The 57,671-nt window shown below is 62.8% G+C and carries 45 protein-coding genes and 1 pseudogene (2 of these 46 only partly in view); 20 read left to right on the forward strand and 26 right to left on the reverse strand.

The annotated features are described in order from the left end of the window. From AC07UX_RS11945 to AC07UX_RS11965, 5 genes are all read left to right on the forward strand, one after another. A protein-coding gene (locus AC07UX_RS11945; RefSeq protein WP_495192218.1) for an MFS transporter crosses the window boundary here: on the forward strand, nt 1-703 show its 3' portion. 572 nt of this gene lie to the left of the window's left edge; only the last 703 of its 1,275 coding nucleotides appear in the window; its start codon lies beyond the left edge, outside the window; its stop codon occupies nt 701-703. Continuing rightward, complete coding sequence (locus AC07UX_RS11950) at nt 700-1,878, forward strand: L-rhamnonate dehydratase (RefSeq protein ID WP_495192219.1); 1,179 nt, start codon at nt 700-702, stop codon at nt 1,876-1,878. The genes AC07UX_RS11945 and AC07UX_RS11950 overlap by 4 nt, the downstream gene beginning before the upstream one ends. Continuing rightward, the gene (locus AC07UX_RS11955; protein WP_495192220.1) at nt 1,875-2,747 is read left to right on the forward strand and encodes an NAD(P)-dependent oxidoreductase; all 873 of its coding nucleotides are present in this window, start codon (nt 1,875-1,877) and stop codon (nt 2,745-2,747) included. Before AC07UX_RS11950 ends, AC07UX_RS11955 begins: the two co-directional genes overlap by 4 nt. Before the next feature lie 44 nt (nt 2,748-2,791). Continuing rightward, nucleotides 2,792-4,345 carry an alpha-N-arabinofuranosidase gene (locus AC07UX_RS11960; protein WP_495192292.1) on the forward strand — a complete coding sequence of 518 codons (1,554 nt, stop codon included), beginning with the start codon at nt 2,792-2,794 and terminating at the stop codon, nt 4,343-4,345. A 218-nt stretch (nt 4,346-4,563) separates the two neighbouring features. Continuing rightward, entirely contained in the window at nt 4,564-6,177 is a 1,614-nt protein-coding gene (locus AC07UX_RS11965) for an FAD-dependent oxidoreductase (protein ID WP_495192221.1), read from the forward strand. Nucleotides 6,178-6,219: 42 nt separating this feature from the next. Here AC07UX_RS11965 and AC07UX_RS11970 read toward each other — a convergent pair whose 3' ends face one another. Genes AC07UX_RS11970 through AC07UX_RS11985 form a run of 4 tightly spaced genes read right to left on the reverse strand, consistent with a single transcriptional unit; the run spans nt 6,220 to nt 10,983 of the window. After that, a complete protein-coding gene (locus tag AC07UX_RS11970) occupies nt 6,220-7,086 on the reverse strand; it encodes a glucosamine kinase nucleotide-binding domain-containing protein (protein ID WP_495192222.1) in 867 nt (288 codons plus the stop codon). Next, nucleotides 7,083-8,780 carry a D-lactate dehydrogenase gene (gene dld / locus AC07UX_RS11975; RefSeq protein WP_495192223.1) on the reverse strand — a complete coding sequence of 566 codons (1,698 nt, stop codon included), beginning with the start codon at nt 8,778-8,780 and terminating at the stop codon, nt 7,083-7,085. The genes AC07UX_RS11970 and dld overlap by 4 nt, the downstream gene beginning before the upstream one ends. After that, nucleotides 8,777-9,928, reverse strand: a complete 1,152-nt coding sequence (gene nagA, locus AC07UX_RS11980; RefSeq protein WP_495192224.1) for an N-acetylglucosamine-6-phosphate deacetylase — start codon at nt 9,926-9,928, stop codon at nt 8,777-8,779. The genes dld and nagA overlap by 4 nt, the downstream gene beginning before the upstream one ends. Continuing rightward, nucleotides 9,925-10,983: an SIS domain-containing protein gene (locus AC07UX_RS11985; RefSeq protein WP_495192225.1), complete on the reverse strand. Its 1,059-nt coding sequence runs from the start codon at nt 10,981-10,983 to the stop codon at nt 9,925-9,927. Before AC07UX_RS11985 ends, nagA begins: the two co-directional genes overlap by 4 nt. Before the next feature lie 172 nt (nt 10,984-11,155). Between AC07UX_RS11985 and AC07UX_RS11990 the strand changes: the two genes are divergently transcribed. From AC07UX_RS11990 to AC07UX_RS12005, 4 genes are read left to right on the forward strand one after another with little or no spacing between them, the layout of a single operon-like run. Beyond that, the gene (locus AC07UX_RS11990; RefSeq protein WP_495192226.1) at nt 11,156-12,046 is read left to right on the forward strand and encodes an N-acetylmuramic acid 6-phosphate etherase; all 891 of its coding nucleotides are present in this window, start codon (nt 11,156-11,158) and stop codon (nt 12,044-12,046) included. A gap of 6 nt (nt 12,047-12,052) precedes the next feature. Continuing rightward, on the forward strand, nt 12,053-12,784 hold the full coding sequence (locus AC07UX_RS11995; protein WP_495192227.1) for a GntR family transcriptional regulator: 732 nt from the start codon (nt 12,053-12,055) through the stop codon (nt 12,782-12,784). Next, the gene (locus AC07UX_RS12000; protein ID WP_495192228.1) at nt 12,785-14,278 is read left to right on the forward strand and encodes an MFS transporter; all 1,494 of its coding nucleotides are present in this window, start codon (nt 12,785-12,787) and stop codon (nt 14,276-14,278) included. Nucleotides 14,279-14,287: 9 nt separating this feature from the next. Then, a complete protein-coding gene (locus tag AC07UX_RS12005) occupies nt 14,288-15,304 on the forward strand; it encodes a serine hydrolase domain-containing protein (RefSeq protein WP_495192229.1) in 1,017 nt (338 codons plus the stop codon). Here the strand turns inward: AC07UX_RS12005 and AC07UX_RS12010 are convergent. Next, complete coding sequence (locus tag AC07UX_RS12010) at nt 15,301-16,434, reverse strand: serine hydrolase domain-containing protein (protein ID WP_495192230.1); 1,134 nt, start codon at nt 16,432-16,434, stop codon at nt 15,301-15,303. The genes AC07UX_RS12005 and AC07UX_RS12010 overlap by 4 nt on opposite strands. Nucleotides 16,435-16,627: 193 nt before the next feature. Between AC07UX_RS12010 and dacB the strand changes: the two genes are divergently transcribed. Then, entirely contained in the window at nt 16,628-18,070 is a 1,443-nt protein-coding gene (gene dacB, locus AC07UX_RS12015; RefSeq protein ID WP_495192231.1) for a D-alanyl-D-alanine carboxypeptidase/D-alanyl-D-alanine endopeptidase, read from the forward strand. Nucleotides 18,071-18,192: 122 nt separating this feature from the next. Here the strand turns inward: dacB and AC07UX_RS12020 are convergent, their stop codons facing one another. Beyond that, nucleotides 18,193-20,574, reverse strand: a complete 2,382-nt coding sequence (locus AC07UX_RS12020) for a penicillin acylase family protein (RefSeq protein WP_495192232.1) — start codon at nt 20,572-20,574, stop codon at nt 18,193-18,195. 506 nt (nt 20,575-21,080) lie between these two features. Here AC07UX_RS12020 and AC07UX_RS12025 point away from each other — a divergent pair. After that, nucleotides 21,081-23,858, forward strand: a complete 2,778-nt coding sequence (locus AC07UX_RS12025) for a TonB-dependent receptor plug domain-containing protein (RefSeq protein WP_495192233.1) — start codon at nt 21,081-21,083, stop codon at nt 23,856-23,858. 423 nt (nt 23,859-24,281) lie between these two features. Here the strand turns inward: AC07UX_RS12025 and AC07UX_RS12030 are convergent, their stop codons facing one another. Beyond that, nucleotides 24,282-25,910, reverse strand: a complete 1,629-nt coding sequence (locus AC07UX_RS12030) for an N-acyl-D-amino-acid deacylase family protein (RefSeq protein ID WP_495192234.1) — start codon at nt 25,908-25,910, stop codon at nt 24,282-24,284. A 166-nt stretch (nt 25,911-26,076) separates the two neighbouring features. Here AC07UX_RS12030 and AC07UX_RS12035 point away from each other — a divergent pair, with 166 nt between their 5' ends. From AC07UX_RS12035 to AC07UX_RS12050, 4 genes are all read left to right on the forward strand, one after another. Beyond that, complete coding sequence (locus tag AC07UX_RS12035; RefSeq protein ID WP_495192235.1) at nt 26,077-26,961, forward strand: LysR family transcriptional regulator; 885 nt, start codon at nt 26,077-26,079, stop codon at nt 26,959-26,961. Between the two features lie 93 nt (nt 26,962-27,054). Further along, nucleotides 27,055-28,092 carry an N-acetyltransferase DgcN gene (gene dgcN / locus AC07UX_RS12040; RefSeq protein ID WP_495192293.1) on the forward strand — a complete coding sequence of 346 codons (1,038 nt, stop codon included), beginning with the start codon at nt 27,055-27,057 and terminating at the stop codon, nt 28,090-28,092. A gap of 5 nt (nt 28,093-28,097) precedes the next feature. Beyond that, the gene (gene dgcA, locus AC07UX_RS12045; protein ID WP_495192236.1) at nt 28,098-29,090 is read left to right on the forward strand and encodes an N-acetyl-D-Glu racemase DgcA; all 993 of its coding nucleotides are present in this window, start codon (nt 28,098-28,100) and stop codon (nt 29,088-29,090) included. Nucleotides 29,091-29,097: 7 nt separating this feature from the next. Further along, the gene (locus AC07UX_RS12050) at nt 29,098-30,336 is read left to right on the forward strand and encodes a dicarboxylate/amino acid:cation symporter (RefSeq protein ID WP_495192237.1); all 1,239 of its coding nucleotides are present in this window, start codon (nt 29,098-29,100) and stop codon (nt 30,334-30,336) included. 151 nt (nt 30,337-30,487) lie between these two features. Here the strand turns inward: AC07UX_RS12050 and AC07UX_RS12055 are convergent. From AC07UX_RS12055 to rraA, 8 genes and pseudogenes are all read right to left on the reverse strand, one after another. After that, nucleotides 30,488-31,240: pseudogene (locus tag AC07UX_RS12055) on the reverse strand (IS5 family transposase). A 44-nt stretch (nt 31,241-31,284) separates the two neighbouring features. Next, nucleotides 31,285-31,536: a hypothetical protein gene (locus AC07UX_RS12060; RefSeq protein WP_495192238.1), complete on the reverse strand. Its 252-nt coding sequence runs from the start codon at nt 31,534-31,536 to the stop codon at nt 31,285-31,287. 512 nt (nt 31,537-32,048) lie between these two features. Next, nucleotides 32,049-33,365: an MFS transporter gene (locus AC07UX_RS12065; protein WP_495192239.1), complete on the reverse strand. Its 1,317-nt coding sequence runs from the start codon at nt 33,363-33,365 to the stop codon at nt 32,049-32,051. Between the two features lie 34 nt (nt 33,366-33,399). Next, the gene (locus AC07UX_RS12070; RefSeq protein ID WP_495192240.1) at nt 33,400-34,899 is read right to left on the reverse strand and encodes a porin; all 1,500 of its coding nucleotides are present in this window, start codon (nt 34,897-34,899) and stop codon (nt 33,400-33,402) included. Further along, the gene (locus AC07UX_RS12075; protein WP_495192241.1) at nt 34,899-35,783 is read right to left on the reverse strand and encodes an amidohydrolase family protein; all 885 of its coding nucleotides are present in this window, start codon (nt 35,781-35,783) and stop codon (nt 34,899-34,901) included. Before AC07UX_RS12075 ends, AC07UX_RS12070 begins: the two co-directional genes overlap by 1 nt. Next, on the reverse strand, nt 35,780-37,003 hold the full coding sequence (locus tag AC07UX_RS12080; RefSeq protein ID WP_495192242.1) for an MFS transporter: 1,224 nt from the start codon (nt 37,001-37,003) through the stop codon (nt 35,780-35,782). Before AC07UX_RS12080 ends, AC07UX_RS12075 begins: the two co-directional genes overlap by 4 nt. Before the next feature lie 56 nt (nt 37,004-37,059). After that, nucleotides 37,060-37,785, reverse strand: coding sequence for a GntR family transcriptional regulator (locus AC07UX_RS12085; RefSeq protein ID WP_495192243.1), 726 nt, complete (start codon nt 37,783-37,785; stop codon nt 37,060-37,062). After that, nucleotides 37,782-38,273 (reverse strand): ribonuclease E activity regulator RraA, encoded by a 492-nt coding sequence (gene rraA, locus AC07UX_RS12090; RefSeq protein WP_495192244.1) that lies wholly within the window; start codon nt 38,271-38,273, stop codon nt 37,782-37,784. Before rraA ends, AC07UX_RS12085 begins: the two co-directional genes overlap by 4 nt. A gap of 148 nt (nt 38,274-38,421) precedes the next feature. On the opposite strand from rraA, the gene AC07UX_RS12095 reads away from it, so the two are divergent. Together AC07UX_RS12095 and AC07UX_RS12100 are read left to right on the forward strand one after the other, a co-directional pair. Further along, nucleotides 38,422-38,616 (forward strand): helix-turn-helix domain-containing protein, encoded by a 195-nt coding sequence (locus tag AC07UX_RS12095; protein ID WP_495192294.1) that lies wholly within the window; start codon nt 38,422-38,424, stop codon nt 38,614-38,616. 88 nt (nt 38,617-38,704) lie between these two features. Next, nucleotides 38,705-39,280 carry a LysR substrate-binding domain-containing protein gene (locus AC07UX_RS12100; protein WP_495192295.1) on the forward strand — a complete coding sequence of 192 codons (576 nt, stop codon included), beginning with the start codon at nt 38,705-38,707 and terminating at the stop codon, nt 39,278-39,280. A gap of 160 nt (nt 39,281-39,440) precedes the next feature. Here the strand turns inward: AC07UX_RS12100 and AC07UX_RS12105 are convergent, their stop codons facing one another. Both AC07UX_RS12105 and AC07UX_RS12110 read right to left on the reverse strand, forming a co-directional pair. Then, nucleotides 39,441-40,193, reverse strand: a complete 753-nt coding sequence (locus AC07UX_RS12105; RefSeq protein ID WP_495192245.1) for an SDR family NAD(P)-dependent oxidoreductase — start codon at nt 40,191-40,193, stop codon at nt 39,441-39,443. 62 nt (nt 40,194-40,255) lie between these two features. Further along, on the reverse strand, nt 40,256-42,631 hold the full coding sequence (locus AC07UX_RS12110) for a membrane-bound PQQ-dependent dehydrogenase, glucose/quinate/shikimate family (RefSeq protein WP_495192246.1): 2,376 nt from the start codon (nt 42,629-42,631) through the stop codon (nt 40,256-40,258). A gap of 233 nt (nt 42,632-42,864) precedes the next feature. On the opposite strand from AC07UX_RS12110, the gene grxB reads away from it, so the two are divergent. Beyond that, nucleotides 42,865-43,500: a glutaredoxin 2 gene (gene grxB, locus AC07UX_RS12115; RefSeq protein WP_495192247.1), complete on the forward strand. Its 636-nt coding sequence runs from the start codon at nt 42,865-42,867 to the stop codon at nt 43,498-43,500. 6 nt (nt 43,501-43,506) lie between these two features. Here the strand turns inward: grxB and AC07UX_RS12120 are convergent, their stop codons facing one another. From AC07UX_RS12120 to AC07UX_RS12135, 4 genes are all read right to left on the reverse strand, one after another. Then, nucleotides 43,507-44,883, reverse strand: coding sequence for a carbohydrate porin (locus tag AC07UX_RS12120; RefSeq protein ID WP_495192248.1), 1,377 nt, complete (start codon nt 44,881-44,883; stop codon nt 43,507-43,509). Nucleotides 44,884-44,997: 114 nt separating this feature from the next. Next, nucleotides 44,998-46,287: an MFS transporter gene (locus AC07UX_RS12125; RefSeq protein ID WP_495192249.1), complete on the reverse strand. Its 1,290-nt coding sequence runs from the start codon at nt 46,285-46,287 to the stop codon at nt 44,998-45,000. Nucleotides 46,288-46,349: 62 nt separating this feature from the next. Then, on the reverse strand, nt 46,350-47,345 hold the full coding sequence (locus AC07UX_RS12130) for a transketolase family protein (protein WP_495192250.1): 996 nt from the start codon (nt 47,343-47,345) through the stop codon (nt 46,350-46,352). Between the two features lie 19 nt (nt 47,346-47,364). Then, a complete protein-coding gene (locus AC07UX_RS12135) occupies nt 47,365-48,243 on the reverse strand; it encodes a transketolase (RefSeq protein ID WP_495192251.1) in 879 nt (292 codons plus the stop codon). Nucleotides 48,244-48,368: 125 nt separating this feature from the next. On the opposite strand from AC07UX_RS12135, the gene AC07UX_RS12140 reads away from it, so the two are divergent. After that, on the forward strand, nt 48,369-49,262 hold the full coding sequence (locus AC07UX_RS12140; RefSeq protein WP_495192252.1) for a LysR substrate-binding domain-containing protein: 894 nt from the start codon (nt 48,369-48,371) through the stop codon (nt 49,260-49,262). A 71-nt stretch (nt 49,263-49,333) separates the two neighbouring features. Here AC07UX_RS12140 and AC07UX_RS12145 read toward each other — a convergent pair whose 3' ends face one another. The 5 genes from AC07UX_RS12145 to AC07UX_RS12165 form a co-directional block, all read right to left on the reverse strand. Then, nucleotides 49,334-50,083, reverse strand: coding sequence for an SDR family NAD(P)-dependent oxidoreductase (locus AC07UX_RS12145; RefSeq protein WP_495192253.1), 750 nt, complete (start codon nt 50,081-50,083; stop codon nt 49,334-49,336). 132 nt (nt 50,084-50,215) lie between these two features. After that, nucleotides 50,216-50,470: a transposase gene (locus AC07UX_RS12150; RefSeq protein ID WP_495192254.1), complete on the reverse strand. Its 255-nt coding sequence runs from the start codon at nt 50,468-50,470 to the stop codon at nt 50,216-50,218. A 687-nt stretch (nt 50,471-51,157) separates the two neighbouring features. After that, nucleotides 51,158-53,014: a glycoside hydrolase family 15 protein gene (locus tag AC07UX_RS12155; protein ID WP_495192255.1), complete on the reverse strand. Its 1,857-nt coding sequence runs from the start codon at nt 53,012-53,014 to the stop codon at nt 51,158-51,160. Further along, nucleotides 53,014-54,132, reverse strand: a complete 1,119-nt coding sequence (locus AC07UX_RS12160; RefSeq protein WP_495192256.1) for a Gfo/Idh/MocA family protein — start codon at nt 54,130-54,132, stop codon at nt 53,014-53,016. The genes AC07UX_RS12155 and AC07UX_RS12160 overlap by 1 nt, the downstream gene beginning before the upstream one ends. Before the next feature lie 31 nt (nt 54,133-54,163). Further along, nucleotides 54,164-54,430 carry a hypothetical protein gene (locus AC07UX_RS12165; RefSeq protein WP_495192257.1) on the reverse strand — a complete coding sequence of 89 codons (267 nt, stop codon included), beginning with the start codon at nt 54,428-54,430 and terminating at the stop codon, nt 54,164-54,166. 1,012 nt (nt 54,431-55,442) lie between these two features. Between AC07UX_RS12165 and AC07UX_RS12170 the strand changes: the two genes are divergently transcribed. Continuing rightward, on the forward strand, nt 55,443-57,671 hold the 5' portion of the coding sequence (locus tag AC07UX_RS12170; RefSeq protein WP_495192258.1) for a TonB-dependent receptor. The gene runs 96 nt beyond the window's last position; 2,229 of the gene's 2,325 nt are visible here — the first part of the coding sequence; it begins with the start codon at nt 55,443-55,445; its stop codon lies off the right edge, out of view.

Raw genomic sequence — 57,671 nt, forward strand, 5'->3', positions numbered from 1 at the left:
GCTCTGGTGGTTCCTGACCTATCGCACGCCTTCGGCTCTCGCCACAGACATGCGCGAAGCGGAAGGCCCTGCTCCAACGATCGCAATGCTGCTCGGCCGCCGCGAAGTATGCGGTCTGGTCGTCGCCAAATTCCTGAGCGACGGCGCCTGGTATTTCTACCTCTTCTGGCTGCCCAAATATCTGTTCGAAGCACACGGCTTCGACCTGAAGCAGGCCGCGACGATCGGCTGGATTCCCTATGCCGCATCGGGCGTCGGCAGCCTGTGCGGCGGCTGGCTCTCCAGCCGCCTTCTATCCGCCGGCCGGTCGGTCAATGCCGCGCGCAAAATCGCCCTGGGGCTCAGTGCCGCTTGCATGCCCTGGGTCATGCTCGCGCCCACGACCGGGTCGATCGTCGCGATCATCGCGATTTTCAGCCTGGCATTCTTCGGTCAGCAAAGCTGGTCCACCCTCGTCATGACGCTCCCGACCGACCTCGCCCCACGCAGCGCGCTCGGTCGCCTGGCCGGCCTGGTCGGTCTGGGCGGCGCCTTTGGTGGCATCGTCATGGGACAGGCGGCCGGTTGGGCGCTCGACGCCGGCTTCGGCTACGCGCCGGTCCTGACCGTGGCCGCGACCCTGCACCTGATCGCCTTCGCGCTGATCTGCCTGTCCATTCCCCGCATTTCACGACTCACCTTCACTCGAAAGGCCGTTCCTTGAAAATCACCGAAATCCGCACCCGCGTCGTCCAGTGGGAAGGCGACACAGTCCCCCTGCCACCGCATTTCTGCACCAATCCCATGGATCTGGTGTCGCCCATGCTGTCGCCGGAGACCATGGGGACCTTCACCTTCCACGGCTGGCTGATCGTCGAAATCTTCACCGACGCCGGGCTGGTCGGCATCGGCAATGCCGCACTGGCGCCACTCGTCACCAAACAGTTGATCGACCAGTATCTCAGCCCCCTGCTGATCGGCCAGGATCCGTGGGACAGCGAGTTTCTCTGGCAGCATATGTATCGCAAGACCATGGCCTTCGGGCGCAAGGGCGTGGCGCTGGTCGCCATCTCCGCGCTCGACATCGCCATCTGGGACTTGATGGGGAAATCGGCCAGGCAACCGGTCTTCCGCCTGCTGGGCGGCCGGACAAAGGCGAAAATCCCGGTCTATGCCAGCCGCCTCTATTCGATTCCCTTGGAGGAACTGGCACGCGAAGCCGCCGCCTACAAGGCGCAGGGCTATAAGGCGATGAAACTGCGCTTTGGCTGGGGGCCGATCGACGGGGCGGAGGGCATGGCCCGCAATGTCGAACTGATCCGTACCGTGCGCGAGACGGTGGGCGAGGAAATCGACATAATGGCGGACGCCTATATGGGCTGGAGCCTGGACTATGCCAAACGCATGATGCGCCTCATCGAACCCTTCAACCTGCGCTGGCTGGAGGAAGCCATCATCCCCGACGACATCAACGGCTATCATGAGTTGCGCCGCTTCGGGACCACGCCGATCGCGGCGGGCGAGCATGAATTTACCAGCTATGGGTTCCGCCAGATGATCGAGGCCAGGGCACTCGATTATTTTCAGTTCGACACCAATCGCGTCGGCGGCATCACCGCCGCTCGCAAGATTCAGGCGCTGGCCGAAGCCTATTCCATCCCCGTCGTCCCGCATGCCGGACAGATGCACAATTATCATGTCGTCATGGCCAGCCTGAACAGCCCCATCGCCGAATATTTCCCGATGGTCGATGTGGAGGTCGGCAACGAGCTGTTCTGGTACATCTTCAAGGGTGAGCCACAGGCGGTGGACGGCCATATCGATCTGGACGACAACCTGCCTGGTCTGGGCCTCGAAATCGACGAGGCCGCTCTCTCGCGCTTCAAGGTGATCGGATGATGAACAGGAAAGTGGCCGTTCTGGGGCTGGGCATCATGGGGGCCGGCATGGCGCGTCAATTGCTCGCCGCCGGATTCGACGTGGCGGTGTGGAATCGCAGCCGAGAAAAGGCCGAAGCGCTGGGCGAAGCGGGTGCGCGCGTTGCCGAAACGCCCGCCGATGCCGTCGCCGATGCGGAGATCGTCGTCGCGATGCTGGCCGATGATGGCGTGTCACGCGCGATCTGGACCGGAGAAGAGGGCGTGCTGCCTGCGATGAAGCCGGGCGCGGTCGCCGTCGAATCCAGCACCCTGACCGGCGACTGGGTATTCGAACTGGCACGCGAAGCCGTCACGCACGGCGTCCGTTTCATAGAAGCCCCCGTCACCGGCAGCCGCGATCAGGCGGCACAAGGGCAATTGCGTTTCCTGGTCGGTGGGGAGGCGGACGCCCTCGCCGCCGCCCGCCCCGCGCTGGAGGCGATGGGCGGTGCCATCGTCCATCTCGGCCCGGTAGGCAGCGCCGCCACGGTCAAGCTCGCCAACAACTTCCTGTGCGGCGTACAGGCGGCCAGCCTCGCCGAAGCCATCGCCCTGTTCGAAAAACACGGGCTTGACGTGGAACAGGCCATGTCCATCCTGTTCGACGGCGCACCCGCCAGTCCGATGGTGAAGGCCGTAGGCCGCCGGATGCTCGACCGCGACTATGCCCCCCATTTCCTGGTGCCGTTGATGGCCAAGGATCTGGGCTATGCCGCGCAGGCGCTCGCCGATGTCGGCATCTCTTCTGCCATAGCACAGGCGGCGCGGCAGCGTTTCGTGGACGCCGATGCTGCCGGAGAAGGGCATCGCGATATAGCGGCGATCGTGGAGCCGCTCAGAAACGCCTGAAAAACAAGGGAGAGGATCGAATGAAAAAGCGCCTGACACTGTCCATGTCGCTGTTCGCGGCGACGATCATGACCCCGCTCTCGCCCGTAGCGGCGCAGACCAGCGCACCTGCCGCGACGGCCTTGACCGCCAGCGCCACGCTGCATGCCGACAAGCCCGGCGCGATCATCGACCGCCGGATATTCAGCCAGTTCGCCGAGCATCTGGGCTATGGCATCTATGGCGGCCTCTGGGTCGGACCGGGATCGAAAATCCCCAACACGCGCGGCTATCGCAACGATGTGGTTGCGGCGTTGAAGGCGCTGTCGGTACCCTTGGTGCGCTGGCCCGGCGGCTGTTTCGCCGACGAATATCATTGGCGCGAAGGCATCGGCCCGCGCAACCAGCGCCCGACCAAGATCAACACCCATTGGGGCGGCGTGACCGAACCCAATGGTTTTGGCACCCATGAATTCATGGACTTTGCCGAACTGATCGGGGCGGAGGCCTATGTCTCCGGCAATGTCGGCAACGGCACGCCTGCGGAAATGGCCGAGTGGGTGGAATATATGACCGCGCCCGCCGGCACGCTGGCAGACGAGCGCGCTAAAAATGGGCGCAAGGCGCCATGGAAGCTGCCGATGTTCGGCATCGGCAATGAACTATGGGGATGTGGCGGCAATATGCGCGCCGATTATGCAGCCGACGTCACCCGCCGCTACGCCACCTTCGTCAAGTCGCCGCGCGGCACGAAAATCCTCAAGATCGCCAGCGGCGCCAATAGCCGCGACTATGAATGGACCGATGTGATGATGCGGGTCGCCGGCAAGTCGATCGACGGCATCGGCCTCCATTACTACACCCACCCGACGCGCGGGAAGGTGAAAGGGTCGGCCACGCAATTCACCGAAACCGACTACGCACGCACGCTTGTCAGCACCCTCGTCATGGAGGAGTTGCTGGAGAAGCACGGCGCGATCATGGACAAATATGACCCTGGAAAGCGGGTCAATCTGGCCGTCGATGAATGGGGCATCTGGACCGATGTGGAACCGGGCACCAATCCAGGGTTCCTCTACCAGCAAAACAGCATGCGCGACGCCATCATCGCCGCGCTGAACATCAATCTCTTCGCACGCCATGCCGATCGGGTGCGCATGACCAACATCGCCCAGATGGTGAATGTGCTTCAGGCCATGATCCTGACGCGCGACGACCAGATGGTGCTGACGCCCACCTATCATGTGTTCGACATGTACAAGCCGTTTCAGGACGCGACGTTCCTGCCGCTGGACCTTAAGTCACCCTGGTACAACAAGGATCAATGGACCGTGCCGGCGGTCAGCGCGGCGGCGGCGCGCAGCAAGGCAGGACAGGTCTATATTGCCCTGACCAACACCGATCCCAACCGACCCGCAACCGTGACGGCAAACATCGAAGGCATGCGGGCCTCCGTCGTAGAGGGCCGTATCCTGACCGCGCCTGACATCCAGTCCCACAATGATTTCGGATCGCCGGATGTGGTGCGGCCGGCAACGTTCAGCGGCGCGACCATCTCGCCCGATGGTCTTTTGGTGACCTTGCCGCCGCATAGCGTGGTCATGCTCGCTTTGCAGTGAACGCATGGTGGCCAGAACCTACGCAGCCCGCCGTCCCGCACCACCATCAGCGTTCGCACAGCGATAGCGAAGAAGATGTGGTGATTTGCCGGTTGCAGGCCACAGAAACGTAGATGATAGTCTGCGTCGTGGACGAACCTTGCCAGGAGATCCGACCTGAGTAGCCAATCGCGCATGCTGACAGGCCCGGCGTCTGTCTGTGCTGCCATGTTCGCCTGATGGAAAGCATCGGTCGCGACCTCAATGAGATGCAGCGTGTGCCGCTGGCCGACGATCATGTCGCAGCCTTGCGCGCGGCCGGCTCGACGGCGACGTACCCGGCTGGACACTATATCGTGCAGCCTGGCGATCCTGTCGATTGCTTCGTCTATGTCGAGTCCGGCGAAATAGAGGTCGTCGATGCCTTCTCCGGCGCGCGTTACGGCTCATCCTCCCTTGGTCCCGCGCAATTCATGGCGGAGATATCCTTCCTGAGCGGTGGCGTCTGGACGATGCCGATGCGGGCCGTGTGCGATACGCAGGTGATAGAGGTGCCACGCGCCGCCATGTTGCGCCTGATGGCGGATATGCCGGAAATGTCCGACATCATCATCACGGTCCTGTCGGCGCGGCGACGGCGACAACTCGATAATCGGGACGGGACGCTGGTGTTGATCGGTGAGGAAGGCGACCGCGAAATCCGTTGCATTGCCGAATTTGCAAGCCGCAACCGCTTGCCCTTCGCGTCCCACCCCATCGGATCGCCCGACGCGCAACGCATCGCGACAAGTTGCGCGATACCGGCCGATCAGCCCGCGGTGATCTTCGGACGCGATAGGGTGATTGCGCAGCCTACGCCGCATAAGGTGGCGGAACTGCTTGGCCTCAATCGGGATGTTGCCCAATGTGAGGCGTTCGACGTTTTGATCGTCGGCGGCGGCCCGGCGGGTGTAGCAGCCGGCGTCTATGCCGGCGCGGAGGGGCTGAACGCCCTCGTCGTCGAGGATATCGCGATCGGCGGCCAGGCCGGCACATCTAGTCGCATAGAAAATTACATGGGCTTTCCGACCGGCATATCCGGCGCCGACCTTATATGGCGGGGTGAAGTCCAGGCAATGAAGTTCGGCACGCGCTTCGTCATGCCGCGCCGGGTCGAGCGGCTGGAACAGCTGGATAACGGCCAGTTCTGCGCGACGTTCGACAATGGGCACCAGGTCCGGGCAGGCGCAGTCGTCGTCGCGACGGGGGTGCAATATCGACGCCTTCCCATCCCCCGCTTTGTCGAATTCGAAGGCGCAGGCATCTATTATGCGGCGACCGAGAACGAGGCGCGCTATTGCCACGACTCCGAGGCGATCGTCATAGGCGGCGGCAATTCGGCCGGACAAGCGGCCATGTATCTGAGCCGCTCGGCAGATCATGTGCATTTGCTGGTCCGGGGCCCATCGCTCGCCACCTCCATGTCGCATTATCTGTCGAGCCGCCTGGAAGCCGACCCAAAGGTCAGCATCGAATATGAAGCCCATATTGTCGAACTCCATGGATCGCAAAAGCTGGACGGAGTGACGATCCGTCAAGAGGGCGCCGAAGATCGTACGATGCCTGTCTGCGCCATGTTCGTCATGGTGGGCGCCGCTCCCAATACCCAATGGCTGACAGGCCTGGTCGCGCTGGATGACAAAGGGTTCGTGATGACAGGTGATGCCGTGGGTGGCGGATCGCCCTATGCCACATCCTGTCCGGGCATCTTCGCGGTCGGCGATGTGCGTTCCGGCTCGACCAAGCGCGTGGCTTCGTCGGTTGGGGAAGGATCGGTCGTCATCTCTAAGGTCTGGGAATTTCTGAACGGTTGAAAGTTGATTCGCATCGGAACCGCCGACAATATCGCGGTAACCTTATCGACTATGATCCTGACGCGCCAAAAGCAGCGCTCCGTCCAGCGGATCGCCCAGCGGCGGGCTCAATCGCGCCACTGTCCGTGCCCTCAGCCAGGGCTGCATCCGCTCGGCCAGTCCGCCGACCAGCGTGCAGCGGCTTGCCCCCCGCTCGAAGATCGTCTCGATGAAGCGCTCGATATGCTGCACCGCATCCTCCACGATCGATCGGGCGATGGCGTCGTCCGCTTCCGCATAGTCCATTACCAGCGGCGCGAAACTGCCATAATCCTTGGGGCTGGCCTTATCCATCCAGCCGATCGCCTGCGCCGTGTCATGGCCAAACCGCTCCGTCACCGCGCGGCTGAGCGGCGTTGCCTGCGATCGCCCGTCCAACGCGCGCAAGGCATGGCGCATGGCGCTCAGGCCCAGCGCTGCCCCGCTGCCCTCGTCGGAAATGGGAAAGCCATAGCCGCCGATGGTGAAATCCCGGCCGCCCGCACGCACCTGCGCTATGCTGCCCGTACCCAATATCAGTATCGCCCCGTCCGCGCCGCCATGCGCGCCCAGATTGGCGATGAAGCCGTCCGTTTCATAGGCTACCGAAGCAAAGGGAAAGGCGAAATTCTTGAGCGCTTCGCGCACGCCCGGCCGCGAAATGCCGGCGATGCCCATGCCCGCGCGGACCGTTCCGACCTGCGCCGGCGACAGCCCCGCCTGCGCGATCGCCTGATCCGACACGGCACGCAATGTCGCATAAAGCGGCTCCAGCCCGATCCGGGCATTGGCCGTCCCGCCCTGCCCCGTGCCGATCACCGTACCGTCGCCATCGATCAGCCGCGCGCGGCAATTGCTGCCCCCCGCATCGATGCCCAGAAAATAGCTCATCGTTGCGCCTCCTGTTGCGGCTCGCCCCAGTGGCGCTCCCGCGCCGTCTGGCCAATACCCGGATTGCACTGGTTGCGCGGATCGATCCGGCGATAGAACTCCGCCAGATCGGGCTTCGCCTTGTAGAGATGACCGACATTATGCTCGGCCGGATATTCCGCCCCGCGCGCGTCCAGCAGCGCCCAAATGCGATGCTCGAACGCCAGCGGGTCCACGCCCTTGCGCACGATGTAATCCTGATGGAACACATGGCACATAAAATGGCCATAATAGAGGCTATGGAGGCTCTGCGCAGCCAGATCGGGCGGCAATATCTCCTGCCAATCCAGCGCATTGCGTGGCAGCGCCACGTCCAGCGGCACAATATCCTCGACGGCGTCGCGATGCACCGCGCGATAGCGCACCGCCGCCCCCGCCGCGACGAAACGATGCAGGAAGGCCTTGGCCGCCAGCGTCGGACTACATTCGAAATATTCGCCCTCCCCGGCTGCAAACAGGCTGGCGAGCAAGGCGCGCGTCTCCGCCACCGCCGCCAGCGGCATTTTGAGCAACAGATGATGCTCGAAGCGATTACGGTAGGCGCGCATCTCAGGCGGCAGATGGTCGGGCAGCAACCGGCCGATCCGCTGCATCAACCGGTCGCTGAAGCCTGCGCCGACAAAGGGCAGCGCATCGACCCGCGATTTCAGCGCGAACAGCCGGGGCAGCCGGTCCGTCCCCAGCCGCTCGATCGCCACAAACATGTCCTTGCCATAACGGTCGGCAATGTCGAATGCGGCGCGATGCATATATTCGCCCGCTACCGGCAGCTGGCTGAACCCGCCCAAAATGGCGCGCCGGATCGCGGTCAACTGCGCGGGATCGTTGGTCCCGATGTAGAAGCTGGTCGCCCCTTCCTCCTTGACGAAACTGTCGAGCCGCACGGCAAAGACGATCATCTTGCCCGCGCTGCCCGCCGCTTCGAACAGACAACGACTGTCGGCATTGAAGCGAGCGGGCGTTGCGCTGTCGATATCGCACACATGGCTGGCATAGTCATGGTCATGGGCCCGGCGGTCCGCCGCCGCATCGACATCCCCAGCCGAAAAATCGCCGCTTTCCAGCCGCCGCAGCATCGCTTCGGGATCATCGCCCAGCGCCACGCCCAGATGATTGACCAGCCGCAACATTCCGTCCGCACCGACCTGCGCATAGAGGCTGAGCTGCGTATAGGCCGGCCCGCGCTGCACCAGCGATCCGCCCGAATTATTGCACACGCCCCCCACCACCGACGCGCCGAAGCAGGAGGAGCCGATCACCGAATGCGGCTCCCGCCCCAGCGGCGCCAGTGCCTTTTCCAGCGCATAGAGGGTCGTGCCGGGCAAACAGATGACCTGCGCGCCGTCGCGGATCAGGTGCAGCCCGTCGATCCGCGTGGTGCTGACGATCACGCAACCGCCCGGATAATCGTCGCCATCGGGCGTCGACCCGCCGGTCAGCCCGGTGTTGGACGCCTGCATGATGATCGACACGTCCGCCGCGACACAGGCCTGCACCACGCGCCATTGCTCGACCAGACTGCCCGGCCGCACCACCGCCAGCGCCTCGCCCGATCCGGTGCGATAACCATGACGATAGCGCGCGGTCGCCTGTCTGCCCGTCAGTACATGGCGCGGCCCGACGATCGCGCGCAGCCGGGGCAGCAGTTCGGTCATTCGCCGCGCGCGTCCATCTGCCCGCCGATCCAGGTTCGCCGCACCCGCCGGTCGCCGTCCAGATGGACCAGATCCGCGCGCAACCCCGGCGCGATCGATCCCGTCTCTGCCTCCAGTCGCAGGAAGCGCGCCGGATTGCCGCTCGCCATCAGCGACGCCTCGACCATGGAGCAGCCCATCAGGTCCATCGCGTTGCGGAACGCCTGCGCCATGCTGAGCGCCGATCCCGCCAATGTGCCGTCCGGTCCGCGACAGGTGCCCTCCACCACATGGATGGCCTGGCCCATCAGGGTGAAGCTGTGCTGCGCGCCGCCTACCGGCGGCATTGCGTCCGTCACCAGCATCGCCCCCTCCAGCCCGCGCGCCGCCACCGCCACGCGCAGGGCGGCGGGGTGGACGTGCAATCCATCGACGATGAGTCCGAAATGGCTGTCGCGATCCAGCAATGCGGCGGCGACCATGCCCGGCTCCCTGCTTCCCATTTGCGTCATCGCGTTGAACAAATGGGTAAAGCCGGTCAAGCCTTCGCGCAACGCCGTGACCGTCTGGTCATAATCGGCCAGACTATGGCCCGCCGCCACCAATATCCCTGCCTCATGCAACGCCCGGATCGCGCCCGGTGGCGCCAGTTCCGGCGCCAGCGTCACGATCCGCCGCCCGGCCGTCGGCAGCGTCAGCCGCGCCAGCACCTGCGGATCGATGGCGGTGAATTTGGCGGCGTCATGAATCCCCTTCTTCACCGGGTTAAGGTGCGGACCCTCGATATGTACGCCCAGCACGCCCGGCACGCCCCGTGCCAGCGCCTCTTCCCCCGCTGCGATCGCCGCATCGACGACATCGGCGTCATCGCTGATCAGCGTAGGCAGCAGGCCCGTCGTGCCGAACCGCCGATGCGCCCGTGCGATCGCGCTGATCCCCTCCACATCGGGCCGGTCGTTCAACAGCACATCGCCGCCGCCATTGACCTGGGTGTCGATGAAGCCGGGCAGCAGCCATCCGCCCTCCAACGCAACCGTCTCGCACTCATCCGGCAGAGCATCGCGCGCCACGATGCCGACGATGCGCCCTTGGTCGATCAGCAGCGCGCCATCATCCACGATCCGGTCCCGCCGCACGATCGCCGCGCCGACAAGCGCCTGCACGCTCATAGCGTCCGCGTCACCTTGGCCAGATGCGGCGGCTTGTCCGGGTTGCGCCCCCGCGCCAGCGACAGCGCATTGGCCAACCCGTAAAAGCTCTGGATTTGCGCGATCGAGCCGATCACCGGATGCACATCCCATTGCCCCGGCAATGCCAGCGTCGCCGCCGCGACATCATCGGGATGCCCCGCAGCGATCACCTGCGCGCCACGCGCCCGGAAATCCTCCAGCCGCTCGCGCAGGCCGGTGCGCGCTTGGTCGACCGGCCCCAGCGCCAGCACCGGATCGCCCGCGCCGATCAGCGTCATCGGCCCATGCGCCACCTCGGCAATGCTGAAGGCTTCGGCATGCAGGCTCGACGTCTCCTTGAACTTCAGCGCCGCTTCCCCCGCGATCGGCAGGGTCAGGCCGCGCCCCAGCACCAGCATATTGCCCGCATCGCACAGCAACGGCACAGCCCCGGTCCAGTCGGCCGCTACTGCCGCCTCCAGCACATCGCCGATCGACCCCAACGCCTCCAGCAACGCCGCATCTTCGCTCCATTCCGCCACCAGATGCGCCAGCGCGACCAGCGTGCCGATAAAGCTCTTGGTCGCCGCCACGCTGATTTCCGCCCCCGCATGAATGGGGATGCAGATGTCCGCCATCGCCGCCAGCGGCGACGCGCCGTCATTGACGATGGCGACCACGAGCGCGCCCTGCCGCTGCGCATCCGCCGCCGCCGCGATCAGGTCCGGACTGCGTCCCGACTGCGAAATGGCGATCAACGGCACCCCTTTGAAACGCGGCGACGTCGCCTTGTAGATCGACCCGATCGAGGGCGCATGGCTCAATGTCGGCATACCCGCCCGCGTCTCCAGCAGCACCTTGGCAAAGGCCGCCGCCTGGTCCGAACTGCCCCGCGCCAGCGTGGCGGCAAAGGGCGGCGACAGTGCACGCAGCTGCGCCCCCGCCTCCCGCATCAGATCGGCATTGCGCGCAATTTGCACGCTGCAACGCTCCGGCGCTTCCGCCGCCTCGCGCGCCATCAGCGTGGCGCGACTCTCACCCCGTATCGCGATCATGCCGAAACAATACCAAATGGATGAAAAAGCGCAATTGGAATTAATTTGGTTGCATCGAAATGCGACAGGGACAATACCACATGCCAGAAGTGCCGCTTGCGCGCATCGTGCCTGCCGCGCATGAAGTTGAACCGATCACAGCCGGGCGTCAACGGTCCGCGACGGAGCATATATGAGTACCGAAGCCATCGACCCGCGCTATGTCGATATCGACCAATGGCCGACCATTCGCGCCGTCGAAGCGATGCTGGAGGGCCAGATGGCCGCCATCGCCGCGGTCGGATCGCAGGCGGGCGAGATCGCACGGGCGGCCGAAGCCGCCGCAGCACGTCTCGGCACGCAGGGCAGACTAGTCTATGTCGGCGCCGGCACCTCCGGCCGCATCGCGGTGCAGGATGGCGTCGAACTCTACCCCACCTATAACTGGCCGCAGGAACGGCTGCTCTTTCTGATGGCGGGCGGCCTGGCCGCGCTCACCGAAGCGGCCGAAGGGGCGGAGGATGACGCCGACGCCGCCCGCGCGGAAATCGCCGCTGCCGCCATCGGCCCACAGGATGTCGTGATCGGCGTCGCCGCCAGCGGTCGCACTCCCTATACGATCGCCGCCATTGCCGCCGCCCGCGCGGCCGGGGCGCTCACCATCGCTGTCGCCAATAATCCTGACACCGCTTTGCCGGCCGCCGCCGACCATGGGCTGGTCGCCGAAACCGGCACCGAAATCGTCGCCGGATCCACCCGGATGAAGGCGGGTACCGCGCAGAAGGCGACGCTCAACATCCTGTCCACCGCGATCATGCTGCGCATGGGCCTCGTCTATCGGGGGCGCATGGTCAATATGCGCATTTCCAACGAAAAGCTGCGCTTGCGCGGCGAAGCCATGGTGCGCGACATTGCGGATGTGGACATGTCAGCCGCATCGCGCGCGTTGGATGCGGCCGGGCAGGACATCAAGCAGGCGGTGCTGGTCGCCATGGGGGTGGCAACCGACGAAGCGCATCGTCTTCTTGAAATGCATGGCCAGGATCTGCCGTCCGCGATGCGCGTGGTACAAGAGGGGGAATAGGGCGAAATGCGTGAAAAACTGGTCGCGCGCGGGGAAGATGGTACGCCGCTCTACCTGCAACTGGCGCGCAATCTGCGCGATCATATCGAAAGCGGCGGCATCATACCGGGCAACGCCCTGCCGTCCGAACGCGACCTCAGCGAAATGGCCGGCATTTCGCGCGTCACCGTGCGCAAGGCGATCGAACAACTGATCGAGGAAGGCGTGCTGTTCCGCAAGCAGGGATCGGGCACCTTCGTCGCCCGCCGGATCGAAACGCCCGCCTCCGTCCTGTCCAGCTTCACGCATGACGCCCTGTCGCGCGGCGAAGATCCCGGCGTCATTTGGATGATGAAAAATTACGCCCATCCGACCGAGGAAGAGGCCGCTGCGCTGGCCATATCCCCCGCTGCCCGCGTCGCGCGCCTTGGCCGCGTGCGCCTGTCGGGTGGCGAGCCGCTGGCGATCGAACATGCCGTCATTCCCGCCGATTGCCTGCCCGACCTCGCGACCATCGGCGATTCCCTTTACGAAGCGATGGGCCGGAGCGGCTTTCGCCCTACCTCCGGCACGCAGCGCGTCCGCGCCTCGCTCGCGACACCGACCGAAGCCGGCCTGCTCAGCGTTCGCCAGAACAGCGAAGTGCTGCGGATCGAGCGCCTGACCCGCATCCCCGGGGGCCGGGCGGTCGAATTTACCCGCTCCGTCTATCGTGGCGACCGCTACGACTTCGTCACCGAACTCAAGGAAATCGGCTGAATGACCGCATCGATCGCCGCCGACCTGACCGAAGCCCCCACGCCGGAGCGCCCACCGCTCCGTACGCTTGGCCTCTATCTTCTGCTCGGCTTTTCAGCCGGCCTGCCCTTTTACATGTTCAATGCAGTGCTGACGCTGCGGCTCGCGCGTCATGGCATCGACATCGTCATCATCGGCTTCTTCGCCTGGATCGCGCTGCTGCCGACCTTCAAATTCGTCTGGGCGCCCTTGCTCGATCGCTACAGCGTCCCCGGCTTCTCCCGCTTCTGGGGCCGGCGACGCGGCTGGATCATGCTGTCGCAACTCGGCATCTTCTTCTCGATGGTCGCCATGGCCTTCACTTCCAGCGACCAGAGCCTGCCGCTTACCGCCCTGTTCGCCATCCTTTTGGCCTTCTGGACAACCACGCTGGAGGTCGCGGCCGATGGCTGGCGCATCGAACTGGCCCCAACACAGGCGCAGCAGGGCCCGATCGTCGCCGCCAATCTCTGGGGCTATCGCAGCGCCATGGTCGCTGCGGGCAGCGGCGCGGTGCTGGTCGCCGCCTGGGCGGACTGGACCTGGGCCTATCTCGCCATTGCCGTCGCCGCCTTCCTCCCCTTCCCCATTCTCGCCGCCATGCGTCCAGAACAGGAGAGCGCGAAAGGCCGCGCCAGTGCGCTCTTCAGCGGCACTCTCGTCAGCCTCGTTATCCTCGCCATCACCGGCACGGCGACCGCCCTGACCGGCTGGGCGCTGCTCTCGGCCGTGCAGGGCGCGGGCTTTTCCGCCCAGACCAATGTGACGCCGATCGTCCTGGCGGTCGCCCTGCTGCCCTTCGTCGCGCTAGCCATCGCCCTGCCCCGCATCCGTCGCCTGCCCGCCGATGCCCCCGCGAAAATGCCTGGTTTCATCGCCCCCTATGTCGAGATTTTCTGGCGCTACGGCTATGCCGTGCTGCCGGTGCTGGCCTTCGTCTCCTTCTACCGCATGGGCGATGTGCTGACGCTCACCCTCTCGCACCCGCTTTGGAATGCGGCCGGCTATAGCCTGGAACAGATCAGCATGGCCGACGGCGTCGTCGCCCTCACCTGCTCCATGGCGGGCGTGGCGCTGGGGGGCCTGTGCGCCGCGCGCCTGCCGATGACGGTCGCGCTCGTCATCGGCGCCTGCGCCTCTGCCATCGGCAACTGGGTGTTCGTGTGGCTATGGTATGCCGAACCCTCCGCCTTCGTCCTCTATGTCGCGGCGGGCGTGGACCAGTTCGGCCACGGCCTGGAAGGCGCTGTCTTCGTCGTCTATCTCTCCATGCTGGTCAGCCCGCGCTACCCTGGCACCCAATATGCCTTCCTGTCGGGCTTCGCCTTCCTGCTGCCCCGCCTGATCGGGGGCGCGGCCGGGGCGATCCAGAAACAGATCGGCTATGACGGCTTCTTTATCCTGTCGGGCGCCTTGAGCTTGGCCGCCATCATCTTCCTGCCGATCGTCATGCGCGTTCGGCCCAGAACAGCCTGAGGGTTTCCGATGATCGACCAAATCTGCGAAACCGCTTTCGCTCCGGCGGCGCAGGCGGTGGCCAGCGGCCGCATCCCCGGCGCAACGCTGGGCGTAGTCAACGCCGACGGCCATAGCGCCATACGCCTCGCCGGATCGGCCGCCATCCTGCCCGAACGCGAAACATTGACGCGCGACCATTGGTTTGACCTCGCCTCCGTGTCGAAGGTGATCGCCACCACCACCATGATCCTGCAACTTGCCGAGCAAGGCCGGCTCGACCTCGATCGCCCTCTGACCGACGCCATTCCCGACCTGCGCCAATATGACGTCGCCAATGCAGCCGAGCGCAAACTCACCTTCCGCGACTGCCTCGCCCATCGCAGCTTCCTGCCGGCCGTCGAGCCGATCTACACTTATGGCGACGATCCCGCCCGGTTGCGCGCCTTCGTCCTCCAGCGCGAATGGCGCCACGGCCCGCCAGTCTATTCCGATATCAATTTCATCCTGCTGGGCATTGCGATCGAGCGCATCACCGGCGCGCCGCTCAGCGACTGGCCGCTGGGCGATGGCCTGTCCTACGGCCCGCCTCCCGGCCCTGCCGCCGCGACCGAGGCGTGTAGCTGGCGCGGCCGGGTGCTCAAGGGCGAAGTGCATGACGAAAACGCCGCCGCGCTGGGCGGCGCGCCGGGTCATGCCGGCCTGTTCGGCACGGTCGATGGCGTGCTGACTTTCGCACGATCGATGCTCGACGGCTCGATCCTCTCTCCCGCCATGCTGGCTCAGGTCCGCGCGCCGCAACTGGGCCACCGTACCTGTGGCTGGGAACGCGCCTTTGCCGGCTGGTCGGGCGGCGACGCCTGTTCGGCCGAAACGATCGGCCATACCGGCTTCACCGGAACGGGCCTGTGGATCGATTTCGACCGCGGCCTTGCCTGGACCCTGCTCACCAACCGCGTCCATCCCACCCGCCATGCCGACAGCGGCATCTTCACCCTACGCCCGGCCGTGGGCGACGCGCTGATCCGGGCATGGGATAAGGCTTAGGGGATGCGCCCCTGCGCCAATCCTTCCTCGACCGGCGTATAGGCGCTGATCGCGCCCCGCCCGGTCGGCACATCGGTCGCGAAATAGACGACGCCGGTGCCATTTTCGGGATCGACCCATAGCCCCGACTTCAGGCCGTAGGCATCGCCGGCATGGCCGATACGCTGCCGGCCATCGCCGAACGGATCATCGGCGCAGCCCTTGGCAGCCGTAGCCAGGAAGGCGATCGCCAGACCATAGCGACAGGTGAAACCGGTGTTGGTATCACCCGTATCGGCTTCACCGGTCACGCCATTGGCGGCATCGACGCCGCCATAGGTCCATAGCGGCGTCATAAGTTGCGCCATGCTCTTCTCGCTCAAAAGGCGTCGGCCATCTACCACGCCCCGCCCCAGCAACAGGCGCCCCACCGTTGCCAGCCCGCGCGCCGAAATCCGCAACCCGCCCTGCGGCGAGAAGATCGCGCCATTGCGGCCTGCAACCCAGGTCGACAGGTCGCAGCTGCCATCGCTGGCCGGCGTCACCGTACAGCCAGGCCTGGCGCCCTTATTATCGTCCCGCACCGGCTGCCCATCCTGATAGAGCACAACCGCCTGCGCCGCCCGAGCATCCGAACAGCTCGACCAGTTATAGCAGGCGTCCAGCTTCAGCGGCTTCAGCACCAGTCGATCCATCAACCGGTCGAACCGCTCTGCGGTCGCCCGCTCCATCACCGCCGCGACAACCGGAAAGTTGAGATTGGTATAGGCATACCAATCTCCCGGCGCATGATCGGCATCCCATGCTTCGGCCTTGTCCAGCGTGGCCCGCATGTCCGCATCCAGCGACAGCGCATAGCCCGCCCGGTCGACCAGCCCCGACCGGTGCGACAATAGCAGGCGCAACGTGATCGGCCGGTCGGGAAAACCGGGATGACGCAGCCTGTAGCCCAGCCAGTCGGACACGTCCTGGTCCAGATCGAGCTTGCCCGCCTCCACCAGCCGCATCACGCCGATCGCCACCACCAGCTTGGAAATGGACGCGACCCGCACCGGATCATCAATGGTCAAAGCCCGCCCGGTCGCCTTGTCGGCGGGGCCGCTGACCTTGCTGCCCGTCACCCCCTTGCGATCGAAGGCCAGCCGCACCATCGAGACCGGCGGATGAGCCGAAGGGGTCGCAGCGGCAACGGGAGTGGAAGCGAGGGCCAAAAGAAGGGATAACATACCGGGCAGGCTAGTCTGATCCCCACCAGCGCCGCAAGTCCCGCTCATTGCCGCAGGTTATGGGTCATCCCATTCACACCCTATTCCACCGGTCTGCTTGCGGTCTATGATCCGCCTCATGCGCCTCATCCTCACCCTGCTCGCCCTCACCCTGCCGCTGACCGGCCTCTCCGCCCAGAATGCACCGCCGCCGCTCATCGCCGCGGTCGAACAGCAGCTGGCTCAGGGGCCGGCCGGCACGCGCTATGGCCTGCTGGTCGCCACGCTGGAGGGCGATCCGATCCTCGCCATAGCCCCGGACCAGCGCTTTATCCCGGCTTCCAATACCAAGATGTTCACCACCGCCACCGCCTATGCCGATCTTTCCACCTTGGACGCAGCCGCGCAGGGCACGGGCGTCCGCCTGGAACAAGGCGACGTCATCCTCGTCGGCTATGGCGACGCCCGCCTGTCGAGCGCCGAAAATTGCATGACCGATTGTCTCCAGACGCTGGCCGACGCGGTCGCGGCCAAGACCCGCCATGTCCGCAATATCGTTGGCGATGACAGCTGGTTCCCGGACGAGCGCTGGGGACCGGGGATGAGCTGGAACAATATGCAGTCGCGCTATGGCACCGGCATTTCCGCGCTGACGCTGGATGATAATGAACTGACCGCCTCGGTCGCGCCCGCCACGATCGGTGCCGTACCGGCCGTCACCGCGCCTGCTTATTATGCGATAGACAATCGCGTCACCACCGTCCCCGGCAAGGACGAAGCAATCACGGCCGACCGCGCGCCCTATGCCCGCATCATCCGCCTGACCGGCACGATCGGCGCGGACGCGCAACCCGCCACGCTCCATTTCAGCATCGACGATCCGGCTCATTATGCCGCCTGGCGGCTGCGCGACCTGCTCGTCGCGCGCGGTGTGAAGGTCGACGGCACGGTCGCGGCCCGCCATCGCCCCCTCTCGCCCGCGGATGATCCGGCCATCCGTAAAGGCGCGCCCGCCGCCCAGCCACCCGCTCAACCCCTGCTGGCCCAACTCCCCGCTTTGCCGCTGGCGGACGACATGCGCATCATCAACAAGCAGAGCCAGAATCTCCACGCCGACCTGATGCTGCGCCGGGTGTCCCGCGCGCAGGGGAGCGGCTCGATCGCCGACGGACAGGTCGCGCTGCACCGGTTGATGGCGCAGGCGGGCCTGCTCGAAACCAGCTACGGTTTCGCCGATGGATCGGGCATGTCCTCCTACAACCGCATCACGCCGCGCGCGGCTGTCACCCTGCTGACATGGATCGCACGCCAGCCCTGGGGCCTGGCCTGGCGCGATACGCTGCCGATCGCCGGGCGGGACGGCACGCTACGTGGCCGCTTCAAGGGCACGTTGCTGGAAGGCAAGCTGTTCGCCAAGACCGGCTCGCTCAACGCCGCCCGCGCCGTTTCTGGCTATTTCGTGACGAAGAGCGGCCGGACTTTGGTCTTCTCCGCCCTTGCCAACGACATGCCCGACGGCACCGACGGACAGGCCACCGCCGCCGTCGATCGCGCATTGGTCGATATAGCGGGCGCGCTGTAACAAACGCCGTTCGCGTCGAGCCCAGTCGAGACACGGTCGGCGCAACCGCTTCTCGATCTTGGCCTGTCCTGAGCGCCTGCCTCAGCAGGCAGCCGAAGGGCTCGAAGCGACCGGATATTTTTCTAGCCCGGCAATATCTCCATTCGTTCGACCGCATGCCGCTCCACAGCGTCGCGGCTGAACCAGAGCGGCTGCATTTCGCCTGCCAGCCAGCGCGGATAGAAGTCGCGATAACGCGCCGATCGCGGATCGGCCGACTGGCCAGGTAGCAGCAGGAAGCGGCTGTTATCCCAGGCCCCCACATCCGCGACCATCAGATAACTGGCCCCATGCGACACCTGATAGCCGCGCTTGGGATTGAAACCGCGCGCCATCGGCGTGAAGCCGTCGCCGCCCGATCGCCCGCCGTCGATTTTCGGGAAAGCCGCCGATATACCCGGCAGCGACGCCAGGGGGTGCGTCAGCGTCACCCGATGCAGATCGCCCCAACGCCATTGCGCGGGATCAGCCCCGCCTTCGGCCAGCGCCTTTTTCCAACCGGCGATCAATGCCCGCTCTATCAACCCGTCACGCATCAGTGGCGGGTTCGGCCCCAGCCTTGCGTCCGGCGCCGCCAATATGCGCAACATTTCATAAAGGTTGATCGATGGCACAAATTCCCGCGCCGCCGCCGGCAGGATCAGGTCGCGAAAGCCCGATTGCAGTTCGGGCATCACCATCTCATAGAGCAGGGCCGCGCCGCTGTCCGCCTCCAGCCCGCAATCCCAGCGTTTCAACAATGCCGCAGCTGGCTGGGCTTCGGGCAACAGCTTCTCCGGGATCAGCTTCACCAGCGCTCGCGCCGGCAGCGACTGGACGTCATGCTGGAGCGCGATGCTATCCTCGATCCGATGTCGGGGCTGGCTGCGCAGTACTTCGGATATGCGATCATAGCGGAAAGGATCGCTCCAGTCGAAGCTGATGATTTTCTTCGCGTAGGGATAATCGGCCGGGATATTGAGCTGATTGGCCGACGCAAACCAGCCTTCCTTCGGATTATAGACGGACGGCATCTCTTCGATCGGCAAAATTCCCGTCCAGTCGAAATCGCCATCGCCGGGCGCCGGGAACAGCCCATCATGCTTTGGCCGCTTGGGGGTAAAGCCGATCGTCTGCCAGCCGGTATTGCCGTTCACATCGGCATAGTGGAAATTGGTCGGCGACACGTGGATCTTGAACGCCTGCCGTAGCGACGACCAATCCTTGGCCAGATTGATCGCGATGATGGCAAAGCGCATATTCGCGCCCGGCAGCATGCTCGCCGTGGCAAAGGCACTGGCCCGCTGTCGCGCCGCATCCTGCGCCACGATCGGCCGTCCTTGCGCATAGCGCAACGTCACCGACTGCGCGGGCCCATCCTTGACCGCGATCTCGTCCTCATGTCGTTCGAACCGCTTCCACTGTCCCTTGTGCCAGTAACGCTCCGGATCGTCCTTGTGCGTGCGAAGGATGAACAGGTCGGTCTGGTCGATGTGGAAATTGGTCCTTCCAAAAGCGAAACGATCGGTATGCCCCTGCATGATCCCCGGCAGGCCCGGCGCGCCCGCGCCGATGACGTCCAGGCCCGGCGCGGTCAGATGGATCATGTGACGCGGGCTGGTCCCGCCGATCCCCAGATGCGGATCATTCGCCAATATCGGTCGCCCGGTCGCGCTGCGCGAGGCAGCGATGGTCCAGGCATTGCTCCCTTGCGCGAAGCGATCGGCACGCCGCTCCGCCCGGTCGAGCGAGGCTTCCTGGATCGCGTCGAACGGCACCGGTCGGTTCGCCGGGTCCAATATGCCCAGATCCGCATCGCTCACGGCCGCACAGTCCAGCCCTTCGGGAACGGTAAATGCCCAGGCCGGGCGCAACGGCGCCATCAGCGCGTCATGCGCCAGCAACCCCTTCGCTTGCATCTGTGCGCGGCGGACTTCATCGTCGGCATCGCCCATGCCGATGCCCCGGTTGCGCACCAGATCGCGCACGTCCCAGCGCAGCGGCGTCAGGTTCAATATCCCATATTCCAGCGGCATCTGGGCCGGGTCGACCGTCAGTTCGGCGATCCGCGCATTGACGCCGGCAACATAGCCCCGTGCACATTCCAGCACGCCGGGGGGCAGGGCAGCCATTTCCGCCTCGATATCGCCGCGATAGAGGAACAGCCGGGCAGCCTTGTCCGCCGCCACGAAGCGCGGTCCGAAAGCTTCGGCCATACGCCCCATGTCGCGGCGATAATCCATGTCGATCTGAAACAGCCGGTCGCGCGCCACCAGATAGCCCTGCCCGAAATAGGCGTCGTGCAAAGACTGTGCCCGCACATGCGGCACGCCCAGTTCGTCCTCGACAATCTCGATCGGCGCCTTCGCCCCCGCCGCCTTCATCCGCAGCGGCTTTCCGCCCCGCACGACCGGCCTGCCCATCAGCCCGCCGGGCAGGGCAAAAGCGGCCACACTGGCCAGAAGAAACGCTCGACGCTGGATCAATACAGCCTCCTTATGTTGGGAAATGGGGCGGCTAAGACTATCGCAGCCAGGCCGTATTGGCCTATAGTAAAGCCGATCGGCGCCTATAACTGCAAGCTATCCGTAGCCCAGCAGGGCCAGGCTATACCAGCCCGCCATTCCATCCGGCTATACCTGTATGCGATCAAAGTAATACCAAATCTATTGACCAGCCGTGACCACCCTGTAACCTCCTTGTCATGGAACCGGCTTTCCGTTCGTCGAGCGGACCTGGCTGGAGTCGTGATGACAGCATGGTAGGAACCGGCGGATGGCACGAATGCCTGCCTGCGGTCATGTGGTAGGAAATAGGGTAGGGCCAGACCGGCGCAACAACGCCGCGCACGCACAAATGCGCGCGGCCTTATCCTCTGACAAGGGGGTTTATATCTATGCGTGATTTCAGGCGAATTCGTCGGTCGTTTGGCCACCCCTCCGGCCTCGGTCTGGCAATGACGGCTCTGGCCCTTGTTCAGTCTGCCCCCGCCATGGCTCAGGATGCCGCCACTCCACAGGACAGCGCTCAGGCGGCCCCCGCCGATCAGATCGTCGTCACCGGCAGCCGTATCGTGCGCGACGGCTTCAAATCGCCCACGCCCCTCACCGTCATGACGCAGGAGGCGATCCAGAACCAATCGCCGACCAACAATATCGCAGACCTCGTCAACCAAATGCCCGCTCTGGCAGGCAGCACCCGCCCGTCCAACTCGCGCCTCGCAATCAGTTCGGGCCTCGCGGGCATCAACACGATGAACCTGCGCAACCTGGGCGAAGTCCGCACCCTGGTTCTGCTCGATGGCCGCCGTTCGGTGGGATCGACCATTACCGGCCTCGTCGATATCAACACCTTCCCGCAAGCGCTGGTGAAGAGCGTGGAGATCGTGACCGGCGGCGCGTCGGCCGCTTACGGGTCGGATGCGGTCGCCGGCGTGGTCAACTATGTCCTCGACAAGAAATATGAAGGCTTCAAGGTGAATGCCGACGCCGGCATCACTGACAAGGGCGACGGGTTCAACTACAGCTTCAACGGCGCGATAGGCAAAAGCTTCGCCGACGGGCGCGGCCACATCCTGCTGTCGGGCGAATATGCGCACAGGGATGGCATTTTCGAGGTGGATCGCGACTGGAATCAGCTCGGTTATCGCACCATCACAAACCCCAATTATACCGCCACCAACGGCCAGCCGGCCAATCTCGTCGTGCGTGGCGCAGGTACGTGGAACAGCACGCCGGGCGGCATCATACAGTCGCAGGTGGGCGGCACGACGGCGCTGCGTGGCACATATTTTGCGCAGGGGGGCGTTGCCCGGCAATATCAGTTCGGGTCCGTTACGGCCGGTACGCAGACGGTCGGTGGCGATTATCAACTCAACGACACATCCCGCCGCATCGGCCTCGACGCGACGGACGACCGGCGCGGCGTGTTCGGCCGCCTGAGCTATGAACTGGCCGACTGGATCGAAGTGTTCGGTGAGGCCTCGTACAACTGGAACAAGACGTTGTTCAATGCGGGGCCGCAAGCCACGACATTCACCCTGCGTGGCGACAACGCCTATCTGCAACAGGCGCTGGGCGCTGCCGCCTTGACCGGTGTGACCTCGGTGACGCTGGGTTCATCCTCTGCCGACATGCCCTATCGCAAGAATAATAGCAGCCGGGAGGTTCAGCGCTATGTGATCGGCGCGGGCGGCGAGTTCCAGCTGTTCGGCAAGAAGGCGGTATGGGACGCCTATGGCCAATATGGCCAGACCGATACGCATGAGCTGTTGCGCGACATCATCAACACGACCGCACTGGCCAATGCGACCGACGCCGTCTTCGCGCCTGCCGGCAACGCGCTGGGCGTGGCGGCGGGTACCATCGTCTGTCGGTCGAGCCTGACCAGCCCGGCCAACGGGTGCATTCCATTCAACCGGCTGGGCATCGGCGTCGGCAATCAAGCGGCGATCGATCAGTTCCTGGGCGATCCCTATCGCGATCAGCGATTTAAGCAGACGGTGGCCGGCTTCAATATCTCGGCTATTCCGTTCGCCACCTGGGCCGGCGATGTCAGCGTCGCGGTGGGCGCCGAATATCGGAAGGAAGAAGTGTCGGGCTATGTGCCGACTGAATATCAGTCGGGCTGGTCGGTCGGCAATTTCCGCGCCACCTTCGGCAGCTACAATGTCAAGGAAGCCTATCTGGAAACCGTCATCCCCCTGGGTCTGGGTGCGGAATTCAACGGCGCGGTGCGTGGAACCGACTATTCGACGTCGGGCTATGTCACCACCTGGAAGGCCGGCCTGACCTGGCAGCCCATTCCCGATATCCTGCTGCGCGGGACCAGGTCGCGTGACATCCGTGCGCCCAACCTCAACGAACTCTATCAATCAGGTACGTCGCGAACCAATACGTTCAGCACCAGCAGCGCCTATGGCCAATATGCCGGTGCGACCTTCCGAGAGCTGACGACCGGCAATCTGGCGCTCGCCCCGGAAAAGGCCGACACGCTGACGCTGGGGGGCGTGCTACAGCCGCGCTTCGCGCCCGGCCTGTCCATTTCGGTCGATTGGTTCCGCACCAAGGTGAAGGATGCGATCAGCCAATTCTATGCCGACGACATCGCGCAACGCTGTAACGAAGGCATTCAGAGCTTCTGTGCCGCCATCGTTCGCGACCCGCTGGGCGATCGGGATTATTATGTGACGGCGCAGCCGTTCAACTTTGCCCAGGTCAAAGTGCGCGGCATCGACTATGCGGTAAACTATAACCTGCCGATGGACCGCCTGTTCAACAACGGCAGTTCCAGCAGCCTGACGCTGAACGGGACGGCTACCAACTATCTGGAAAATCTGGTCGATAACGGCATTTCGGTGCCGGTCGATACGGTGGGTCAGAATAGCGGCCAATCCAGCACACCCGACTGGATCTTCCGCCTGTCGGCGACGTTCGACACGCCGACCTATTCGATCACGGCCGTTGGTCGTGGCGTCAGTTCGGGAACGTACAGCAATACCTATATCGTTTGCACGACCGACTGCCCGACAAGCACGGCGGCCAATCCCACGATCGACAACAACCATATCAAGGGCACATTCTACACCGACCTTAACCTCACCGCAAAGATCAAGGTCGCCGGTTCGGACGGACAGTTGTTCTTCAACATCACGAACCTGTTCGACAAGGATCCGATCCTGCTGCCCGAAACCGGCCTGTCGGCCAACTCGACCTATAGCGACCTGCTGGGCCGCAGCTTCCGCATCGGCGTACGCTTCAACACAAATTGATAATCGATAGAGACAGGAGGAACAGGGTGGGGGATCGTCGATCCTCCACCCTTTTTCTTGGGTAGGTGAGCCGATGGGCAATTCGATCGCCCGCTAACGATCATAATATTTCGCAAGAAACTGCGCTTGTATGACGCGCCAGCTTCACGGCGCGCGGTGCGAAAAGTCCGCATTCCAGAAGCGACGGTCTGCGCATGGGATCGATGATGGCAGCCTAGGGCAGCGCGACACTAACTGTAACAAAGCCCAGCATCGCATCGGACTGTCCTACATACACAGCGACACTATAAAAGACCGGATGACGACCCGTACCAAAGGCCTGCCACGTCTTCCCGAATTTGTAACATTGTTGCCGATAACTGTTCTATTATATCAATTTCAGCGGGAAATGTGCGAAGTTAAGCGGACGAATTCCTATGGTCGTCATGGGCAGCCGGCAGGTTTCGCCCGCAGCAACGCACGCCCGGCAACAGCACCCGTCGTTCGGCTATTGCTGACCGACAGCACGCCATTGACGAACAGCTTGGCCACCCCGACGCTCAGTTCACGCGGATGGACATAATCTGCGCGCGGCGCATATTGTGCCGGATCGATCACCGCCACGTCGGCATAATAGCCGGGCTTCAGATAGCCGCGATTATCGATCTTGTAGATATCCGCCGTTGCCCCAGTCGACTGCCGCACGAATGTCTGAAGGCTGATCACGGGTCGATTGCGAACATAGTTCACATATTTTTCCGGAAAGGTCGCAAACATGCGCGGATGGCCATCCGACCCATCGGATGACGTCACGATCCACGGCTGCTGCATGATCAGATCCACATCGCCCTGCGCCATGTTGAAGGAGGCAACCCCGGTCCCCTTGCCCTTCTTGGCCGGTTCGGTCGTTTCGATGCTCTGGCGAATAATCCGCAACGCCGCATCGCGCGGATCGACCCGCCACTCGGCCGCGACCTGCTCCAGCGTCTTGCCGGTCCAGGGAAAGCCCGTTGCAATCAATAGCAACGCCTTGGGCCCACCGCGCCTGCGCATATTATTCTGCATCTCGTCCCGAATCTTCGCCAGCGTTGCCGGATCATCCAACCGCTTCACCAATGCTTCGCCACCACCATCGACCGCCCATCCGGGCAACAATGATGCGTCCAAGCTCGATCCTGACGCCAGCCAGGGATATTGGTCGGCAGTCACGTCCTGCCCCGCCTTGCGCGCCGCCTCGATCTCCGCGATCACAGCCGGGGCCTGGCCCTGCACATCCACGCCAAGGGCCTTGAGATGCGCGAAATGCACCGGCATCCCAGCCTGCTTACCGATGCTGATTGCTTCCTTCACCGATCCCAGCAGCCCGATATTATAGCTGGATTCGTCGCGCTGGTGGGTGTCGTACAGGCCACCCCTGGTCGCCGCCTCGCGCGCGACTGCGACCACCTCCTGCGTCTTTGCAAAGCTTTGCGGCGGATAAAATAGCCCTGCGGAAAAGCCGGTTGCCCCTTCACACATCCCCTTGGCGACCAGCGCTTTCATCCGCGCCAATTCCTGCGCATCGGGCGCGCGCGCATCGTCGCCCAGCACCTGCTGCCGCACCCGGCCGAAGCCGATAAAGGGCACGATATTGGTGCCAATGCCCGACGCTGCCAGCTTCGCCGCATCTTCGGCCACATCAGGCGTGCCGAACCCGTCGACCCCGATCATCACGGTGCTGACCCCCTGATCCAGCCATGCGGCATTCACTCGCATCGCCTTGTCGGGCGAGCGGATGAAACTATCGGCATGCGTATGGGCGTCGATAAATCCCGGCGCGACGATCATCCCCTTGGCATCGACGACCTGCGCCGCCGTCATGCGCGCCCTGCGCCCGACATAGACGATCCGGTCGCCCTCGAGCGCCACATCGCCGACGAAAGGCTTGCCGGTACCGCCGTCATAGATTGTCCCCCCGCGGATCAGTATGTCAGCTTGCGGCGGCGTCGCTGCCGCCCCGGCGGCTGTGATGGTCGCCAGGCCGCCTGCCAGCAACACGGTCCGAAGGCGACGCGCAACGGGGGAACACGGCATAAGCATGACATCCTTGGAAACTGAGCCTTGCCGGCAACATGGCCCCGATAAGTCGTGGCCGTCCAGTGCAGCCTGTTGCGCCGCCTATAACCGGATGTCATAGCGGACAAAGGCCCAGATGTCGTTGATTACGCAGGACGGGCGGCAGCCAAAGGGGACAACGCCTATGAACCTGCGCCAGATCGAGATTTTCCATGCTGTCTATCTGCACGGCACGGTCAGCGCCGCCGCGCGTGCGCTCAACGTCTCGCAACCCGCCGTCACCAAGGTGCTGCGCCATGCCGAACGCTCAATCGGCCTGGCCCTGTTCGAACGCGCCAAGGGTCGGCTGATCCCCACGCAGGACGCCCGCACGCTATTTGCGGAAGTTTCGGACATTCAGGACCGGGTACGGTCGCTGCGGCAGGCGGCGCAAAACATGCGCCATGGGCGCGGCGCGCTGCTGCGCGTGTCGGCACTTCCCTCGCTCGGTCTTGGCGCCATCCCTGATGCCGTCGCCCGCTTCCTGCGCGGGCATGAAGACATCATGTTCGATCTTCAGACGCTGCATCATGATGAAATGGTGCGCAAACTTTACGAGCGCGAAACAGATATCGCGATCAGCTTTGAAGTCCCTCTGTCCGCTCCCGTCGCCCATCAGGTGATCGGTGAGGGCGAACTCGTCGTTCTCTATCGTGAAGAAGATATGGCCGATGCACCCAGCCGGCTTCATCTGGAGGAACTGCGCGACCAAAAATTCATCAGCCCAGTGCAGGGTGGCCCTATCGGTCGCGTCTTGTCCAGCGAGCTCAACCGCCTCGACGTCGAACTGAATGAAGTCGTTTCGGCGCGCACCTATTACATAGCGGCGGCTCTGGTTCGTGCCGGGGTCGGCATGGCGATCGTCGACAATTTCACCGCTCATGCCTCCACCGCACCCGGCCTGTCGAGCCGCCCGCTCCAGCCCGCCATCACGTTCGACATTAACGCCGTCTATCTCCAGAACCGGCCGCCATCGAAGACCGCGTCAGAATTTCTTGCCCTGCTGTCGGAGGTGATCGAAAGCCTATAGCGTCAGGCTATAGCCTATGTGGGCATCGATATTGGGGCTGGCGCCGACCCGGCGATAGAGTGGACTTCCTATCAGCACAGGTTCGACACATCCATGATCGCCACGCCCTATCTCCTCTATCTCGGCCACAGCAATGACGAGATCGGCATCAAGACCTCACGCGGGCTGGCGGTGTTCCGGCCGGATATCTGCGTGGGTGAATATCGTCATGACGATTGCGGCCTGACGCTGGGCCTGCCCCGCATGGACTTTGCCACCGCCCATGCCGCCGGCGCGCGGACGCTGGTGCTGGGCATCGCGAATGCCGGCGGCAAGCTGGGCGAGGATCTGGTGCGCGACGCGCTTGCCGCGATGGAGGCCGGCCTCGACATAGCATCGGGCCTGCATCAGCGCCTGAAGGACGAACCGCAATTGGTCGAAGCTGCCATGCGCCTCGGACGCGCGCTGCATGACGTGCGCGATCCGCGCCCTGACATCCCTGTCGGCAATGGCAGGAAGCGCGCCGGCAATCGCCTGCTGACCGTGGGCACCGATTGTTCGGTGGGCAAGATGTACACCACGCTCTGCCTCGCCCGTGCTCTGGCCGAGCGGGGCGTGCCCGCCGATTTCCGCGCCACCGGCCAGACGGGGATACTGATCGCAGGCGACGGCGTGCCGCTCGACGCCGTCGTGGCCGATTTCATTTCCGGCGCGATCGAACAGATTTCGCCCGATCGCCAGGATGGCGGTTGGGATCTGATCGAGGGACAAGGGTCGCTTTTCCATCCCTCCTTCGCCGGCGTGTCGACCGGCCTGCTGCACGGCGCCCAGCCCGATGCGCTGGTGCTCTGCCACGATCCGATGCGCCAGAGCATGCGCGGCCTGCCCCATTACACCCTGCCCAGCCTTTCCGACTGTCTGGAGGCCAATCTGCGCACCGCCCGCCTCACCAACCCGAATGTCCGCGTGGTCGGCATTGCGCTCAACACCTCCGCCATGGACGAGGCCGATGCTCTGGCGCTCTGCGCCCGCATCGCCGACGAGTTCGACTTGCCCTGTTCCGATCCCTATCGCATGGGTGTGGAGGCGATCCTCGACCGGCTGCTGGAGACGGACGCCGCTACGACCGCCCCCGCAACGGAGACCGCCTGATCCCCATGCCACGCACGCTGACTGCCCTGGGGGAAAGCTTTCCCCTCGCCATCCCGTTCCGCATCTCGCGCGGCGTCAAGACCGCCGCCGATGTCGTCACCGTCACCCTGTCGGAAGATGGCGTCACCGGTCGGGGCGAATGCGTGCCCTATCCCCGCTATGGCGAAAGCGTAGAGGGTAGCATTGCCGAAATCGAGGCGATCCGAAAAGCGTTGGAGAACGGCATCGATCGCCGCGCCCTGATCGACATCCTGCCCGCAGGTGCGGCCCGCAACGCCGTCGATTGCGCTTTGTGGGATCTGGAACTGCGCCGGAACGGCAGCGACATCGCAACGGCCATGGGCCTTGCCCGGCCACTCCAGCCCATCGCCACCGCCATGACCGTCGGCCTCGACACGCCCGACGCCATGGGACTGGCAGCCGCCGCCCTGGCCCACGTGCCGCTGATCAAGGTGAAGGTCGATCGCACCGATCCCGGCGCCCAACTTCGCGCCGTCCGCGCCGCCGCGCCACAACCGCGGATGATCGTCGATCCCAATGAAAGCTGGACCATCGCCGAAGTCCGCGACCTCCAGTTCCTGATGATCGACCTGCGCATCGACCTGCTGGAACAGCCCCTGCCCGCGCATGAGGATGGCGCGTTGAACGGCTTCATGTCCGCTATCCCGATCGCCGCCGACGAATCCATCCACGTCGCTGCCGATCTCGACAGTCTGCCTGACGGTTATGCGGTCGTGAATATCAAGCTGGACAAGGCGGGCGGTCTGACCGCTGCGCTCGATCTGGCGCAGGCGGCGCGTGCGCGGGGCCTGGGCATCATGACCGGCTGCATGATCTGCTCCTCTTTGTCCATTGCCCCTGCCTGGACCATCGCGGCGGACAGCGCCTTTGCCGATCTGGATGGGCCACTCTGGCTGTCGTCCGACCGGGAGGGCGGCGTGACTGGCGATCGTGGCTATCTGCTGCCGCCGCAGCCCGGTTTCTGGGGCGGGCTGTAACCCGCTCATGACAGCATTCGCCCGCAGCTGGTTCGCCATCCCGCTTTGGCAGCGCGTCCTTGCCGGGCTGTTCGTCGGCGTGGCGCTCGGCCTCTTATGGCCGAGCGACACGCCCTGGATCGCCTTTATCGGCGAAGTCTTCGTCCGGCTCATCCGCATGCTGGTGGTCCCGATCGTCTTCGTGTCGATCGCGTCGGGTGTGACCGCCCTGGCTGATCCGCGCCGATTGGGATCGGTCGGCGGGCGGACGGTCATCCTCTTTGCGCTTACCACCGCTTGCGCCGTCTCGATCGGCATGGTGCTAGGTCTGTTGATCGGTCCAGGTGCAGGTGCAGCGCTGGGCACGGCTGTTCCCCATGGACTGGGGGAAGCCAAATCGCTGCATGACCAGTTGATCGGCATCGTTCCTGTCAACATCGTCCAGTCGCTGGCAGAAGGGGACATGCTGGCCATCATCTTCTTCTCCATGCTGTTCGGCTTCGGCGTCATACTGGCCGGCGACGAAGGGCGGCCTATGGCCAACATGCTTCAATCGGCCAGTCGTGTGCTGTTTCACCTTGTCCGCCTCGTTATGGAAATCACGCCTTTCGGTGTCTTTGCCCTTATTGCCAAGGCCGTGGCGGACAATGGCGTCGCGGTCTTCGCCAATATCGGCTGGCTGGCACTATGCGTCCTGTTGGGCGTGATCGCCCAGATTCTTATCGTCCATCTACCACTCATTAAACTCGTCGCCGGCCTGTCGATCCGTCGCTTTTTCCGTGCGGCGGTCGATCCCCTGCTAGTGGCCTTCTCCACAGCCTCCTCCGCCGCAACGTTGCCGGTCGCCTTGCGCGTAGCGCAGGAAGATTTGCGTATCGAACCTGCCATCGCTTCGACCGTCCTGCCGATTGGCGCAAGCATCGGCAAGGACGGGACCGCCATGTATGTCGGGTTGCTCAGCATCTTCAGCCTACAGGCGCTGCACATTCATCCTGATCCGGCAATGCTGGCGATCATGCTGCTGACCGGATCGCTCGCCGCCTTCGGCACCGCTCCTATCCCTTCAGCGTCGCTCTTCATGTTGGCGGCCGTGTTGTCGGCCGTAGGGGTCTCGCCCGACCAGACAGCGCTTGTGGTAGGCTTCGTCCTACCCTTCGATCGATTACTCGATATGACACGCACGGTTGCGAGCGCCAGCGCCAACCTCACGGTAACCGCTGTCGTCGATCGTAGGGAAAGCACAATAGGAACACGTCTCCACAATTGATCCATATTTCCCTGAGAACCAAAAGCGGCAGAATGACCATGTGTATCACCATGTACAGGGCGCTCCGTTGCACGCGGCCCCGCTGTGGGCGGATTTATGAATTGAGCGCCTGAACTCCGGCCTGAATCGGGAACATTGCTAGGGTCAGGTCTCATAGCCAAAATGGGGCTGTGACAGCGGGAACGACGGCGGATAGAAAGATGTTTGCGCACCGGTCATAGCAGGTGGAGACGCGCAGCCAGTGTTTAAGGCGAACAAACATCGTCTCGATACGGTTGCAACGCTTGTACCGGCGGTTTTCGTATTTGACGGCCTTGTTGCGGGATTTTCGGCCTGGGATGCAGGGGTAACCCCTTTGCCCTTCAATACATCGCGGAACCTGTCGGCATCATAGCCACCGATCGCCCACCAGCCATTGAGCTGTAGGCAGGGTATCCAACAAAGCTGTTGCCCCGGTGTGATCGCTGACTTGCACTGCGGTCGTAAAGGCGCTGATCGGACGACCTCTGTCGTCTGTCACAACGGGCAGTTTGGTGTTCATGCCGCCCTTCGTGCGACTGATCAGCCGTCCTGGACTCCTGTTTAACTCGCAGGCTCGATGCCGTGCGGTGCGCTTTGAGATAGGTCGCATCGATCATGATCATCTTGCGTTCGGCCCCTTTGGCGCACAGCCCATCCATCATCGTGATGAACACACTTTGTCGTCTCAACGTTTCCAACGGTTGCAGAGCGTTTTGGCCGGACACATTCTTTGGTGCGTTCTGGCAACTCAGCCCGTTAACATTGATCAAGATGATACCGCTCACCACCTCGCGATCATGAACACGCGGTTTTCCATGGCTATTGGGAAAATGGGGCTCAGCCGAGTCATCTGCTCTTCCGTCAGGCAATACAGCTCGCTCATCTTCAATCTCCTCGCGGAGCATGGATCAGATTGCGGCAATCAGTTCAATGGGTCCTGACCATCAGGCCTTCCTTCGGCGCTTGGGGCTTGTCGGCTAGTTCGACGAAAGGCGCATGGTCGCTTGCCTTCTCAAAGCCGCGCGGGCGGCGATCGACCACTGCCGGAAAAAGCCGCGCCCTAGCTTTGTCGTTAAGCAGGAAATGATCGATCCGCAAGCCCGCGTCGCGCTCGAACGAATAACGCAAGTATGCAGAAGGTGTAGATGCGCTCGTCAGAATAAGGGTGCAATAATGCATAGGTCCAACATACCACAAAACTCACTCGCAGGCAGCGGATCAAATTCGGATAAACCCATGACACTTCTCCTTTGCCGAGATGGCCATCGGCAGAACGCACCAGAGCAAGATTCCCTTTATCGCGATTCAGCTACCGATTTTACGTTCCTAAATGCGATCCGTCCGCTAACCGGCAGGTCGCGACCCAACTATGGACGTTCCCATTTCGGGATGGAAATGACCACGTTCGCCGGAAAGGGTCATCCCTCAACCAACTGTCGACTGGCGGACAGATTCCGGTAAGCGCCGGTCTATATTTGATCGTCCCATTAATGAGTCAGGTTGGCGACCAGTCTCAGCAGATCCAGCAAAAGAAGTCATGACGGGTTGGACCGCCGGATTGCTCGCACCATAACCGTCCCCGACCAATATATTGTTGCCTGACTGCACACAGCCTCACCCAGCAAAGCTGAGGGCCAATGCGGACAGTGCTGCACTGGCCTGTTGGTCGTATAAAGTGTTTGCAAGATAGCCTATTGGCGTTGTGACCGACCGATCAGCAATGTCGTGATGCTTCCGATCATGGTCAGGGTAGCCAGCGGTATCAATGCCATCGGGAAACTCCCCGTCTCGTCCTTGATATAACCAAGGACCGACGTCGCCCCACCCGTGCCCAGATGGGCGATGGTATTGATCGCCGCGACGCCAGCCGCCGCCATACTGGGCGGAAGCGTTTCGGTGGACAGAGCCCAGAACGGCCCCTTGATCGCATAGTTGCCCAGCAGAACCAGCGTCAGCAAGATCATGGTGACGACCAGCGATCCCGTCAGCAGCGTCGCGAAAAGGCAGGTCGAGGTCAGCGCCAACGGAATAGCGGTCGACCATATACGCTCGCCGGTCTTGTCGGCAACGCGGCCCCAGATGATCATGAATATGGCGGCGATGCCGAACGGAATCATGTTGAGCAAGCCCGTTTCCCAGGTCGTAAGACCGAAGGATTTTAGGATCTGCGGCTGCCAGATCGACAGCGCATTGCTGGTCGCCGAACTGCCGCAATACACCACCGCAAGCGCCCAGACCTTGCCGTTGGTAAGGGTCCGCCAGATCGACCCTGGCTTGGCGGTACCGGGCGCATGCTCGGTTTCCAGCGTATTGCTCAGCCACGCACGTTCCTCTTCATTCAGGAAGGTCGCGTCCTTGGGGCGGCTGGGCAGGAGAAACAAGGCAAACAAACCCAGCATCACGGCGGGGAGCGACTCCATGATGAACACCCATTGCCAGCCCGAGAACCCGGCCATGCCGTCCAACGAAAGAAGCAAGGCCGAAATCGGCGAGCCCAGGAAGTTGGACAGCGGAATGGCGACCATGAACGTAGCGACGATCCGGGCGCGATAAGCACGTGGGAACCACTGCGCGAGATACAGAACGGCACCGGGGAAGAAGCCCGCCTCCGCCGCGCCAAGAAGGAAACGCAGCGCGTAGAAGCTATAGGCGCCCGATACGAAAGCCATGCCGATGCCGACAAGCCCCCAGGTGATCATGATCCGTGCGATCCACACCCGCGCGCCGAACTTCTCCATCGCGATGTTGCTGGGCACTTCGAACAAAACATAAGCGATAAAGAACAGGCTGCCGCCAATGCCGAAGGCGGTTTGTGACAGGCCGACGTCAGCATTCATGGTGAGCGCGGCGAAGCCGATATTCACCCGGTCCACATAGGCAATGAAATAGCAGAGGATCAGGAAAGGGACGATCCGCCACGCTACCTTGCGCATGGTCTGCCGCTCGATGTCGCTTACGAGCGCGCTCCGATCGACGGATTTGCCGTCGGATATGATGGGAATGGTCATCAGCTTTCCTTATTCGGGGAAGGTGTCATGAATTTCAGAAGGAGACGGCGACGCGGCCGACAAGGGTGTCGCCGCTGTCCGCACCGGCATAGGCGCCAGCCCGGTTCTGTGTTCGCCAGTGTATCCAGTTGGGTGTCAGGCGGACCCAGTCGAGCAGATACCAGTTGAGCCCGACCGTACTCGACCAGCCCTCCCCGCCCAGCGGGCCGGAATAGGTCACGCGGTCATAGCGCGCAGCAATCTCGAACGCGCCCATGCCGCCTTCGGTGACGGGGTGCAGCACGCGCGGCTTCGACCATACGCCGCCACGCGCGACATAGGGCGGCTTCTCGCCGGTCAGATAATAGCCAGTGCCAAGCGATCCGGCACGCACGGTGACATGACGACCGCCTGCCGCAGCGCGTGCCCACACGTCGCGTTCGCCATATTCGCCGAACATCCAGAAGGATTTATAGACGCCGCCCATTTCCAGCCCAAAGGCCTGGCCATGATCCGGGTTGAGCAGGTTCGACGCCTGAATGGTGATCAGTTCGTTGAAGCGCCCACCGATGCGGGTGTTGAGCGCGAGCGTGGTGACCCCGCTTGAGAAATCCTCGCGATAGCCCCAGGCGCCCAGATGGGCGATGGCATCAATATTGCGCCACGGGTTCCAGTGGACGCGCCCGGTCAACGTCGTGCTGTCGTCCACGCTGCCATTGGTACTGGCTTCATTACCGTCCAACTGGACGGCTGCATGCCATGTCTTGCCATAGACGCGCGCCATCGCGCCCAGACCGAAGGATCCCTTGCGCGGCGCAGTCGCCAGGGCGGAAGCGCTGCGTTCCAGAAAAGGTTGGCTGTCGGAACTGGACGCGCCGTCCATCGAACGGTCGGTCAGGCGGTTGCCGAGCGAAAGTTCGTAGGTATTGGCGCCCCATTTCTTGGTGAAGGATAGATAGGCACCGCGAAGCGCCGGCTGGTTGTCAGTGAAGTCCGCCTCCACCTGATAGCCGATGACGTCGCCGATCTTGCCTTCGATGCCGAGGCGAATGGCTCGGGCTTTGGTGCCGGTGATGTTGCGCCGGTCCATGCCCGATCCGAAGCTGGTCGTCGTATCGAACAGCATGCGGCCGCGCATCCGCATCGCGGACCGACCATCGGCGGACGTGATCTGGGGCAGCCCTTTGTTCCAGTCGAACGTCTCGTCGGGTTCGTTGGCCGCCTGAGACGGCGAAGGCGCAGTCAGCGGATCTGACGCCGGACGCATGGCTGCATTGCCGGCGGGCAAAGCACGCAGCCGCTCCAACCGATCGAGCCGGGATTCGACGACGGGCTTGGCCTTTGCGACCTCCGCCACCGTGGTCGATGTTTCCTGCACGACCGGTTCGAGCGCGGCGAGGCGCCGTTCTAGCGCATCGATCCGGTCTTGCTGCGCCTGAAGCGCGGCTGCCTGATCCCTGACAAGTTGCTCCAGGGCTGGTGGCGTGGTCTGGGCCGCAACGGACGTGGTGGAAAGCAGGAAAGCTGCGGCACCTGCCGCCCTGAACAGAGACATCAGCGTACCTTGATCGTGTCGAACCCGAACAGGCGGGCCGGAGTTGTCGTCAGGATGGCGGAGCGCGCGACGGCATCTGGCACCCATCGGTCGAGCGCGCGCCGACATTGGCGGGCATCGGCCTGCTTTTCGAACTGGGTATGGGGCCAATCGCTGCCCCACAACAGCCGTTCGGGACCAAAGGCGCCCAACAGCATGGGCGCAGCCGCGTCCGCCAATGCTTCGCCGACGCGATAGGGCGCGGATAATTTGACATAGACCCGGCCACTGTCGGCTGCATTCAAAAGATGGCGAAAGCCGGGATCATCAATGCCCAGTTCTGCATCCGGCCGGCCGAAATGATCGATGACGATCGGCGCACCGGCATTCAACAGCGCAGGCAACAGCTTGGGCAGGCGTGCTGCCTCGCACTGTATTTCGATCTGCCAGCCTAGCGCCGCAACGGCTTCCAGATGCCGACGCCATTCCGGGCTGTCGAGATCGGGATCGCTGCGGCCGATGAGGTTGAGGCGGATACCGGCCACGCCCGCTTTGGCAAGTTGAGCCATTTCGGTTGGCGGAGTATGGCGTGACAAGGCGATGATACCGCGCAATTGCCCGGCATGACGAGCGAGAACTCCTAGCAGATAGCTATTGTCGAAACCCAGGAAGCTCGGCTGGATCAGGACGCCTTTGGCCATGCTGTTTTTGCGCAGCATGATGAGATACTCATACGGCTTCGCGTCATAATCGACGCTGTAACGGCGACGCTCGGCGACAGGCAGGTCGCGCCGGAAGACATGGGCGTGGGTGTCGATATTGTCGTTAGATGGGCGCGCAGCGCCGATGGAGGGCGATGCCGCAAGCGCGGCCGCGCCTTGAAGAAAAATGCGGCGGGCCATCATGTGAATTGCTCTTCGATCAGGTTTGCGTCGCGCGTTTCCGGCAGAAACGGCAGGATGATGATGATTAGGCCATAACTCGCGGCGGCGACCAGTCCGATGAGTTGATCCAACGGCAGCAGAGCCGATGCCCAGCCGATGATGCCGGGCAACATGGCCGATGCCAGGCGTCCGCCATTATAGGCCAGACCCACGCTGACCCCGCGCACAGGTGTGGGAAACATCTCCGAAAACCAACTTCCCAGCACGGCGGGCGTCCCCCCTGCTGCAAAACCCAGCGGCAGTGCCAGCAGCAGCGTAGCCGTCGGCCCATTGTCAGTGAGCGAAAACAACAGCGCGAAAAGGGTCGAACTACCGGCAAACAGGGCTATGATGGGCTTGCGTCCAAGATGATCTGCAAAATGACCTGCAAGGATGCAGCCTGCGGCGAAGGCAGTCGTCATCAGCAGCAATGCAAGACCGGTGAGCGTGGATGGATAGAAGCGTACCGTGCGCAGCAGCGTGGGTAGCCATGTAAAGAGGCTGTGGAACCCGCCATGCGCACCAAGGCCGATTAACGATGCCAGAATGAGCCGGCGACGAAGCGACCATCGGGCCAATGTGGCCCCGTCATGCGGTGCCTTCACTGCGGACATTATCTGCTGTCCCGGTAACCGGCGGCGTAGCCAAAACACAAAACCTGCTGGAACAATGCCCACCAGGAACATTGCCCGCCATGCCAAATCGCTCGGCAACCACAGGGTAGCCGCCAGAAAGACCAGTATGGCGGCACCCCACCCAACCGCCCAGGCGCTCTGCATCGTACCGAGAAACAGCCCTCTACGCCGTGCGGGCGCGACCTCCGCCAGCATGACCACGCCGACCGACCATTCGGCGCCGAAGCCCAAACCCTGAACCCCCTTGAGGACCATCAATTGCCACGGAGCATTGACAAAGGCAGCGCCGAAGGTGGCGATTGTGAACACCAGAACAGAAACGATCAGCATGCGCGCACGACCGACGCGATCTGCAAGAAGGCCGCCTAGCGGTCCACCAAGGGCTGCACAGCCCAATGCGATGGTAATGATGGAACCAGCATCCCGTGGGCTAAGATTCCAGCTGGCCAGAAGCAGCGGCAGAGCGAGACCGAACAATTGGTAATCAAAAGCGTCAATCGCCCAACCGCCAAAACTGGCGATCGCGACTGCCTTTTGATTGTCCTTAGGGCTCTTGCCCTCACACATCAGCCTACTCCTATAGTCATATATATGACTCACGAAGCACGACATTGTCAAATCGATTAGTGAACATCGACCTCATAGACGAACTGCTCAGCCGAACCGTGCGAAATCCGCCATTCCAACGGCGTTTCGGCATGGTCTATCGCCAAACGTTCGATCCGAACCACGGTGGCTTGAACAGCGATCCCCAAGTCATCGGCTATTTCGGAATCGGCCATTTCGACCGACAGCCGCTCTTTGGCGCGCGCAACTATCTTCCCAAAATGCTTTTCATAGGCGGGATAGAGGAGTGGCATCAGGTCCGATACCTCCATATTCAAGATCGAGCCGAAAATCGATGCCGGGAGCCAAATCTCCTCGCGCAGTAATATACGGCCGGCGTCGGTCCTCAGGCGTAACAGCCGGATTGCGTCTTCCGATGCACCAAGATGAAGCTTTTCCCGAGCAGCTATGGGCGGCTTGGCGAGAGAACGCGAGAGTATCTGGCTGTCAGGAGCAATTGATCGCTTGTCGCCAGAACCCAGCCGAAAGAAGCGAAAGAGAGATGTGCTGAAATCCGCGCGCCGCACGAACATGCCCCGTCCATGGGCCCGCGCGATCAATCCATCTGCGGTCAGTTCGTCGATGGCGTGCCTGACCGTGCCGATAGCGACGCCATAAGCGTGCGACAGTTCGGATTCAGTTGCGATGGCTTCACCCGCCTTCCATTCGCCATCGGCGATGCGCATGGCAATATCATCGCGGATCTGCTGATATCGCGGCAGACGGGGATCAGCCTTGTTCATACGATGATGTCTTGTTCCGTGCCGGGGGCCAGAATGACGACGCCATCCGCATCCGCAAAAACATGGTCGCCAGGAAGCACGGACGCACCGCCTATCTCGATAGAAATGTCGACATCTCCAACGTCGCGGCGAACCGATTTGCGTGGCGTCGTGCCCAATGCCTTGATGCCGATGTCCATGGTGGCAAGCGCGGCCTTGTCCCGGACGGCACCCAGGATGATGATGCCTTCCCAGCCATTATCGACGGCATTCTGGGCAATCATATCGCCCAGTAGAGCACAATTGAGGCTGCCGCCGCCGTCTACCATGAGGATCTTGCCCAGGCCGGGTTGCGCGGCCATGCGTTTGACGACGCTATTATCCTCATGACAGCGTGCCGTCACCGCGATACCGGAAAATGACGATCGGCCACCAAAATCCATCCACTGTGCCGTGGCTATGCGCGCAACGTCCCCATGCCGATCATAAAGGTCGCAGGTGGATATCATCGCGGTACTCCCAAGTCATCGACATGAGACGACTAGCCGGGATAATTTGGCCGCGCTACTCAAAAGGCCGAGGCATACGGAGCGAATAGCTGAGTAGATGATGCCTCGTTCACGAATTGAGTAGCCCCTAGCGCTTGCAGATTTCAACCTGGTTGCGCGGCACGAGGGGTTCGGTAAGTCGGCGCGCGCTGCTGCACGCCCAAAGGCGACTTTGTCTCGGCGCGTGGCGGAACTGGAGGCCAAGATCGACGTGCGCCTGTTCGAATGGCGCGCGCGATCTCAAGCTGACGGAGGAGAGGCGGGCGCTTTTCGAACGAACGGCCATCCTTTTCACCGAGCTTGACGAAACGGCGGCCGCCATCGCCTCGCGGGGTCACAACCCCCGGGGATGACTGCGGATCAGCGCGCCTTTGCACTTTTCGCAAATTGCGATGGGCAGAATAACGGCAAGGTTCGCAATCAAATTCCCGGAGATACGCTTGGAAGTCACCACCGACGACCGGGCGGTCGACATGGTCGAGGAGGCCTATGATCTGGTGATCAGGGTCAACCTCGCGCCGGATGATGCGTTGGTCGCACGCGCCTTCATCCATGATCGTCTCGTCGTGGTGGCAGCTCCGGACTTGCATCGTTCGGCCGATGCGTCGGTCGCGGCAGTCTTGCATGGGGTCATCGGGCAAATTCAGGCATGGGAGATGGCAACGGCATCGGGCAAAGCGGGCATCCAAGTCGATCTCATCCTCGGACTGTCGTCGCTGGTGATGGTGCGCGATGCGGTACGCGCGGGGGCCGGCGTGGCGCGGCTCCCGCTGTCGCTGGTCAGCCACGACCTGGTCGCCGGCATACTGGTGCATTGGGGCGACATCGAAGGGCCAGGCACTACGCTATGGGCACTGTATCCCTCACGCCGCTTGCTAAGTTCACGCATCTCGGCATTCCTCGACCATCTCAAGGAAGCCTTCCCACAGGGAACGCCCAAAGAACTTGCTGCCTACATCGCGCCGTGAAGGAGGAAGGCGCGCTGGGATAGGCATCGCCGACATGTCTGGCGATGCCTATCATAGTCATGCGTTTCGAGGCGACTTCCGAGCAAAGTCCCGGGCGTTCATCGTGACGAAGCGGACGCCGGGGTGCTTTTGATGTCGGCGAACAGCCGCGCGAGCGCGGCTAGAATTGCACGCCCTGCGTCAAGCCACCATCGATGAGAAGGTTCGTCCCGGTGATGAAGCTGGCTGCCGGACTTGCGACGAACAACACCGCTTGCGCAACCTCGGCAGGCGTCGCCATCCGTCCCAGCGGATTGCGTGCCAGGCATTCCGCGAACAGCTCCGGCGTCTCGCGTTCGATCTCTCCCCATACACCATCGGCGAAATAGACGTTGCCCGGCGACACGCTGTTGACCCGGATGCCATCGGGCGCATGACGCACCGAGAGCGTCTTGCCATAGTGGATCAAGGCTGCCTTCAGAACGCCATAGGGTTCGGCGAACATGTCCACTTCGCGGCCTGACACGCTGGAGATCAGCACGATCGACGCCGCGCTGGACTGCTTTAGGAACGGCAGTGCCGCCGTGGCCATCGACACCGTGCCCAGCAAGTCGGTTTCGAACGCCTTGCGCCATATCGCAAGATCCCCGCCCCCCGCCAACGCGCTGACATTGGGCACCACGATATCGATCCCGCCCATGCGTTCGCTGGCAGCCGTGATCCAGCTTTCGATCTCCGCCGGATTGGTTACGTCCACTGCAGATCCGAACGCCCGCTCGCCAAACGTCTCCTGCGCGGCGAGAACGCCGGCCGCGCCGCGCGCGCAAAAGGCGACCTGCGCGCCTTCGGCCAGAAACAATTCGACAATGGCGCGGCCGATGCCACGCGATCCGCCGCTGACGACGACCTTCTTGCCGGAAAGACCCAGATCCATGACTTCATCCTTGTTGGCTTGAATGGAAAAAGGGCGATCGTAAGACCGCCCTTTCTTTTGGTTCAGTTGGTTTTGGGCAGGGCGAAAGCGATCGTCTCGTCGCCATATCGCGTGCCCAGCGCACCATGGCCGCCGGCGGTGATGACGACATATTGTCGTTTGTCCGCCCCCACATAGGTCATGGGCGTCGCCGTAGCGCCGGCCTTCATGCGGTATTTCCACACTTCCTTGCCGGTCTTCGCATCGAAGGCGCGGATATACTGGTCCGTGGTCGCGCCGATGAACACTAGTCCGCCGGCCGTCACAATCGACCCGCCCAGGTTCGGCGTGCCCGTGGGCAGTGGCAGATTATGCTGCAACCCGAACAGGTTGTTGTCACGGGCCGTACCCAGCGTCTTCTTCCACATGACCTTCTGCGTGTTCAAGTCGATGCCGACCATCTCGCCCCATGGCGGGGGTACGCACGGCACTTGGAACGGGCTGAGCCAGGCGCGCAGGGTCGCCAGATAAGGCGTCTTTTCCTGCAAGCGCACGTCCAACTTCTTGGCATTCTCGCCGCCGCTGCTCTTGCGCTTCACCAGTTCCCTGCCCCGGTCGCTGTTGCGATCGACCAGCTGGAAATAGAAGGGCATGTTCATCGTGTTGACGAACATCATGCGCCGCTGCGGATCGACCGACGCGCCACCCCAGTCGGTCACGCCGTCGAAGGCGGGATTACCGATCGAACGGTCTGGTCCAATGGGCGTGTAGATGCCATTGTTGCGTGCACGGGCCAGATCGACGCGGCAGACCAGCTGGTCGATCGGCGTCGCCCCCCACATGTCCTGCGGCGTCAACTTGGGCGGCGTCAGGCTGGGCATGCCGACAGAGAAGGGCTGCGTTTTGGAGAGGAAGGTATTGGGCGCAGCGCCAATCTGATCGACGGGGCGCTCCTCCACCTTTGCGATCGGCTTCCCGGTCGCGCGGTTCAGCATGAAGATCTGGCCCATCTTCGTCGTCTGGATCAGCGCCGGGGTGCCGTCCTTCATATCGAAGAGCGAAGGGCCGATGGGGATGTCGAAATCCCACATGTCGTCATGCACCATCTGGAAGTGCCAGCGCAGCTTGCCTGTCGTGATGTCCAGCGCGACCAGCGAGGTGCCGAAGCGGCGGTCGAAGGGACGGCGGAAGCCTGTATAATAGTCCGGCGCCGGATTACCGGTGCCCAGATACACCATGTTCAGCTTGGGATCGCCGGTAATCGGCCCCCAGACATTGGGAGTGCTGCGGGTATATTCCTGACCTTCGGGCAGGCGGCCGGGCAGCGCGTCGGGCGAACGCCCCACATCCCATGCCCACACTTGCGCGCCGGTGACCGGATCATAGGCGCGCACGACGCCGGACGGTTCATCGGTCGACATATTGTCGATGACGCGCGATCCCACGACCAGCCGGTCATTCATGACCAGCGGGGTCGATGTCGATACCTGCCAGCCCGCCGGCCAAGTGCCGGTCTGGTCGCGCAGGTCGACGGCGCCCTTGTTGCCAAAGCCAGGGCAAAGCTTGCCGGTGTCGGCATCGATCGCCAGAACCCGTGCGTCCATCGTGGGCAGGAAGACGCGATGCTTGCAACTGTCGGCCTGCGGCGCGTCATAATAGCCGACGCCACGGCAGACGATATAGGGGTTGTTGCGCGGGATTTTGGGATCGAACTTCCACTTCGTCTGCCCCGTCGTCGCGTCGATCGCCAAGACCATCGAGTGCGGGGTGCAGGTAAAGAGCGTATTGCCGACCTTGATGGGGGTCGATTCTGAATGATATTCGCGGCCCTTGTGGTGGATTTCCGCGTCATCCGGGCCATCGCCGCTGTTGGATATCCAGGCGATGTCCAGCTTGCCGATATTCTGCGGCGTAATTTCTCCGGCGGCGCTGTAGCGAGTGCCGCCAGCGTCATTGCCATAAAATTGCCAGTCGGTTGGCGCGCCGCCCTGCTGCGATGCGACCTGCGATGTGTCGCCCGATGCCGGGCCGAAGCTGGCATAAAGGATCAACGCAACCATGGCAGCGCCCGCCACGACTGTCGCCGCCTGGAAAGCGCGCCAGATCGGCGTGGCGATCTTTGCGCGGGCGGGGCGGCTGAGAGCGGGGACCAGGAACAGCGCCAGCAGAACGCTGGGCGCGAACAGGCGCACTTCCAGCTTCCACGGATCGCTGCCCGATTCCCAGATGGACCAGACCAGTGTGACCACCCACACCGCCAGATAGAGGAAGAAACCCGAAGATCGTCCACGAGCGACTTGAATGCCGCTGGCGATCATCAACAAGCCGGCAGCGACATAATAGACGGTGCCACCCAGCGAGACGAGCCAGCCGCCCATTCCCGCGAAATACGCGCCCAACATTATTAGGACGACGCCGAAAATCAGTTGCGCGATACGCGCGCCATTTAGCGAACCCACTATCTGTCTCCGCGAGCGATGCCCGCACAAGCAGTATCGCCATTGAACGTTCAACGTCCGCCCCGACATGGGCGGACATCATGTCGCATTGCCCTAAGACTGCTTCGCCTCCCGCTTCAAGCGAAGCGGTATCGAGGTGAAGAGATATCGCCATAGATGAATTTAATTCATGCCGTTGAACTGTCACGAACAATTTGGGTTCATGCGGTAGCACTGGCAGAAGGACCACCGCCTTGAAGCTCTACATCTACGATCATTGCCCTTTTTGCTGCCGCGCGCGCATGATCTTCGGCCTGAAAGCGCTGCCGGTGGACATTGAGATCGTGATGGAAGGCGATGCTGACACACCGATCCGTCTGATCGGCAAGAAGATGCTGCCGATCCTGCGCAAAACGGACGGCACGCATATGAGCGAGAGCATGGATATCGTCCATCATGTCGATCGGCAGGACGGGTCACCGATATTGTCGCTCTCATCTAAGCCGGATATACAGGCATGGTACGATGTGGCTTGGCCTCTGGCGCTCAAGCTGTTCATTCCCCGCTTCACCCGCGCCGATTTTGCCGAGCTGGCGACGCCGCCGGCGCGCGAGGCCTACAGGCTGCGGGAAGAGCGAGCCTTTGGCGATCTCGACGCGCTGATGGCACAAACCTCGGCCCTGATCGAGGAGATGGACGCTCTGCTCGTCGATCTGGAGCCGCTGGTCCGCTATCGCGATGGCATCGATACGGACGATATCCTGCTCTACCCCCTGCTGCGTTCGCTCAGCATCGTGCGCGACCTGCCCTTCGGCCCGCACGCGCTGGCCTATATGGGACGCATGGAAGCGGGTAGCGGCGTGCGGCTACTGTTCGATCAGGCCGCATGACGTCGCTCAGAAAGTCGCAAAGGCACTCGCGCCCAGCAGGACCACCGCGCCGCGATCCGACCGGCCGCTCGGATGGACATAGACCTGCACATTAGGTCGCACGCTCAGCGCCGGATGCACTGCGATCGCATAGGTGAGTTCGGCCACATATTCCGACCGTTGCGGCACGCGAGCGGTCATGCCCGCCTGCTGCTGCAACGCTTCCACCTTCGCAAGACGGCCATTGATGTGGGTTCGTCCCAGCGCAAGGCCGATTTCGTCCTTGGGTCGCGAAGGGATCAGACCCGTCCAGGTGATGCCGGTCACGACGATGGAGCGAATGAGATTGGTGCGGGCGTCGGGCAGCACAGCGCTGAAGCTGAGGTTAAGGGCACCGCTACCGTCGGCGCGTGGCGCCGTCATCTGCTGGCGCGCCACGGCATAGGCGCCCCAGCGACCCCGCTGCCGCGCATAGGGGAGTCCGCTGAGCGCCGCATAGCCACCGTTGACATCCCTGACCAGATCGTCGCTGATCGACGTGTCGTGCCAGATACCAATTTTGTAGATGCCCGACCGTTTGGGGTCCCCACCCAATTTTGTCGTGAAGGCGCGCTCCACCGGAATGATTGCGCCCTTGGCTCCTGAAAAGCTGAGATTGAAGCCTTTTTCAGGATTGAGATTGTCGGGATTGAGTTCATAGGCGCCGACCTGCGTATAGCCCCATCGGTCTTGGATCTTCACCCGGCTGCCCCAGACGCTGACCGGTGGATTATACCAATATTGCGGCGAAACATGCCCCGGCACGATCCCGCAAAACATCAGGCTTTCGAAGAAGCAGGGCGCCGATCCGAAATCCTCACCCATGCTCATCCGGCCAACTTTGAATTCGGCCTTGCCGACTGTCTGGAGGTAGAAAAGCTGCGACAGGCGCCATATTTGCCCGGCGCCCCAAACCGCCTGCGGAAATTGCAGCAGACCGATATTGACGTCGTTGTTGATGTTCGTGCCATGCCGGTTGGTGATCAATGCCTGAAAAGCGCCGCCCTTCACCCCCGCGATGCGATCAAGATCCAGCTTTGCGCCAAAGGTCAATTGCGCCGTATAGGCCGATGTCTGGCGATCACCCCCGGTGAGGTTCATCGCCGGCATGGCGATATATTGAATAGATGGCGTCACCCCTGCCGATTCCAGCGCCGTACGCACACCGCCCCAGTCGCCCAGCAGGTGAGGCTGCGTCGTGGGTAGGGATGGCGCGTTGGCGACCGGCTGTGCCCGGCGGGTTTCCGGTAGCGCCGTTGCATCCGTGGGTGCTGTATCCTGGGCCTGCCCGGCGGGTGTTGCGGAAGCAGGCGATGCCGGTGGTTGCGACGCGGCAGCGACCATGATCGCGGGCGGCGGGGTCAAGGATTGGGGGGGAAGAGCAAGGGGCATGGGAATAGCTCACCGGACATCCGGCGCTTTCTGCAAAGGGGGTTCGCCCGCTGGACGAACCCGGTCAGACAGTGATGATCTTGCGGATCAACGGTTGGCGCTCTTTGGCACGAGCAGGACAAGCGCGGCGCCAATCAGAACGGCAGCAGCGATCGCATAGAGGCCCAGGCGCAGGTCGCCAGCGGCGGAGACCAATGATCCGATCAGATAGGGCGATACGAACCCGGCCACATTGCCGATGGAGTTGATCGCCCCGATCCCTGCGGCCGCCCATACGCCACCCAGAAATGCGGGCGGCAAGCTCCAGAACATCACCGTCGCGGTCAGCATGCCGGCAGCGGCGATCGACAGCAGCGCGATCGACAGGCCCAGATTATGCGGGAAGAAGGACGCGACAGTCAGCGCCAATGCCCCCATGACCATCGGTATGATCAAATGCCAGCGGCGTTCATGCATCTTGTCGGCGCTGCGGCTGAACAACACCATGGCCACCATCGCAGCCAGAAACGGCAGGCTGGTCAGCAGACCGTTGAACAGCGGAGAGCTGGCCCCGGCATTCTTGACGATGGTCGGCAACCAGAAGGTGATGGCATATTGCCCCATCACAACCATGAAATAGATGGCAGTGAGCAGCCACAGGCGCTTGTCGCTCAGGAACTGACGGATCGACATATGCTCGGTCCGCGTGCCTGCATCCTCGTCCAGATCGTTCTGCACAAGCTGCTTTTCCTGCGGCGAGAGCCATGGCACATCGGCCGGACGGTCGGGAAGAAAGCGCCAGGTCAACACACCGGCGATCAGCGCCGGCAAGGCTTCCAGAACGAACATCCAGCGCCAGCCCTCCCACTGGGCGACGCCGCCCATATGCTCCATGATCAGACCTGACAGGGGCGCGCCGATCACACCGGCCAGCGGGATGGCGAGGAACATCGCGCTGTTGGCACGAGAGCGCCGCGCGGCAGGAAACCAGTAAGTGAGATACAGCAATGCGCCAGGAGCAAAGCCAGCTTCCGCCACGCCCAGTAGGAAGCGCAGGGCATAGAAGTGCATTTCCGTCTGAACGAAGGCAAAGCCTGCCGAAACGATGCTCCAGCTGATCAGAATACGGGCAATCCAGCGCCGTGCGCCGACCTTGTGCAGCATCAGGTTGCTGGGCACTTCGAAAATCGAATAGCCGATGAAGAAGATACCCGCGCCAAGGCCATAGGCGACCTCGGAAAAACCGAGGTCCGATGCCATCTGGAGCTTGGCAAAGCCGATATTCACCCGGTCGATATACGCCGCCAGGTAACAGAGCAGCAGAAAGGGCAGGATGCGCCACCCGATCTTCTTGTAGGTGCCATTCTGCTGTTCGACGGAAAATGCTGTCATGGTCATGGCCGTCATAGCCCTCTCCTCTTCCTACGCGCCCGATCTCTGGGGGTCACGCGGTCTTTCATTTATTGCGACAGCCAGAGCTTGATGCTCTCGCTCATGGCGGAGGCCGAAATGCCGTAGCGATCGTGCAGCGTCGGCAGCGCGCCCGCGTCCAGGAAAGCGTCGGGCAAGGCGACCTGGCGGAAGGGCGCATATACGCCGGCGCGCATCATCGCCCCAGCCACGGCCTCGCCAAGACCGCCGACGACCGAATGATTTTCCGCCACTACGACCAGACGGCCGGGCTTTGCGCCGGCAGCGGCAAGGATGGTGGCCTCATCCAACGGCTTGATGGTCGGCACATGCAACACGGCGACATCGATCTTGTCGGCCTTCAGCGCGTCGGCCGTTTCCAGCGCGCGCATCGTCATCAGTCCGGATGATATGACGAGGACATCGGCCCCGTCGCGGATCATCTTGGCCTTCCCCAGTTCGAACTGATAGCCATATTCGTCCAGCACGGCGGGAACCTTGCCGCGCAGCAGGCGCATATACACCGGGCCGCGATGGTCGGTCAGGGCCGTCGTCGCCTGTTCGATCTCGACGGCATCGCACGGATCGACGATCGTCAGATTGGGCATGCCGCGGAAGATCGCGATATCCTCGGTCGCCTGATGCGAAGGCCCATAGCCGGTGGTGAGGCCAGGGAGCGCGCAGCACACCTTAACGTCCAGATCCTCTTCCGCGATGGCGAGGCAGAGGAAATCATAGGCGCGACGCGAGGCGAAAACGGCATAGGTCGTTACCCAGGGCTGGAACCCTTCGCGCGACATGCCGGCGGCAGACATCATCAGCAGCTGCTCGGCCATGCCCATCTGATAGAAGCGATCGGGATACGCCTGCGCAAAGATATGCAGGTCGGTATATTTGCCGAGATCGGCGGTCATGCCGACGATGCGGGGGCGGGTTTCGGCAGCCTTGGCCAGTGCATGGCCGAAGGGCGCACTGATGGTGCGCTGACCTTCGGCTGCGATCGAAGCGATCATGGCGGAGGTTTTCAGGCGGACGGGGGCGTTCATGTCTGTGTCTCCGCTTCTATCAAATCGCGTCGTTTATGGTGCCGCCCTGGGCGACCCAGCCGGCGTCCACCTCCACGATCGCCTTGTCCCATTCATCCTCATCCACGCGGATGAAGTGTGTCTTTTCGCGCGTTTCCAGGAAGGGAACGCCCTTGCCCATCAGCGTGTCGCAGATGATGATGCGGGGCTTGGGATCCTTCAGTTCCCGGGCGGCATCGAAAGCCGCGACCAGCGCTGCCATGTCGTTGCCGTCCACGCGCTGGGCGTACCAGCCGAAGGCGGTGAACTTGGCCACCAGTTCGGGGTGGTCGAGCACTTGCGACGACGGGCCGTCGGCCTGCTGGTTATTATGGTCGACGATCGCGATCAGGTTGTCGAGCTTCCAGTGCGGCGCGGACAGTGCCGCCTCCCAGGTCGATCCTTCGCCCAGTTCGCCATCGGATAGCAGATTATAGACGAAACGGTCAGACCCCTTGCGCTTCAGACCCAGCGCCATGCCGACGGCGATGCCCAGGCCCTGGCCCAGCGAACCACCGGAAATCTCCATGCCTGGCGTGTAGGACGCCATCCCGGACATCGGCAGACGGCTTTCATCCGACCCGTAGGTTTCGCGTTCTTCGAACGGGATGATCTTCGCCTCGATCAGGGCGGCGTAGAGCGCGATCGCATAATGGCCGATCGACAGGAGGAAGCGATCGCGCCCTTCCCATTCGGGTGCGTCCGCTTTGTAGGTCAGCGCCCGGAAATAGGATACGGCAAGCACGTCGGCCACGCCCAGCGCCTGACCGACATAGCCCTGCCCCTGCACGGCCCCCATCCGGAGCGCGTGCTTGCGAATGTGATAGGCGCGTTCGGCAAGCTGACGAACGGGCATATTGTCGATGACGGGGGTGCTCAAACCAGACTCCTCTCACCGCGATCCGGCCAGGTCGGCCGATCAGCGTTGGTGGCAATAAGACGTTTCAGACCGAGTTGAGCAAATGGTATGTTTACATGCTAGATGAATTATGTTCATGCTATGGCATGCACATTCCGTTCAATACACTCAACGCTTTTGAGGCAGCTGCGCGGCATCTGTCGTTCAAGGCGGCAGCCAACGAACTCAATCTGTCGCCCAGCGCGGTCAGCCATGCAATTGCCAAGCTGGAGCGGGAATTGGGGGCCTTGCTGTTCGATCGCGACAGCCGGCAGCTCGCGCTCACGCTGGACGGGCAAATGCTGCAACGACCGATTGAGGAAGCCATCGGGCTGATCAGAGCTGGCATCCAGTCCGTATCCAACCGGCAGGCGCAGACATTGCGATTGCATGTTGCGCCCAGCTTCGCGGGCCAATGGCTAACCCCACGCCTTCAGCAGTTTTTATCGGCTAATCCGGGCATGGATGTGCAGATCGCGGCGGACACCGATTATAGTCGCTTCACCAGCGACGAATTCGACGCCGACATCGTCTATGGCGCGCGCGAGCAGGACGGGTTGATCAGCCATGGGCTGGGCGCTGAACGGATCGTGCCGATGTGTTCGCCCGCCATGGCAGCGCATATCAAAAAGCCCGCAGACCTGATCGGGCTGACTTTGATACGCAGCACCCTGAAAAGCATAAGTTGGGAAGCGTGGCTGCGGGCCAATGGCGTTATGCCGCCGCCCATTATGGGCATGCGGTTCGATCGCAGTTTCATGGCGATCACGGCAGCATCCGATGGACTGGGTGTATGCCTGGATTCAACCAGGCTGGCGGAACGCGAACTGAGCAGCGGGCGGCTCGTCATGCCCCTGCCCGATGCGCAGGAGGTCGCCGTCATCGACCAGCATTTTCTGGTTTATCCGCGGCGAAATGCAGAACGTCCGATCGTCATCGCATTTACCAAATGGCTGATGGATACTCTTGGCCACGAACAAGAGGGCACATCCATCGATTAAGGCTTGCATGGGCGGATGCCGGACCTGTGCTTGTTTGGACGGGCAGGCCTGCCCTGCCCGTCCAAACACAGTCAGTGTATCAACATGCCGCCATTTACGTCCAGCGTTACGCCGGTAAGATAGCTGGACAGGTCGCTGGCAAGATAGAGCGCCGCATTGGCGACGTCGTTGGCCACACCCAGACGCGCCAGCGGAATCCCTTCGATAATCGCCTGCTCCTGATCCGACGACAGCTTTCCGGCGGTAATGTCGGTGGAAATCAGACCCGGCGTGATCGAATTGACCCGGACCTGCTGCCCGCCAAATTCGCGTGCCATGGCCTTGGCAAGGCCCAATACGCCGGCCTTTGCCGCGCTATAGTGAGGACCACCAAAAATGCCGCCGCCGCGTTGCGCGGAAACGGACGAAATGCACACGATGCTGCCGCCGCCCGTTTCGATCATATGCGGGATCACCGCTTGCGAGCAGATCAGCGTGCCCCGCAGATTGACGTCGAGGATGCGGTCATAATCCTCGCGCTTTATCCCCAGCGTCTTCACCGGCTGGGTTATGCCCGCATTATTGACCAGAATGTCGATACGTCCATAGCGTGCAACCACAGCGGCGATGGCGGTGGCGATCGCAGCTTCATCCGCGACGCTGGCGCCAAGGCCAAGATGATCGGGACCGAGCTGTGCCGCCGCTTGCTGTGCCGCCGCTTCGTCCAGATCGATGATAGCGACAGTGGCACCTTCTTCCGCAAACCGTTTGGCCGTGGCCCTGCCAATGCCTCGCTCTGAGGCGGCCCCAGTAACAATTGCGATCTTTCCGTCGAGCAACAAAATCCCTCTCCTCATCCTAATCATAGGCGCATCGCTGTGACTGCTGTTGTTGCGTCCACAGTTTCGATAGCCATCTTGAAGATCGCGGCATAAACGATCAAACGACACTTATTCACGAAACATGAACTAGATTCATCTAGAGCCGGATGGAGCAGTCACTAATCTTGAAGGATGGATGCCGCGAGCGGCCATCTCTACCCGGAGCGCGTCATTGTCGTAGGCGCGGTTGGCGAGCAGTGCATCACCATCGCTCAGGGTGTCGAACATGTCGGCGGCGCTACGACCATCATATACTTGGCCGGCGACGAGCTTGAGCGCGATGGGCAGGCCATTGGCATCGACCAGCACGTGGATCTTGATCGTCAGGCCACTGCGCGAACGGCTCATGCAGCCGGGTTCCCCTTTTTATCGCCATTGGCGTCATGTTGGTGAACCCGGATCGAGGAATTGCCGATCATCTACACGTCGCCCTCGTAAGCTGCTCAACCTGCTTCCAATATCCGCGCCCGCCTGCCCGGCGCCAGCGGTTGATCGGCTCACGCATATTGTATGCGGGCCGTATCGTGCCGGAATATCAGCCTTGGGAGCGCCCGTCCGCAGTCGCCAGAAATACCATCGAGTAACCCTGCGGGATCGTCCGGAAATTGCGGCTAATCTCAACCAGTGTCAGCTGCGAGGTCCCCTGCTGCACGAAGGATATGAAACAGCGGCAAGCCGTTATCAGGATATGCAGGATCATTCCAGGCTTTAGGGATGATCGCTTATTGCCGCCCTGACCGGACGCTCCACTCATGCCGTGCAGAAGCGTTTTTACACGTCCTGGACCGCCTGCTAGCGGAAGTCATAGGGACATTTTCCACCATTTTCTGGCGCCGTATTGAATGGAAGGTATAGTCGATAGCGGACAAGGCATCATTCATAGGAACCACATGCTCCCCGTGTCCAGGACTGCTGTGCGTCCCAAGTGGGCCGTCAGCCGCACTTTTAGAACGTCCGCCGACCTGCGTCTGGTGGAACGAGCAGAGCCTGGCTACGCTGCGCGAACGGCGGTTCGGCCAGCGGATCCTGCTTTTTTTAACCGGACATACTGCGGCTGCAGCCATCTTCGGCGGAGAGCGCATCTAGCGTCATGACGTGCGCGAGATGCGACAACCCCTGCGGCAGGTTGCCCAAGAAGGCTCCGCTCTGCGGATCGATCATCTCGGACAGAATGCCCACGCCACGATCGAACGTCGCATCAAGGGCGACAAGCATGGCTTCCGCTCGCTCGCGCTGGCCGAGCAGCAGCCGCGCTTCGATCATCCAGAAGGTGCAAGCGAGGAAGCAGCCTTCCTCTTCAGCGACACCGCTGTAGCGAAAGTGCCAGGGTCCGGCACCCAGTTCGCGGTCGATCGCGTCGATCGTGGCGGCGAGCTTGTCGCGCCCGTCGAAGCCGAAGCGGACCATCAGCGCCAGCGACGCATCGAGCCGGTCACTGCCGGGGTAAAGCACGAAGGCGCCGTGCGTGTGCGACCAGCAATGGTCGAGGATCCACGCTGCCACGCGATCGCGCTCGCGCGCCCAGCGGTCGCGGCAGGTGGTCGGCAGCTGGCCCTGGTCGGCGAGCTCGACCGCACGCGCCAGCGCCTGCCAGCAACTCACCTTCGACATCGTGTAATGCTCGTGCTCCTCGAGCTCCCAGATGCCCGAATCCTTCTGCCGCCATGAATCGGCGCACTGGTCGGCGAGGTGCGAGAGCAGTTCCGCGCTCGACGCATCGAGGATGTTGCCGCAGTCCACGAAGCAGGCGGCAGTGTCGAAGATGTCGCCGTAGACGCCATGCTGGTTCTGGTCCGTGGCGGTGTTGCCCGTCACCACCGGACGCGAGCCACGATAGCCAGGCACGTCGATCTCGCGCACATCGGGCACCAGATCGCCCCCCAGCGTGTAGCACACGCGGTAGCCGTGCTCGCCCAGCCGCTTCAGCAGCCAGGTGAATGCAGCCTTCGCCTCGGGTTGCGCACCGGCGGCGAGGAACGCCTTGATGGTGTAGCCGGCGTCACGCACCCAGGCATAGCGGTAATCGTAGTTCTTCGTGCCGCCGATCCCTTCCGGCAGGGAGCTGGTCGCAGCCGCCGCGATCGCGCCCGACGGCGAGAACAGCAGCAGCTTGAGTGCGAGTACGCTGCGGATGAAGGCGGGCCGGCGTTCGCCACGGTACGCGATCCGCTCGGCCCAGGTGCGCCATTCCGCATCGGAGATGTCGATACGCTCGTCGATCTCGGCAACGGGCGGCACGACGAGTGGCTCGCCCTCGCCGCACACGACCGCCACCACCTCGCGTTGGCCTTGGGCGACGCTGAAGGCGCCGATCACGGCATCGTCGCTGCGCTGCACCTCAATGCCGTCCGAGTGCAGCAGCACCCCAAGCACGTCGCCGACGTGGAATACCGGGTGCCGGCCGAAGCGCGACTGATAGGGGCTGGCCGCGCGTGCGCGGCGCCCGGGCCGCATTTCCAGATCGAAGCGAACGGTTCCGTCGAGCCCTTCGATGCGACGGGCGAGTTCGACCCACGGCAGCCGCCCTGCGGGGCCACTGTTGATCGATTCGGTCAGCATGGCGCGGCCAGAAGCGGTGGTGAACACCGTCTCCATGACGTTGCTGTCGGGCCGGTAGCGCTGCTCGGCCGCGAATGGCTCGGTTGGGGTGATCGCAAAGCGCCCGCCCTCTTCGGGATCGAGCAACCGGTCGAACAGCGGGGACGAGTCCAGATTGGGAACGCACCACCAATCGATCGAGCCGTCCGAGCCCGACAGCGCCACGGTGCGCCCGTCGCCGAGCGCGCCGTAGCGTTCGAGCGGCAGATACCCGTCCTGTCGAGACGTGCGCGGCGCGGCATGGTCGACCGCGCGCACCCTCTCAATCACGCCCCCGATCGACCGGCCGAGCATCAGGCCGACTGCGGCACGATGCTGATCATGTCCTCCTCACCCGGTTCCTTGGCGGGCTTGAGCTTGAGCATCTGGTCGGGCTTGATCCCGCAGCTGCGGTGCACCGGCTCAAGCGCCACCGGCGCGCCGCTTTCCAGCGAGCGCTCCACCGCATCGAGCACGCGCATGTCGAGCCAGCCCTCCTCGGCATCGGCCTCGGGCTGGCGGTCGTTGAGGATGCACTCGGAGAAGTACTGCGTCTCACCGCCGAACTGCTCGACCGGGTCGAAGCTGTGCGTCTCCTTGCTGCCATCGGCCCTGGTCTCGACGTAGCTGATGCCGATCTTCGGCCCGAACATGAAGCAGGGCGAGGCCTCGATCGTCGCCTTGGTGCCCACCAAGGTGAAGCGTTCGGCCGGCGCAGTAGCGTAGCTGACGGTGAACTGAGCGACCCGTTCGCCCGGAAACTGCAACGTCACCGCCACCGTGTCGTCGAAGTTGAACCCGCGCCCCGCGGTCTTCATGCCGACCGCGTGGACGGAAGTCGGCTCCTCGCCGAACAAATTGCGCACGGCGTTGAGCGGATAGGTGCCCATGTCGGGCACGGGGCCGCCCCAGTAGCCGTTGTGGCCGCGCGAATTCTCCTCGGCGACGTTCTGCGCAAAGGCGGCGGTGAAGAAGCGCAGGTCGCCAAAGTCGCCGCGCTGCGCGCGGGTCACCATCTCGACGGTACCGGGCTCATGATGGAGGCGGTAAGCGACCATCAGTTTGGCGCTCGAACGCTTCTGGACATCCAGGATCCGCTCCGCATCGGCCAGGCTGGCCGTCGCCGGCTTTTCCAGCAGCACATGGATGCCGGCCTCGAGCGCGGCGATCACATAGTCCGTGTGAAGCGCGTTAGGTGTCGCGACGTAGACCGCGTCGATCTCGCCCGAGCGCAGCAGCGCATCATACTGGTCGTAGCTCCAGGCCTTGACCTTGTATAGCTTGGCCAAGTCATCCGCTTTGGCCGGATCGCCGGTCACCAGCGCGGCCAGTTCCGAATTGTCGGTGCGCGCGATCCCGGGCATGAACGCCTGCTGTGAAATCTGGCCGCCGCCGACTACCGCATAGCGCACCTTTTCCTTGCTTCCGAACATCGTAGCTCCTGCTTTTCGCGTTGTGGGGTGGTCAGGAAACGATGGGGTGCGACTTTTGTTGCGTTGCAGCACGGTTCAGCGCGAGCAGCAGGCCGCACGCAAGGCCCAGCGCCATCTGATCGAGCGAGCGCCGGATGAGCGGCGTGGTGGTGAGGTTGGTCGCCACCGTGACCACCTGATAGACCAAGAGCAGCGCGCCAGACTTCACCACCGGAATGCCCTGCGTCGCGACATAGGAGGCGAACCAGTCGACGAGCGAATAGAATATCATCGAGTGGAACGCGAAGAACAGCGACACCTGCCAACCGATCGGTTGGCGCCATTGCGACCAGCGACAGGACGGCGAAGAGCAGGAGCCGTAGCGCGTTGAGTAGTCCGGCCGCGGTGCCGTCCAAGTGCAGGTCGCGCTGGATCTCAACCAGGACGGGACCGAGGCTGGTCACCGGCGCGCGCAGATTGGCGCCGATAAGGACGATGCCGATAGCGGCAGGCATGCAGCGCGACGCGGCGGGAATGGGAGGTCGGGCTATCATCGGTCAACCTAGCAAGACACGACGACCCGGCTTAACCGGATCAATCGGGATGGTGCGTTGGTTGACGTCAACGCTTACGCGAGGAGCGGCACGCCTGATCCCCGTCTGTCAGCGTCAATAGGTGAACGACAGTCGCGGATCAAGGAGATCATATGCAAAGCTGGCCATATGGCCGAGATCGACTCGACGACCTGATGCGTGTAACAGTGTTTTCCGTCGCCATCCGCACGAATTGCGCGTCACCGGTTGGTTTGCTTATCCGAATGTGCTGCTCCTTGACCAAGTATGCGTGCGTTTGTGATCGCCTACCTGTAGATCGCGTTAAGTGGCTGCTTCTGCCTAAGCTGACCTTTACGCAAAAAATCTAGACGACCGTGCTCCCGAGCAAATTCATCTCTATAGCGCTTTTGAGGGCTTGAACTCTGAGCCGCTATTAGCCTCACGGCTGATCATTTTCGCGTCGGAGAAATCTTTCGCGTGGCACAACCATTCCGGCGCTATGGTGCGCTAATGTCACACCCACTTATCGAATTGAAACAGGTGCGAAACTTTCTTGCGAGTGCGTAATTAAGCGGTCAGGGCGCCGTGGCTCCCGGGTTCCGACGCGGGTGGTGGAAGATATCGTTTTAAGGCGGCTTCCCAGACATGATTGCGATCCGGCTCCTTTGAGAATGTCGGAAGCTCAGGAGGAATATCATAATGCATATTGTCCATTTATCCGCGTACAGACTGCTTCTGGCTGGCGCTGCGCCTTTCGCCCTGATCGCCGGGAGCGCGATGGCGCAGACCGTCCCTGCCGCGCAGGATGCGTCCGGCTTAGCGGCCGATGAGAGCCAGGCCGACATCGTCGTCGTCGGCACTGCGGGCGGCGGCACCCGCCGTCAGGACGCGGCCTTTGCCGTCACCAGCCTGTCCAGCGACGCGATCGCACGCGCCGCGCCAAACAGCACGGCCGACCTGCTGCGCACCATTCCGGGCGTCAGCGCCGAAAGCTCCGGCGGCCAGAACGGCGCCAATATCTTCGTGCGCGGCTATCCGTCGGGCGGCGACGCCCAGTTCGTCACTTTCCAGCTGGGCGGCGTACCGTTCTTTCCGCCTTCGACGCTGTCCTTCCTCGAAAATTCGCAGCTCATTCGCCTCGACGAAACGGTCAATCGGGTGGAAGCCGTGCGCGGTGGCACCGGATCGCTCTTTTCCAATGGCCAGCCGGGCCTGACCGTCAATGTGCAGCAGCGCGAAGGCGGCCAGACGCTCAAGGGCTTTGCGAAGCTGTCCTACACCGATTATGACGAAATCCGTGGCGACGCCTGGATTTCCGGCCCGATCAGCGAAGACACAACCTTCATGGTCGGCGGCTATTATGCGCAGGGCAACGGTATCCGCGATCCGCAATTCCGCGCCGAAAAGGGCGGTCAGATTACTGCGAACATCCGCCATGATTTCGACGGTCGCGGTTCACTGCTGATCTACGGTCGTTACCTCAACGATCATGGTCAGTGGCTGCTGCCCATCCCCGTCAACCAAGACGGCAGCAAGATCAGCCAGTTCGCCAATTTCGACCATGGCACCGGCGCGCTCGCCGGTCGCGATGTGCGCGTTACCACGAACAATGCCGGTCGCACCGTCGATCTGGCCGATGGGCGTGGCGCTAAGCTGGGCAATCTGGGCCTGAGCTTTGACTATGAACTGGTCGATGGCCTGAGCATTCGCGAACGCGCCAGCTATATGTGGGGTACGGCCAACACCATCGGCCTGGTTCCCACCGACGCGCCGATGAGCGCGGCGGCGATGGCCACCACGCTGGGCGGTGCGGGCTCGACCGTGGGTAGCCTGACCTACGCATCGGGCGGCGGCGCGGCAGCGGCCGGGACGCAGGTCATGCGTGCGGGCATCTGGGACGTGCGCAAGCGGATCGACGCTTTCGTCAACGACATGGCGCTGGAGTTCAAGACTGGCGGCAACAAGCTGACCGGCGGCTTCTATCTCGCCAACTACACCACTCGCGACAATTGGGCGCTGGGCAATGACATATTGCTGACCGCCGAACCCAATGCCCGTCGCCTGAACCTGACGCTGGGCGACGGCCGGGTCGCGACCCGCGACGGCTTCACCTCCGGCGCCAGCTTCCTGGTGAACGGCCGCTATGAAGGGCGCGACATCGCTTTCTATGCGGTAGATGAGCTTCAGATCACTGATAAGCTTCGCGTCGATGGCGGCGTGCGCTGGCAGCGTCACGAAGTCGGGGGCGATGTCGCCACTTCCGGCGCGGCCTTCGATCAGGATGGCAGCGCAGCCACCTTGTACGACCGGACTGTGCAATTGGGCGGAGCCAACCGGATCGACTATAATGCGTCGCGCTGGTCGTGGACGGCAGGCGCCAATTACGACTTCACCGGCCAGATCGGCGTCTTTGCCCGGTACAGCCGTGGCAACAGCTTCCCGCAGTTCGACAATCTGCGCGAAGGGCTGACCATCATATCGAAGGTGGACACCTATGAAGGCGGGCTGAAGGTTTCGACCCCGATGCTGAACCTTTATGCGACGGTGTTCCATAACAAGTTCGACGGTTTGGCCACGACGCAGATCATCAACGGCGTGCCCAATGAATCGGTCGGCGGCGCCAAGGCGACCGGCGTCGAGCTGGAAGGCGTGATCCGTCCGTTCGCGGGCTTCAGCATCGCGGCGGCGGGCACCTATCTGGATGGCACCTATCGCGGCTTCTTCAGCGGCAATGGCACCATCGACAACACCGGCAACCGCGTGCAGCGTCAGCCCAAGTGGATGTGGCGCGTGACGCCCAGCTACGAACTGACGGTGGGCGAATTCCGTCCGTCCATCTTCGCCACGCTGCAATATACGGGCGACCGCTTCTCTGACCCGGAGAACGCACAGCTGCTGCCCAACTATTATCAGCTTGACGCAGGCGTGTCGGTGGACGTCAATCAGCGGTTGAAGCTGGCAGTGACGGGCAACAACCTGACCGACGAGCTGGGCCTCACCGAAGGC

Source organism: Sphingobium sp. GW821-FHT02B05, assembly GCF_059421905.1.

Coding starts and splice junctions, on each gene's coding strand:
- AC07UX_RS12070 (WP_495192240.1), bottom strand. CDS start 34,899: ATGTCTCTGTTCAGGGCGGCAGGTGCCGCAGCTTTCCTGCTTTCCACC.
- dgcN (WP_495192293.1), top strand. CDS start 27,055: ATGATCGCCACGCCCTATCTCCTCTATCTCGGCCACAGCAATGACGAG.
- AC07UX_RS11995 (WP_495192227.1), top strand. CDS start 12,053: ATGCGTGAAAAACTGGTCGCGCGCGGGGAAGATGGTACGCCGCTCTAC.
- AC07UX_RS12075 (WP_495192241.1), bottom strand. CDS start 35,783: ATGATGGCCCGCCGCATTTTTCTTCAAGGCGCGGCCGCGCTTGCGGCA.
- AC07UX_RS12030 (WP_495192234.1), bottom strand. CDS start 25,910: ATGCCGTGTTCCCCCGTTGCGCGTCGCCTTCGGACCGTGTTGCTGGCA.
- AC07UX_RS11985 (WP_495192225.1), bottom strand. CDS start 10,983: ATGATCGCGATACGGGGTGAGAGTCGCGCCACGCTGATGGCGCGCGAG.
- dgcA (WP_495192236.1), top strand. CDS start 28,098: ATGCCACGCACGCTGACTGCCCTGGGGGAAAGCTTTCCCCTCGCCATC.
- AC07UX_RS12060 (WP_495192238.1), bottom strand. CDS start 31,536: ATGCATTATTGCACCCTTATTCTGACGAGCGCATCTACACCTTCTGCA.
- AC07UX_RS12065 (WP_495192239.1), bottom strand. CDS start 33,365: ATGACCATTCCCATCATATCCGACGGCAAATCCGTCGATCGGAGCGCG.
- dld (WP_495192223.1), bottom strand. CDS start 8,780: ATGACCGAACTGCTGCCCCGGCTGCGCGCGATCGTCGGGCCGCGCCAT.
- nagA (WP_495192224.1), bottom strand. CDS start 9,928: ATGAGCGTGCAGGCGCTTGTCGGCGCGGCGATCGTGCGGCGGGACCGG.
- AC07UX_RS12005 (WP_495192229.1), top strand. CDS start 14,288: ATGATCGACCAAATCTGCGAAACCGCTTTCGCTCCGGCGGCGCAGGCG.
- AC07UX_RS12085 (WP_495192243.1), bottom strand. CDS start 37,785: ATGAACAAGGCTGATCCCCGTCTGCCGCGATATCAGCAGATCCGCGAT.
- dacB (WP_495192231.1), top strand. CDS start 16,628: ATGCGCCTCATCCTCACCCTGCTCGCCCTCACCCTGCCGCTGACCGGC.
- AC07UX_RS12155 (WP_495192255.1), bottom strand. CDS start 53,014: ATGCTCGGCCGGTCGATCGGGGGCGTGATTGAGAGGGTGCGCGCGGTC.
- AC07UX_RS11990 (WP_495192226.1), top strand. CDS start 11,156: ATGAGTACCGAAGCCATCGACCCGCGCTATGTCGATATCGACCAATGG.
- AC07UX_RS12100 (WP_495192295.1), top strand. CDS start 38,705: ATGGGCAGAATAACGGCAAGGTTCGCAATCAAATTCCCGGAGATACGC.
- AC07UX_RS12150 (WP_495192254.1), bottom strand. CDS start 50,470: ATGAGCCGTTCGCGCAGTGGCCTGACGATCAAGATCCACGTGCTGGTC.
- AC07UX_RS12035 (WP_495192235.1), top strand. CDS start 26,077: ATGAACCTGCGCCAGATCGAGATTTTCCATGCTGTCTATCTGCACGGC.
- AC07UX_RS12130 (WP_495192250.1), bottom strand. CDS start 47,345: ATGAACGCCCCCGTCCGCCTGAAAACCTCCGCCATGATCGCTTCGATC.
- AC07UX_RS12160 (WP_495192256.1), bottom strand. CDS start 54,132: ATGTTCGGAAGCAAGGAAAAGGTGCGCTATGCGGTAGTCGGCGGCGGC.
- AC07UX_RS12105 (WP_495192245.1), bottom strand. CDS start 40,193: ATGGATCTGGGTCTTTCCGGCAAGAAGGTCGTCGTCAGCGGCGGATCG.
- rraA (WP_495192244.1), bottom strand. CDS start 38,273: ATGATATCCACCTGCGACCTTTATGATCGGCATGGGGACGTTGCGCGC.
- AC07UX_RS12000 (WP_495192228.1), top strand. CDS start 12,785: ATGACCGCATCGATCGCCGCCGACCTGACCGAAGCCCCCACGCCGGAG.
- AC07UX_RS12025 (WP_495192233.1), top strand. CDS start 21,081: ATGGCTCAGGATGCCGCCACTCCACAGGACAGCGCTCAGGCGGCCCCC.
- AC07UX_RS12080 (WP_495192242.1), bottom strand. CDS start 37,003: ATGTGTGAGGGCAAGAGCCCTAAGGACAATCAAAAGGCAGTCGCGATC.
- AC07UX_RS12010 (WP_495192230.1), bottom strand. CDS start 16,434: ATGGTGCGGCTGGCCTTCGATCGCAAGGGGGTGACGGGCAGCAAGGTC.
- AC07UX_RS12140 (WP_495192252.1), top strand. CDS start 48,369: ATGCACATTCCGTTCAATACACTCAACGCTTTTGAGGCAGCTGCGCGG.
- AC07UX_RS11965 (WP_495192221.1), top strand. CDS start 4,564: ATGGAAAGCATCGGTCGCGACCTCAATGAGATGCAGCGTGTGCCGCTG.
- AC07UX_RS12125 (WP_495192249.1), bottom strand. CDS start 46,287: ATGACCATGACAGCATTTTCCGTCGAACAGCAGAATGGCACCTACAAG.
- AC07UX_RS11955 (WP_495192220.1), top strand. CDS start 1,875: ATGATGAACAGGAAAGTGGCCGTTCTGGGGCTGGGCATCATGGGGGCC.
- AC07UX_RS11960 (WP_495192292.1), top strand. CDS start 2,792: ATGTCGCTGTTCGCGGCGACGATCATGACCCCGCTCTCGCCCGTAGCG.
- AC07UX_RS12050 (WP_495192237.1), top strand. CDS start 29,098: ATGACAGCATTCGCCCGCAGCTGGTTCGCCATCCCGCTTTGGCAGCGC.
- AC07UX_RS11970 (WP_495192222.1), bottom strand. CDS start 7,086: ATGAGCTATTTTCTGGGCATCGATGCGGGGGGCAGCAATTGCCGCGCG.